The organism is Kitasatospora sp. NPDC127121, from assembly GCF_042677305.1.
Lineage (GTDB): Bacteria > Actinomycetota > Actinomycetes > Streptomycetales > Streptomycetaceae > Kitasatospora.
Genome location: NZ_JBHXTQ010000026.1, coordinates 1 through 55,175 on the forward strand (window position 1 = coordinate 1; position 55,175 = coordinate 55,175).

Below are 55,175 nucleotides of genomic sequence, written 5' to 3' on the forward strand. Positions count from 1 at the left end.
CAGGCCGTCAGCTGCTCACGTTGTTCCGGGGGCCTCACGGCCGGTAGGCGGGGAGGCCCTTGACGGTGGAGACCGGGGCCGGGGCGGCGGAGCCGTCGGCGGGGAGGGTGCTGACGCCGTCGGGGGTGCGGGCCGCGATGGTCCTGCCGTCGGGGGACCACGCGGGTTCGGTGTAGTCGGTGGCGGCGGCGGGGGTGAGGTCCCGCTCGTCCTTCTGGTCGATCCGGCTGGAGCGGGTGAACAGGTGGTCGTGCCCGTCGACGGAGCGGACGAACACGACGTGCTCGCCGTCGGGGGAGAGGGCCGGCTGGGAGCCCTGGCCCAGGTCGCGGGTGGCGGGGCGGATGTAGTCGTCGTAGAGGTAGACCTCGCCGGCGGGGGTGTTGGCGTAGACGATCTCGCCGTGCCGGCCACCGGCGTCGGCCCAGGTGTTGCCGGTCTGCGGCGGCTGCGGCATGTTCGCGTTGCCGTCCAGGGAGGTGTGCGGGGTGAGCACCTCGGGGGTGCCGCCGACGGCCTTGGTGGGGATCTTCTCCAGGCGCAGGACGCCGCCCTTGGCGGCGGCGAAGACGATGGTGTCGAAGCGTTCGGCGGATTCGGGGAGGTCGCTGGGGCCCTGCGCGGCGTGCTGCCAGGTGGGGTGGGACCAGGCCTCGCCGCCGGGGGCCGTGGCGAGGGTGACCTTCGCGCCGCCGTCGGGGTCGGCGACGACGAGGTCGCCGTTGCCGTTGATGAAGGCCGCCCGCTTGCCGTCGGGGGACCAGGCGAGGTCGCGGACGACGGTGCCGAAGTCGACGGTGGTGCCGTTCATCGCGACGGCCCGGGTGCCGGTGCTGACGGTCAGGTGGTTGGCGGCGCTGGTGCCGTTGACCTCCTTGGTGCCCGGCGCGGGGGTGCTCGGCACGGGGGTGCCCGGTGCGGGGTTGCTCGGTGCGGGGGTGCTCGGGTGGGCGGAGCCGCCCGGGGCCGGGGCCCCCGGAGCGGTGGCGCCGGGCGCCGCGCTGCCGGGGGCGGCGGCGTCCGAGCCGGCGTTGTCGGGGCCGCAGGCGGAGAGCAGGACGGCGCCGACGGTGGTCATCACGGCGAGCGCGGCGGTGGTGCCGAATCTGTTGCGCACGGACATTCCAGGTCCCCCCTCGGGTGCGGTTCGCGTTCGAGGAGGAGCATCCCAGGGGGAGTTCAGCGGCCGGTGCGAGCCGTGTCACGGTCGTGGAACAACGGCCGCCCCGGCCGCCCCGGCCTGCCGTGTCGGGACCGGATTCTGGCGCCGGGTCAGAGCCCGAGGGCGGTGAGGCCGGGGTGGTCGTCGGGGCGCCGGCCGAGCGGCCAGTGGAAGAGGCGTTCGGCGGCGGCGATCGGCAGGTCGTTGATGGCGGCGTGGCGGTGCGCCATCAGGCCGTCGCGGTCGAACTCCCAGTTCTCGTTGCCGTAGGAGCGGTACCACTGGCCGGAGTCGTCGTGCCACTCGTAGGCGAAGCGGACGGCGATGCGGTCGCCGTCGTGCGCCCACAGCTCCTTGACGAGGCGGTAGTCGAGTTCGCGGTGCCACTTGCGGGTGAGGAAGTCGGCGATCCGCTCGCGTCCGGTGAGGAACTCGGTGCGGTTGCGCCACCGGCTGTCGGGTGTGTAGGCGAGGGCGACGCGGTGGGGGTCGCGGGTGTTCCAGGCGTCTTCGGCGGCGCGGACCTTCCGTCGGGCGGTCTCCGGGGTGAACGGGGGCAGGGGAGGGCGCTGTTCGGTCACGGGGTCTCCTCGGGCATGGCGGAGCCGACGGTGAGAACGGTCGTTCTCGCTGTAGCGGCTACCCTAGGAGAACCATCGTTCTCACGCAAAGGGCACGGCAGATGGACCAGCACGACCCGCGGGGCCTGATCCTCGACGCGGCCGAGGAGCTGTTCTACGGTCAGGGCATCCAGGCGGTCGGCATGGACGCCGTCCGGGCGGCCTCCGGCCTGACGATGCGCCGGCTCTACCAGCAGTTCCCGTCCAAGGACGACCTGGTCGAGGCGTACCTGCGACGCCGGGACGGACGCTGGCGGGCGAACCTCGCCGCCTACGTGGCCGGCGCCGCCACGCTGCCGCGCGACCAACTGCTCGCCGTCTTCGACTGGCTCGGCCGCTGGTTCGCCGAACCCGACTTCCGGGGCTGCGCGTTCGTCAACTCCTTCGGCGAGCTGGGCGCCGTCTCACCGGCGGTCACGGCGGCCGCCCGGCAGCACAAGGAGGAGTTCAACGCCTACCTCGCCTGCCTGGCCGAGGCCGCCGGCGCCCCGCCCGCCACCGCCGCCCAGCTGGCGCTGCTCGCCGAGGGGGCGATGACCACCGCCGCCGTGCACGGCGACCCGAGCGCCGCCGCCGACGCCAAGGCGGCCGCCCGCGTGCTGCTGGACGCCGCACTGTCCGCCCGCGCCTGACGGACCGCGGGGCCGTCAGCCCGGGACGGGGGCCGTGCGCCGCTCGAAGACCTCGGGGCGGGCCGCCTCCAGGGCGGTGGCGACGGCGCCCAGCAGGACGGCGTCCTGGCCCAGCCGGCTCGGCTCCAGCCGGGGCCGCAGCGGGGAACGCTCGTACAGGGCCTGCTCCAACGGGCGCAGCAGCAGGTCGGCGCTGCGCCCGATGCCGCCGCCGAGGACGACCACGTCCGGGTCGAGCAGCGCGGCGACGACGGCGAGGACGTAGCCCAGGCGGTCCACCTCCTGCCGGACGGCCTCGACCGCGGCGGGCTCGCCGAGCCGGGCCCGGGTGAACACCTTCTCGGCGCTGAGCGGCCGCCGCATCCCGAGGTCGAGGGCGGTGCGCACCACGGCGTCGGCGGAGACGGTCTCCTCCAGGGTGGTGCCGGTGCCGGTGGTCGCAGTGGCAGTGGCAGTGGCGGAGGCGCAGCCCGGCAGTCGCAGCAGCCCGAGTTCCCCGGCCGCGCCGTGCGCCCCCGTCAGCAGTTCGCCGTCCTTGACCACGCCCAGGCCGAGTCCGGTGCCGACCAGCAGGTAGACGAAGAGCCGGCTGCCCGCGCCCGCGCCGTAGGTGTACTCGCCGACGGCGGCGAGGTTGGCGTCGTTGGCGACGGTGACGGTGGTGCCCAGGCCGTCGGCTATTCGGTCGAACAGGCCGGGGCGGCCCCAGCCGGGCAGGCTGGCGGCGAGCCTGACGCTGCGTCTGCGCTCGTCCCAGACCCCGGGCGTGCCGGCCACGGTGTGGGCGACGGCGGTGCCGGGCAGGCCCGCCTCGGCGAGGGCCTCGCGGGCGGCCGCGACGACGGCGTCGGCGACGGCGTTGGCCGAGCGGCCGCGGTTGGGCAGGTCGCGGCGGGCGACGACGCATCCGGACAGGTCGGCGACGGCGACCCGCAGCCGGGCCCGGCCGATGTCGAGCCCGAGGACGTGCCCGGCGGCCGGGTCGGTCTCGTACAGGACGGCGGTGCGGCCGCGCTCGGGGGCGAACCTGCCGGCCTCGCGGGCGAGTCCGGCGAGTTCGAGGGTGGCCAGTGCGGTGGAGACGGTCGGCTTGGACAGCCCGGTGTCGCGGGCTAGTTGGGCCCGGGAGAGCGGGCCGTGGCAGCGCAGCCGCTCCAGCAGGAGCCACTCGTTGTTGCTCCGGAGCCGCTGCCGGTTCCACGGCTGTTGTCCAGGCCCTGACAGTAGAGCGAGGGCGACGGGCTGCGGCGCCCCGTCCGTGGCCGTAGTCCGTCCTGCTGTGCTCATTCGGTCGATCGTAGGGCACCCGTCAGCCGACGAACGAGGACGGACGGTGAGAGTACGGACGGGCGGAGCGGAAGCGCGGACCGCCGGTGGCGGCGGAGAGTCCCGGCTCCCTGCTGCCACCGGCGGTCGGATCGCCCGGCGCGGCCGCGCCCCGCCGGGGGCGGCCCTCGCAGGGCCGGGGTCCGGTCCCACACGCCGGACCCCGGGCTCGACGGGTGCGGGTGGGTCAGTCGATGGTGTAGCCGGAGCCGAAGGCGGTGACGCTGAGCGGGCCGTCCAGGTTGTAGTTGCCGGTGGCGGCGATCCGGCGCAGGCACTCGACCCGGTCGACGGACTTCCTCCATTCGTCGGCGGTGGAGGAGTTGGCCGGGTTGGTGAGGTCGTCGACGCGGACGTCGAAGAAGGCGTTCAGCCAAGCGCTCTCGCCGGCGCCGGACGGCGAGCCGACCTTGGCGTTGGTGCGGCCGATGAGGGCGGGCAGGGCGTCGTACTCGCTGCCGTTGCCGTGCTGGATGGAGGCGTCGTACAGCTCGGCGCGGGCGAGGGCGGTGGTGAGGCCGAGCTGGTCGGCCTGGTTCATGGCGGGGGTGAAGTAGCGCTGGTCGACCTGGTCGTCCTGGACCTGCCGGAAGGTGGCGTCCTGGGCGGCCTGCTTCCAGGCGGCGACGTAGTCGCTCTCGGGCAGGCCGCTGGTGTCGCCGCTGCCGGCGGCGGCCAGGCGCTCCAGCTCGGGGATGAAGCGGGCGAGCGGGTTGTCGGGGGAGACGGCGGTGTAGGCGCGGACGACCTTGAGCGCGTCGCCGTCGTTGGTGGTGAAGCCGGCGCGGCCGGCGGTGACGCCGCGGCCGTCGTTGATGTTCTCGGCGTAGCCGTACTGGAGTTCGGTGGTGCTGTTCTCGAAGATGCTGATCAGCTGGTCGGCCCGGCGGTGCTGATCGGGGGTCAGGCCGCCTGCGGACGCCCGCTGCACGGCCGCGGCGGTCGCCCGGGCGGGGGCGGTGGACGCCGAGGCGGAGGTGGCGGCCCAGGCCGCACCGGCGACCAGGGCGGCTGCCGCGGTGGCGGCGGCGAGGCGTCGGGTTCGGGAAACTCGCATGGGTGTGCTCCGATCTCCGGGGGCGGTGCCGCCGGAGGCAGTGGGGGATGGCGCGCCGGTCGAACGGGGGCGCTGTGGGGGCAGGAGAGCGAGCTCGCGGCAGCAGAGTACGGTCTGCGGCCGACGGCGGTCTATAAGGTAAGGAAAGTTTCCTAATAAAATTGCTTGGGTCTCGGAGACGGTGCTCGGTCGTCGCCGAACGGGCCGCGCCGGTGATACCGTCCGAGCGTCTGGCGACCGTCCGCCCGGCCACCGCCGAGCCCGGCCCGCGAGCTCCCTGCACCACCGAATCGGGCGCCCCGCGTGCACGCACACGCCGCGTGCGCACCGCCCGCGCCGTACGCGCGCGTACCGCACACGCCTCCGCGCCCGGCCGCTCCCACCGAAACCCCGACCAGCACGGAGCACCGACCCATGAGCCTCCCGAGCACCACCCCGCCCACCGTCACCCCGATACGGCCGCCGCGCCTGGTGGCCACCGACCTCGACGGGACGATCGTGCGCGGCGACCGCACCGTCTCGGCCCGCACCGTCGCCGCGCTCGCCCGGGTCGAACGGGCCGGCGGGCTCGTCGTCCTGGTCACCGGCCGCCCGCCGCGCCTGATGGGCGAGATCGCGGCCGCCTTCGGCCACCGGGGCGTGGCGATCTGCTCCAACGGCGCCTTCGGCTACGACATGCGCACCCGCGCGGTGATCGCCGAGAACCCGATCCCGGTCGACGTGCTCGGCGAGAGCGCCCGGCGGCTGCGCGAGGCCGTGCCGGGGATCGGGCTGGCCGTCGAGTACGCCCAGGAGCTGGCCGGGGACGCGCACTACGAGGCGGGCGCCTGGGACGCCGACACCACCGTGCAACGCCTCGACGACGCACGGTTGTTCGGCCGCCCGGCGCCCAAGCTGATCGGCCGTCACCCGGAGCTGTCCGCGGACGAGCTGCTGGCGCTGGCCCGCCCGGTGCTCGGCGAGCTGGTGACGGTCTACCACGCGAACGGCGAGCGGCTGGTCGAGGCCGTCGCGAAGGGCGTCAGCAAGGCCTCCGCGCTCGGCGACCTGGCGCGGCGGCGAGGGATCACCCGCGAGCAGGCGGTCGCGTTCGGCGACATGCCCAACGACCTGCCGATGATGGCCTGGGCGGGCACCTCGTACGGCGTCGCCAACGCCCACCCGGAGGTGCTGGCCACGGTGGACCACGTCATCGGCAGCAACGACGAGGACGGGGTGGCCACCGTCCTGGAGGGCCTGTTCCCCGAGGGGTGAGCCGCGTGCGGAACGGGCGTTCCCGGGAACGCCCGTTCCCGGAAGGCCTTTTCCCGGAACGGACGCTCCCGGAACGGACGCTCCCGGTAGGGGCGCGGCCGAAACGGCGGCTCCGGGCGGAGTGCACTCCCGGAACCGCCGCTTCCCGCCCGTGCCGTCAGGGCGCGCTGGTGTGGGTCAGGGTCTCCCAGCCGATGAAGTGGTCGGCCCCGAACGGGCTGTGCGCGGCCACGTACCGCCCGGTCTGCGGCATCGCCACGCCCTCGCGCAGGTGGTACTCGTTGTACGCGAGTTGGACGGCCGGGCCGAGACCGGTCTTCGGCGAGCCGTCGCAGAGCCAGTTCGGTACTTTCGCGCCGTTCTCGTACGCGGTGTGGAACTCCAGGGCCTTGACCAGCCGTTCGCGCCCCTCGCCCCACAGGTCGAGGCCCTGGAGCCGGGCGGTCTCGGCGGTCTGGGCGGCGGCCTCCAGGCCCCAGCCGGTGTGCCCGAAGTCGCGGCAGGTCTCCTGCGACAGCCCGTCCACGAAGGTCGACTGGTCGGACCAGTACTTCACCAGCGCGGCCTTGCCCTCGATCCCGGCTTTGGGCGGCGGCACCGGCAGGGCGCCGTCGGAGGACAGGTAGACGTAGGCGGGCAGGCGCTTGCGCCACATGCCGGCGGCCTGGTCGAACAGGCCGCGGTCGTCGAGGAAGACCGCGATGCCCATCAGGGCGTCGGTCTCGATCAGCTCCCAGTTGCCGTTCTTGCGCGGGCTGCCGGGCGACAGCAGCGGCACGTAGACGGTGCGCAGCATGGCGGCGAAGCGGTCGATCGAGGCGGTCGGCCAGCCCGCCCCGGAGTGGCGGATCAACTCGGCGGCCCGGGACCAGTTGTTGCCCGACCAGCCGGTCTGCAGCGGTGCGTTGCTGTTGGTGTGCTCCTGGATCACGGCCGACCAGGCGTCCATGATCTCGATCGCCTTGTCGGCGTACCGCTGGTCGCGGGTGAGCACCCACTGCAGGGCGTGGGCGTAGGCGGCCATCGCGTCGTTGCGCTCGTCCGAACAGCCGTTGTCGGGGTGGGAGCGGGACCCGCACTCGACGGTGGCGCGCGGCCGGGGCCGCCAGTCCAGCGAGGCGTACGTGCTCGACCGGAGGTCGGCGAAGGCGGACGTCCAGGGTTCGGCCCCGGCCGCCAGCTTGCCCTTGAGGAAGGCGAGTTGCTGGTCGCCGACCAGCACGCCGGGGTGCCGGAAGGCGGCCCGGGCGCCGTGCGCGGCGGGTGCGGCGGCCCCGGCGGGTGTGGAGGTGAGCGGGAGCAGGGCGGCGAGTGCCGCCGCGGCGATCAGTGTCCTGGTGCGGCTACGGCCCATGGGGAGCTGGTCCTCTCGCGGGGGGAGGCGGTCGAGCGCTGATGCCATGTTAGGAAAGTTGCCTAACATGAGAAGTGAACCACCAACCCCCGCGTGCGCCAAGAGGACCGGCTCCGTTCACCGCCGCACCCGTAGGCGTGCGTTCCGCATTTATCGCCTGTTGATCGTCGGGGCGTAACGTCGGACTCATGAACGAGATAACGGCCGAGTGGCCGGGGGCGGCGCCCGAGGGGCGGATGACGGAGCAGGACACCGAGCGGTTCCGGGAGTTGCTGGCGCGCTTGGAGAACTCGCTGGCGGCGGACCGGACGGCGGACCGGGCGAGGCGCCGGGCGGCGGCCGGGTCCGATGCCTGACGGGCCGGAGCGGCGCCCGGTGGTGGTGCTGCCGCTCTGGCGGCGCGGTGAGTCGTACGGGCCGGCGGACCGGCCCGGGGTGCCGCGGGGGCGCTCCGGGCCGGTGGCGGTCGATCAGGTGACGGCGTCGCCGCTGCCGTCGCTGCCGCCTCTGCCGCCGGCGGCGCGGTGGAATCCGGACCGCTGACGGTACGGCACGTCAGCAGCTGCAGTCACAGCAGTCGCAGCCGTCACAACAGCTGCAACCGTCGCAGCCATCGCAACCGTTGCAGCAGTTGCAAGGATCACAGCAGTCGCCGCAGTCGCAGTCGTGCCGCTGGCACCAGCCCTCCCGGCGCTCCCGGCTGAACGGGTCGTTGTGGTCGCAGCAGAGCAACTGGCAGGTGCAGGCCATCAGCGCCCACACCGCGCAGCCGGCCAGCAGGTTGCGCGGTCGCGGCGGCTTGGCGCCGATCGGGGTGAAGCCGGGGCCCTGGGGCACCCACGGCGGGAGCGGGGTCTGGCCGGGATCCTGACCAGGGGTCTGCCCGGGCGGCGCCTGGCGCGGCGGCGCGTCGTGCGGGTGCTCCCCGGCGGTGGCGTGCGGGTGCCCGCCGGTCGTTGCGTGCGCGGATCCGTCGGGGGCGGACCCGCCGGCGACGGGTCCGGCGTTCCGGGTGCGGCAGGCGGCCGCGTGGGCGGCCGGGCCGAAGACCCGCTCGACGGCCCGCTCGGTCTCGTGCGCGAGCAGCAGGTGCACCAGGGCCCGGTCGGTCAGTTCGACCTCGCGCAGCGCGAGCCGGATGCCGTGGACGGCGTCGCGGCACAGGCGTTCGGCCTCGGTGAGGTCGGTGCCGGTGGCGGTCAGCGGGTTCCAGGCGCCGCCGGCGGCGTCGGCGGCCTGGTCCTCGGCGGCGTCGAGGAGGTGGGCGAGCCGGCCGAAGAGCCGGCCGGCCTCGGCGAGCGGGGCGGCGTTGCCGGGGCGCCCGGCGAGGACGGCGGTGTGCGCGAACGCGGCCGAGGTGGCGGTCTCGGTGGGCTCGGTGACCAGCAGGACGGAACCGCCGGGCGGCAGTGACCGCTCCAACTCGCCCTGTCGGGAGGCGGCTTCGAGCAGCACGCCGGTGTCGAAGCCGACCGCCGAGGCGCTGCCGGCACTCTTCCGGTCCCACCGCCGGGTGACCGCGCGGGCCCCGACGGCGACCGGGCGGCGGCCGAACAGGCCGTCACGGTCCTCGACGTGGTCGCGGATCTTGACCGAGGCGAGGGCGAGCGAGACGGCGGCGGCGAGTCGGGCGCCCTCGCCCCGGGCGACGGAGGCGGTGCGCATGCCGCGCAGCGGGCAGGGCCCGGCGGTGCGCCGCCAGGAGGCGTCCTCGCGGGCGGCCTGGGCCTCGACCAGGACCGAGATGATCAGGCCGTCGTAGTTGGTGGCGGTGCGGGCGAGTTGGCCGTGGTCGTCGCGCAGCGCGAGGCAGAGCCCGCACAGGTGCGCCAGCCACGATGCCTGAAGCCGTTCGGACAGCCGGTGCTTGCACGGTCTGATGATGCCGAACATGATTCCCCCTCGCCGGTGGGCCGCTGACCAGCCCTGATCCGCCGAACATCATATGATCACCGCCCCTCCCGGGCCGAGGGGCGGAGGAGCCGAGGCGTCGGAGGAGCCGAGGAGCCGAAGCCGAGGAGCGGAGGAGCCGAAGGGTCGGAGGAGCCGGAGGAACGGGAGAGGGTGCGAGGAGCACAGGGGCGCGCAGTCGAACGCAGCGCGCAGTCCCGGCCGAATCCACGCCGCCCGCCCTTCCCCACGCCCCGCCCGCAGCGTCCCGCGCCCCTGGGAGTGATCTCATATCCGGGATAGCATCGCGAATATGGGAATCGAGACGGCCGCCGACGAGCGGCTCGCCAACCGGCTCGCCGAATTGAGACTGGAACGGGGCTGGACGCTGGAGGAACTGGCCCGGCTGGCGGACGTCAGCCGCTCCACGCTGTCGCGCGTCGAACGGGCCGAAGTCAGCCCGACCGCCGCGCTGCTCGGGCGGCTCTGCGCCGTCTACGGGCGGACCATGTCCCGGCTGCTCGCCGAGGTCGAGTCGGCGCCGGCCCGGCTGGTGCGGGCCGCGGACCAGCGGATCTGGCGGGACGAGACCACCGGCTTCGTCCGCCGCTCCGTCTCCCCGCCGCACGGCTCGCTGCGCGCCGAGATCGTCGAGGGCCGGCTGCCCGCCGGCGCCGACATCGCCTACGACCGCCCCTGCGTGGCGGACCTGGAGCACCACCTCTGGGTGTTCGAGGGGGTGTTGGAGCTCACCGTCGACGGCGAGCGACACCTGCTCGGCCCCGGCGACTGCCTGCGCTACGTCTCCGGAACCAGCCGCTTCCGCGCCCCCGGCCCGGACGACGCCCGGTACGCCCTGGTGGTGGTGGAACCGTGAGGCGCCCGAAGACCCGGATAGCCGCCGCGCCCCGCGAGCGCTTCGACGCCGCCGGGCGCCGCGTCCTGCTGGTCTGCGTCGCCGGCGGCTTCACCACGCTGCTCGACCAGTCCGTCCTCAACACCTCCATCCCGGCCCTGCGCGAGAGCCTGCACGCCCAGCCCGCCCACCTCCAGTGGATCGTCGCCGGCTACTCGCTCGCCTTCGGCCTGGCGCTGATCCCCGGCGGGCGGCTGGGCGACGTCAGGGGCCGCAAGTGGCTCTTCGTCACCGGCCTCGCCCTGTTCACCCTGGTCAGCCTGGTCTCGGCGACCGCCACCGCACCCGAGGTGCTGATCGCGGCCCGGCTGCTCCAGGGCGTGGGCGCCGGGCTCGTCAACTCGCAGATGATCGGCACCCTCCAGGACGTGTTCGACGGCCAGCTGCGGGCCCGCGCCCTCGGCATGTACGCCGTCACGGGCGGCCTGGCCTTCGCGCTCGGCCCGCCGATCGGCGGCGCGGTCCTGGCGGCGGCCGGCCCCGAGCACGGCTGGCGGCTGACCTTCCTGCTCAACGTGCCGTTCGGACTGGCCACCGTCGCGCTGGCGGTGCGTCACCTGCCCAGGCCGCGCCCGAGTGCCCGGCACGCCGACCTCGACCTGGTCGGCCTGCTGCTGGTCGCCGCGCTCACCCTCGCCCTGATGCTGCCGTTCGTCCAACCGCCCGGCTGGACCGGCTGGTTGGCCTTCGTCGCCGTCGCCGTCCTGCTGCTCGGCGCGCTCGCCTGGTGGCAGCGCCGCTACGCCCGCTCCGGCGGCCACCCGCTGATCCACCCGGCACTCACCCGCTCTGCGCCGTACGCGCTCGGCACCGTGACCGCGATGGCCCAGTTCGGCTCCTCGCTCGCCGCCGGACTGGTGCTCACCATGTTCCTCCAGGACGGCCTCGGGCTCTCCCCGATGGGCGCGGCACTCGTTGCGCTGCCCTCGGCGGTGGCCATGGGCGTCGCCTCCGCGCTGGCCTGGCGGGTGGTGCAGCGCTTCGGGCGGCGCACCGTCACCGCGGGCATGACCGGCTCCGCCCTGGTCATGCTGGCGAGCGGACTGGTCGCGCACTGGGCGCCCGCCGCCGTCCTGCCCTGGCTGCTGGCGCTGCTGCAACTGTTCGGCGGCGCCTCGATCGGCGTGATGGGCGCCACCAACCAGGCGTACGTGCTGCGCCACGCGCCCGCCGAGGCGGCCGGGGTGAGCGGGGCCATCCTGCAGATGGCGCAGCGGATCGCGGCGGCGGTCGCGGTCTCGGCGCTGTCCGGCGTCTACCTGCGGCAGACCGCCGGGGGCGGCGACCACCGCTCCGCCTACCTGGCCACCAGCGTGGTGTGCGCGGCGGTCGCCGCCCTCGCCGTCCTGGCCTCGGTGTTCGCCGGCCGGCGGGCGGCCCGGGAGGCGGCCGGCGAGCCCGTCGCGGTGAGCCGTGGGCGAACAGCGGTCCGCTGAGTTCTGTCCGGCGCAGGCCCGCAGTTACGGTGGCGGGCATGACCGAGAACCGGATCGTGGACCTGCCCGAGGTGGCGCTCGCCTACCGTGAGAGCGGCCCGCCGGACGGCCCGGCGCTGGTGCTGCTGCACGCCCTCGGGGAGCGCGCCACGGACTGGGACGTCGTCCTGCCCGCCCTCGCCCCCGGGCACCGCGTGTACGCGCTCGACCTGCGCGGCCACGGCGACAGCGGCCGCACCGCCCGGTACGGCCTGGAGGAGATGCGCGACGACGTGCTCGCCTTCCTCGACGCGCTCGGCCTGGTGCGGGTCGACCTGGTCGGCCACTCGATGGGCGGCGTGGTCGGCTACCTGGTCGCCCAGGCCCGGCCGGAGCGGATCGGCCGGCTGGTCCTGGAGGACATCCCGGCACCGCACCCGCGCCCGGTCGGTGTGGTGCCGGACGCGCCGGACGAGCCGGTGCACTTCGACTGGGCCGTGGTGAAGGCCGTCAAGACACAGGTCGACACCCCCGACCCGGCCTGGCTGGCGGGGATGGCCGGGATCACCGCCCGCACCCTGGTGGTCGCGGGCGGCTCGGCGAGCCACGTCCCGCAGGAGCGGCTCGCCGAGCTCGCCCGGCTGATCCCGGACTGCCGGATGGTCACCATCGAGGCCGGGCACCTCGTGCACAGTGCCCGGCCCGACGAGTTCGTCGCCGCGGTGGCGCCGTTCCTGTCCGCCTGACGCGGACGTCCTGACGCGGACGTTCTGACGTGGACGTCCTGACGCGGACGCCTCGGGGCGGACGCGCCGGTCAGACGCCGAACTCGGCCGGCAGGCGGCCGGCGCGCACCGCCGCGACCAGGTCGGCGTGGTCTGCCTCGGTCCGGTCCGCGTACGCGACGGCGAAGGCGGCGACCGCCTCGTCCAGCGCCTCGCTCCTGCCGCAGTAGCCGGCCAGCAGGCCGGGGTCGGCGGTGTGCGCGTGCGCCCGGGCCAGCAGGGCGCCGGTGATCCGGGCGTAGTCGTCCAGTTGGCCCGGCAGCAGCGCGGCCGGGTCGACGCTGCCCTTGCGGTTGCGGAACTGCCGGACCTGGTAGGGGAGTCCGTCCACCGTCGTCCAGCCCAGCAGGGTGTCGCTGACCACCTGCATGTGCTTCTGCCCGAGCACCACCCGGCGGCCCTCGTGGCCGTCCTGACCGGCCACCGGGTGGCCCGCGCGCTCCAGGTACGGCAGCAGCACGGACGGGCGGGCCTCCTTCACCTGGAGCACCAGCGGCTGGTCCCGGTGGTCGGTGAGCAGCACCACGTACGAGCGGGTGCCGACGCTGCCGGTACCCACCACCCGGAACGCCACGTCCTGCACCCGGTAGCGGGACAGCAGGGTGCGCACCTCGGCGGGCACCGTCGCCACGTACGGGCCGAGCGACTGCGCGACGGCCCGCGCGGTCGCGTCGGTCACCTCGGTGAGCACCGGCGGAGCGGCCGTGAACCGCCGACCGCCGTCCGCCGTACGGGTGGTGCTGCGGGCGGCGAATCTGGCGCTGGTGTTGCCCAGCGCCTTCGCGCCGACCTTGCGCAGCACCTCGGCCAGGTCGTGCGCCTCGGTGAAGGAGACCAACTGCTCGTCCGCGACGGCGTTCCAGGCGTCCAGCGCGGGCAGCTTGGCGAGCGTGCGCATCGTGCGGCGGTAGGAGCCGGCCGCGTGCTGGGCGGCCTCCCGGGCGGTGGTCTCGTCGGCCCCGGTCTCGCGGCCGGCCAGCACCAGGCTCGCGGCCAGCCGCTTGAGGTCCCACTCCCACGGGCCGGGCACGGTCTCGTCGAAGTCGTTGATGTCCATCACCAGTTGCCCGCGGGCGTCCCCGTACAGCCCGAAGTTGGCGGCGTGCGCGTCCCCGCACAGCTGGGCGCCGACCCCGGTGGCCGGGGTGCCCGCCAGGTCGGCGGCCATCAGCCCGGCCGAACCGCGCAGGAACGCGAACGGCGTGGCGGCCATCCGCCCCACCCGGATCGGCACCAACGCGGCGATCCGGCCCGCGTTGGACGCCTCGATCGCCTCGACGGCCGTCGGCCGCCCGGGCCCGGGGGAGAACTCCGCGTGCCGCTCCCGGGGAATCCGCCCGCGCAGCGCCTTCCCCCGCTCCCGCGAACGCCCGCCCCGCCCCGACGCGAACCCGGCCACCGCGAACGCCCGCCGCCCCTGCGGCGCGGCTCCGTCCACGTCGGCCACGGCCCCGTCCGCCACCTCGGTCACCTCGGTCACCTGCGTCACCGTTCCCCACCCGTCCCTTCCGGCTCCCACCCGCCCGCGACCTGCGCGAACGGTTCTGCAGGGGGAGTGACGTCCGACGCCTGACGACGGTTCCTGAGCCCGGCGGACGCGAGGCGGCAGCCGCCCGTATCCTCGGGGCACGGCCCGCCGTCGAAGGCCGGGCGCGGAGTCGGTCGGGACCGGGGGGACAGCGGTGAGCGACGGGGGGAGAGCCCGGCGGGGCAGGCCCACGGTGAACGACGTGGCGGCGCTGGCGGGTGTGTCGATGGCGACGGTGTCGCGCGTGCTGGCGGGCGACTACCCGGTGGCCGGGGCCACCCGGGAGCGGGTGCTGCGCGCGGTGCGCGACCTCGACTACGTCGTGAACGCGCAGGCGCGGGCGCTGGCCGGCCGGCGGTCCCGGACGGTGGCGATCCTGCTGGGCAACCTCGCGGCGCCCTTCCACAACCGGGTCGCGCACGGTGTGGAGCGGCAGGCGGTGGACGAGGGCTGCCTCTGCCTGGTGGCGGCGACCGACGACGACCCCGACCGCGAACTGACGCTGGTCGAGGAGATGCGGGCGCGCGACGTGGAGGCCGTCGTGCTGGTGGGCGGGGTGGAGGACAGCCCGGGGTACCGCACCCGGGTCGCCCGGCTGGCGGGCATCCTGGACGCGGCCGGCTCCCGGCTGGTGCTCTGCGGCCGGCCCGCCCCGGGGGAGGAACTGCCGTTGACGGCCGTGCACTACGACAACGCGGGCGGCGCGCGGGCGGCCGTCGACCACCTGCTGACGCTGGGCCACCGGCGGATCCTCTTCCTCGGCGGACCGGCCGCGACCACCACCACCCGGGAGCGCCTCGCCGGGTACCAGGCCGCGCTGGCGGCCCAAGACCTGCGCCACCCGGCCGAATTGACGGTGGAGGGGTGCCACACCCGGGACGGCGCGCGGGCCTGGCTGCGCCGCCGCCTGGCCCAGGGCCCGCCGGACTTCTCGGCGGTCTTCGCGCACGACGACGACGTGGCGGCCGTCGTGCTGACGGTCCTGCGGGAGCACGGGATCTCCGTGCCCGAACAGGTCTCGGTGATCGGCTTCAACGACCTGCCCGGGGCCGAGGACCTCAGGCCCGGCCTGACCACCGTGCGCATCCCGCACCTCGACCTCGGCCGCACGGCGCTGCGCCTCGCGCTGCACCGCCCCGGCCCCGAGCCGCAGCGGGCCGTCCTCGCCACCGAGCTGGTGCCCCGCGGGTCGACGGGGCCGGTCGGGTAGCCGGCCCTCCGGTAGCAGGCTCTCCGGTCGCGGGCCCTCCGGCCACGAGCCCGTGCCGGAAGCGTTGTCCTCGCGATAGAAAGCGCTTACTCTCCCGTCAGACAAGGGAGTTCGCGAGGAAGGACGGCCCGATGGACAGCTCGTGGACGAAGACCGGTGACCCGGCGTCGATACCGCTCCTGAGCAGGCGCGGACTGCTCAGGACCAGCGCCGCCGCCACCGCCGCGGCGGCCGCGTGGTGGCTCGGAGGGCCCACCGAGGCCCGGGCCGCCGACAACTACGACGCGATGCGCGCGGCCTGGTCCGAGCAGCTGACCGGCACCGGGTACGACCCGGCCGCGCCGCCGTTCGCCCGCGCGCTCACCGCGCTGGGCGACCAGGCACGGCGCCACCAGGCCGCGTTGAGCCCGCAGGCCGGGTCGCTCTGGCCCGATCTGCCGGTCGGCTCGGCCTCCGCCGCCGTCACGTCGACGGTCGGGCGGCTGCGGCTCATGGCCCTGGCCCTCACCCGGCCGGCCACCGGCTCGACGGGCGACCCAGGCCTCGGCGCCGCCGTCGCGACCGGCCTGGACTGGGTGCTCCAGCGCGCCTACACCGCCACCACCACGTCGTACGGGAACTGGTGGGACTGGCAGATCGGCGCCCCCCAGGCCCTGCTGGACGTGTGCGTGCTGCTCGGCGACCTCCTGACGGCCGAACGGGCGGCCGCGTGCGGTGCGGCCGTGGACCACTTCGTCCCGTCCTCGGTGGTCGACAAGTACACCGGCACCAGCACCGGGGCCAACCGGGTGGACCTGTGCCGGGTGCTCGCGCTGCGCGGTGTCATCGGCCGCTCGGCGGCCCCGGTCGCCGCCGCGCAGCGGGGGCTGTCACCGGTGTTCCGCTACGTGACCACCGGCGACGGGATCTACGCCGACGGCAGCTTCGTCCAGCACACCTGGGTGCCGTACACCGGCAGCTACGGCGAGGTGCTGCTCGGCAGCCTGAGCCGGCTGCTGCGCCTGCTCGCCGGTACGCCCTGGGCCGTCACCGACCCCGCGCTGCGCAACGTCTTCACCGCCGTGGACCGGGGGTTCCTGCCGTTCCTGTTCAACGGCCTGGTGATGGACGGGGTTTCGGGCCGTGCCGTCAGCCGGGGCGTGCAGGCCGGCGACGCGCGGCGGGCGCGCCTGGACGACCACGTGCGCGGCCACGCCCTGCTCGGGGACGTCCTGCGACTGGCCGACTCCGGGTCGGTGCCGGCGGCCCAGGCGGCGGCCTGGCGCGCCGCCGTGAAGGGCTCCCTCCAGCGGGACCAGGTGCTCCCTTACCTGTCCAACGTCCTCGCCGACATCCCCGAACTCGCCCGCGCACAGGCCCTCCTGGCGGACTCCGGCACCCGGGCGGCGGACGAGGGCACGGGCAGCCGGGTGTTCACCATGGACCGGGCCGTCCACCGCCGGCCCGGCTGGAGCGCGCAGCTCAGCCTGTCCTCGTCCCGGACCGCCTTCTACGAGTGCGGGAACGGCGAGAACCTGCGGGCCTGGCACAGCGGCAGCGGAATGCTCTACTGGTACGGCGGCGAGCAGGGCGACGAACAGTACAGCGACTCCTTCTGGCCCACCGCCGACCCCTACCGGCTGCCCGGCACCACCGTGTCGACGCGCCCGCTGGCCGACGGCGCCGGGGGCGACTGGGGCCAGGCCCGCCCGGCGACCGCCTGGGCGGGCGGGGCGAGCGACGGCGACCGGTCGGTGGTCGGCCAGGACGTCAGGGGCCTCGGATCCACCCTGGTCGGGCGCAAGTCCTGGTTCTGCCTGGACGATTCGATCGTCTGTCTCGGCGCGGGCATCGGCTGTACCGACGGCGTCGCCGTCCGCACGACCGTCGACCACCGCAACCTCGGGGCCCGCGAGGACCGGGAGTTCGTGCTGGACGGCGTCCGCCAGCCCGCCGACCCCGGCTGGAGTCGGCGGGCCGACGGCGTCCGCTGGGCGGCGCTCGCCGGGTCGGGCGCCTGGGTGTTCCCCGACGGCGCCACCCTCGACCTCGCCCGCGAACGGCGGACCGGGGCGTGGGCCGACATCAACCGGGGCGGGGCGCCCGACCCGATCACCCGGACCTACCTGTCGATCGGCCTCGACCACGGCACCGACCCCGTCGACGGGACGTACCACTACGTGCTGATGCCCGGGGCCGGCCCGGACCAGGCGGCGGCCCGCGCGGCGGCCCCGACGGCCACCGTGCTCGCCAACACGGCCGACGCCCAGGCGATCAGCGCGCCCGGACTCGGACTCACCCTCGCCAACTTCTTCGCCCCCGGTACCGTCGGCCCGCTGACCGTCTCCGCCCCCTGCTCCGTCCTGCTCCGCGAGAACGGCGGCGACCTCTCCGTCACCGTCGCCGACCCCACCCGGAAGGCGGCCACCGTCCAGCTGACGCTGGCGCTGGACGGCTACCGGCTCGCGAGCGGCGGCACCGGCATCACGGTGCTCTCGGACTCCGGGCCGCTGGTGCTGCGCTGCGCGGTGGCGGGCACCGGGGGAGCGAGCCTGTCGGCGGTCTTCCGGCGGAGCGCCGGCTTCCGTCGAGGTGCCGCCTGACGGAGCCGGCCGCCGAGGTCAGCGCACCGGGACGGGCCTTACTGGCCGACCCGCCCGTCGAGGCACTCGCGCAACAGGTCGGCGTGCCCGCAGTGACGGGCGTACTCGTCGATCCTGTGCACCAGCAGCTCTCGCACCGCGATGCCGCTCTTCCCCAGCCGCGTGCCCAGGTCCGGGTGCGCGGCCAGGGCGGCGTCGGTCGCGGCCTGTTCGCGGGCCAGGTCGGCGAACGCCGCGTCGACCTCGGCCTGCTCGGCGACGGCTCCGTCGAAGTCCGCGTCCCGCTTGCCGTAGAGCTTCGGCAGCGGATCGCCGTCGCTGATCCAGCCCCGCCAGTCCCGTTCCACTGCGGCGAGGTGCCGGACGAGGCCGAGCAGCGACATCGTCGACGGCGGGACGGACCGGCGGGCCAGCTGCTCCGGGTCCAGGCCTTCGCACTTCATCAGCAGGGTGTGGCGGTAGTTCGTCAGGAAGTCGTTCAGGGTGGGGAGTTCGCCGTCCGGGCAGACTCCCTCGCTGTTGCGGGGGTCGTCGTCCGGGTCGGCCCACATGTCGGGGTAGACGGTTGCCTGGGTCCATCGTTCGGGTTGGTCGCTCATGAGGGCCATGCTCGTCCGTGCGGCCCCGAGCCGCCAGTGGGTTTTGCCGCGATGGTGGCGGATCCTCAGGGCGTCGGCGTCGGCGTGGGAGCGGCGGCCGGAGGCGGGGGGCTGGGGAGGGCGCTCGCGCGGGCCGCGGGGTCGGTGACGACGCCGGTGCAGTTGTCGCCGTCCTTCTGGTGGCCGCACACCTGCAAGGTGGTGTCGCCGGGGCTCGCGTCGACCATCACGGAGTAGTTGTCGTAGCCCCAGTGGATCAGGGCGGTCTCCTGCCAGCCGTGGTTGGTGGTGATGGTGGCGCTGTCCCCGGGGGAGCCGTCGGTGATCCCCGACCAGGCGGCCCGGCAGCGCGGGCTGTAGTGGACGTAGAGGACCACCTTGCCCACGTTGCCGGTCAGCAGGGTGCGCTGGTCGACGTCGCACCGCATGTCCTGGGGGTCCTTGCCCGCGCAGCCGACGCCCTCGCAGAGCGGCGCCGGCCCGGCGGTCGCCGCTGCCGTCGCCGCCGCCGTCTTCGGCGGGAGCGTCGCCGCCGATGCCGTGCCGTTGCCGCCGTGCGGGCCGCGCAGGTACAGGGCTGCGAACAGGATGAGCACGGCGGCCACGGCGGCTCCCACGCCGGCCGCCGGCCGCCGCCACGGGGCGGGCCGCGGCGAGGCGGGGGCGGCGTCGGGCGCTTCGGCCGGCGCTGCGGGCGCGGGCGCCGGGGAGAGCGCCTCGTCCGTGTCGTGCGCGGCCTCGGAGGAGGGCGCCTCGTGCGCGTCGCGCGCGGCCTCGGCCTTCCGCAGCAGGGAGGTGAGCAGATCGGCGTCGCACTCGACCGTGGCGATCAGGCCGGCCAGGGCCTGCGGGGTGATCAGGCGTTTCCCGTTCAACCAGCGTTCCCAGGAGGCCTTGCTGAGGTAGGTCCTCTTCCCGAGTTCGGCCAGGGAGATCCGGTGCGCGTCCTTGACCGCGCGCAGTTCCTCGGCCAGACGTCGAGCGGGTTCCGAAAGATCGTCAGGGAGCGGCTTCCAGGACTGACTCATCGCGGGTACCTCGGGCGGGTCGGCGGAGGATGCAAACTGATCCACTTTCGGATGATCAGTTTAATCGGTCGACTTCCCTCGGCCACCGCCCGCGTCCCGGGGCGCCTTCGCGCACCCGGCACCGATCGCCTACCATCGCGGTCGGCCGCGTCGAGCGACGGGCGGGGCGACGGGCAAGGGCGATCCGAGAGGCGCGGAGCATGGGCGACGAGCGCGGCTACCTGCTGGACAACCGGCAGCGGGAGGCGGGTCGGCGGTTCGAGGGCATCGCCGAGCTGTTCGACCCGTGGACGCTGGAGCACCTGGACCGGCTGGGCCCGGCCGACGGGCACCACTGCTGGGAGGTGGGTGCGGGCGGCCCGGGCATCCCGCTGGCACTGGCCGAGCGGGTCGGGCCGGCGGGCCGGGTCCTGGCCAGCGACCTCGACACCAGCTGGCTGACCGGACTGCCCGCCGACCGCGTCGAGGTCCGCCGGCACGACGTCACCCGCGACCCGCTGCCCGACGGGCTGTTCGACCTGGTGCACGTCCGCCTGGTGCTGGTGCACCTGCCCGACCGGGCCGAGGTGCTACGGCGGCTGGCGTCGGCGGTACGGCCCGGAGGCTGGCTGGTGGTCGAGGACGCGGACCCGGCCCTGCAACCGCTCGCCTGCCCGGACGAGCACGGACCGGACGAGGAGCTGGCGAACCGGGTGCGCCGGGCGTTCCGGGCCCGGCTCGCCGAGCGCGGCGCCGACCTCGCCTTCGGCCGCACCCTGCCCCGGCTGCTGCGCGAGGCGGGCCTGACGGACGTCGCCGCCGAGGCGTACTTCCCCGTCACCTCCCCGGCCTGTCGGGAGCTGGAGGCGGCGACGGTCCGTCAGCTCCGCGACCAGCTGGTCGGCCCCGACCTCCCCGCCGCCGACCTGGACCGGCACCTGGCCAACCTCCGCGACACCGAGCTGGACGTGACCACCGCCCCGCTGATCACCTGCTGGGGCCGGCGCCGGTAGGTGGCCACCGCAGGACGCTCCGTCCCCGGCCGGCCGGCCGGGTCGAGGCGACGGCGTAGCCGGTGAGCAGGGCGGTCACGATGTCGGTGAGGCGGAGTTTCAGAACTCGGAGCTGGGGGCGTCCGTGACGGGGCCGAGGTCGGGTCGGTCGCGCAGGTCGAGGGCTTCGCCGTGGCGGGTGAGTTCGAGGAGGACGAGGGTGTTGGTGCCCGGGTGCCAGAGCGGGGCGGGGGCGTAGAGGGTGCGCTGCGGGCCCTCGTCGGTGTAGCGGCCGAGGAGGAAGCCGTTGAGCCAGAGCAGGCCGCGGCCCCAGCCGGGCAGGGCGAGGAAGGCGTCGGCGGGGGTGTCGAGGTCGGTCTCGAAGCGGTGGAAGGCCGGGTCGCCGTCGGTGGCGGCGGTGGCCGGGTCGAAGGCCAGGCCGCTCAGGTCGCTGAGGGGGAGCGGGCGGATCTCCCAGTCGTGGAGGCGCTGGCGTTCGTGCGAGACGCCCCGCCGGATGCCCTTGCGGTCGTCGAGCTGGGGGCCGTAGTTGGTGCGGCCGAGCGCCTCGACCAGGATGTCCAGGGTGGTGCCGGCCGGCGCGGTGGCCAGCGGGAGGGTGGCACCGGGGTCGTTGCGGTCGAGGGTGCCGAGGGGGCGGCCGTCGGCGAAGACCTGGGCGCGGTCGCCGAGGCCGTCGATGCGCAGCGGCAGGGTGGGGCGGGGGCCGGGGACGCGGGTGCGGTAGTGGATGAGGCCGAGGGACTGGCCGAGGTTCTCCATGGGTTCCGGGACGGGCCGGTGGTGCGGGGTGGCCAGCGCGTCCAGGGAGTCGAACAGGCGGGCCCGGCCGGTCCTGCGGTCGATGCGACGCGGGGCCAGGCGGGGCGGCTCGGCGGGGAGTTCGCCGTCGGGCAGGGGGAGGTACCGGCCGATGACGTCGCGCAGGGCGTGGAACTTGGCGGTGAGTTCGCCGGCCTCGCCGATGGGGGCGTCGTAGTCGTAGCTGGTGGTGGTGGGCTCGTAGCCCGGGGTGTCGGGGCTGGTGCCGGTGTGGTTGGCGCCGGACCAGAGGCCGAAGTTGGTGCCGCCGTGGGCCATGTAGAGGTTGACGGAGGCGCCGGTGGCGAGGAGTGCGTCCAGGGAGCGGGCGGACTCCTGCGGGTCGCGGACGTGGTGGGGCCCGCCGACGCGGTCGAACCAGCCGATCCAGAACTCCATGGCGGCCAGCGGCCCCTTGGGCTGCTGGCGGCGCAGCACCTCGAAGCGCTCGGGGGCGCGGGAGCCGAAGGTCGCGGTGGCGAGCAGGCCGGGGATCGCGCCGCCCTGCTGCATGAAGTCCTCGGCGCCGTCGGCGGTGAACAGCAGGCAGTCCACGCCGCGCGCGAGGAGGCCGTCGCGCAGGTGGGCGAGGTAGCCGGCGTCGGTGCCGTAGCTGCCGTACTCGTTCTCGACCTGGACGGCCACGACGGGGCCGCCGCGGCTCGCCAGCAGCGGCAGCAGCTCGGGCACGAGGGCGTCGAACCAGCCGTCCACGGCGGCCAGGAAGGCGGGGTCGGCGCAGCGCAGGCGCAGGCCGTCGACGGCGAGGAGGCGGGCGGGCAGGCCGCCGAACTCCCATTCGGCGCAGATGTACGGGCCGGGCCGCAGGATGACGTCCAGTCCGTGCTGCTGGGCCAGCCGGACGAACCGGGCCACGTCCCGCCAGCCGGTGAAGTCGATCTCACCGGTGGGCAGTTCGTGGAAGTTCCAGGGGATGTAGGTGTCCACGGTGTTGACGCCGAGGGCGCGCAGGCGGCGCAGCCGGTCGTCCCAGAGCTCGGGGTGGACGCGGAAGTAGTGCAGGGCGCCGGCGACGATCCGGTGCGGGGCCCCGTTGCGGCGGAATCCGGAGTCGTCGTAGTCGAGTTCGATCGTTTCGATCATCGCGTGACCAGCTTTCGAGGGTGTGGCACGGGCTGCCAGGGTAGGCCAACGGCTACCGGTGTGGCGCGGTGGCCACGTGGGTGCGGTGGCGGTCGGCCACGGTGGCGAGGGTCTGCTCGCCGGGGGTGGCCCAGATCCGCTCGTTGAAGATCTCGACCTCGATCCAGCCGGTGTAGCCCGCCGCCGTGACCTGGTCGGTGAGGGAGCGGAAGTCGATGTGGCCGTCGCCGACGTGGCCGCGCCCGAGCAGGACGTCGGCGGGCAGCGGCAGCGTCCAGTCGCACACCTGGTAGGCGGCGATGCGGCCGTCCCGGCCCGCCCGGGCGAGTTGCTCGGGCAGCGCCGGATCCCACCAGACGTGGTAGCTGTCGACGACCACGCCGACCTGGGCGGCCGGGTGCGGCGCGGCGAGGTCGAGCGCCTGGCCGAGGGTGGAGACCACGGCGCGGTCGGCGCAGAACATCGGATGCAGCGGTTCGATGGCCAGCCGTACGCCGAACTGCCCGGCGTACGGGGCGAGTTCGGCGAGCAGGTCGGCGACCCGGGCGCGCGCGCCGGGCAGGTCGCGGCTGCCCTCGGGCAGGCCTCCGACGACCAGTACCAGGGTGTCGGTGCCGAGTTCGGCGGCCTCCTCGACGGCCCGCCGGTTGTCGTCGAGCGCGGCGCGGCGGCCTTCGGGCCCGGCGGCGGTGAGGAAGCCGCCCCGGCAGAGGCTGCTGACGGTCAGGCCGCTGTCGCGGACCAGCCGGGCGGCGCGGGCCGTTCCGGTCTCGGCGACCTTGTCCCGCCACAGGCCGATCGCCGGGATGCCCGCCTGCCCGCAGCCCCGGACGGCCTCGGGCAGGGACCAGTGCTTGGTGGTGATCTGGTTGAGCGAGAGCCGTTCCAGACCGGGGGCGGCGGTACCCCGTTCGGCGGGGTGGGGTGCGGTCATGCCGACCACCCGGCCAGGGCGAGGTAGCGGCGCATCCGGTCGGCCGCGAGCTCGGGGTCGGGGAGCACCCCGGCGGCGTCGGCGAGCCGGAGCAGTTCGACGAGGTGCGGTACGGACCGGCCGCTCTGGGCGCCGGCCACCATGGTGAAGTGCTCCTGGTGGCCGGCCAGGTAGGCGAGGAAGACCACGCCGGTCTTGTACTGGAAGGTCGGCGCCGCGAAGAGGTGCCGGGCCAGCGGCAGCGTCGGGCCGAGCAGCGCGTCGTAGCGGGCGGTGTCGCCGGCGTCCAGGGCGTGCAGGGCTGCCGCGGCGTGGCCGGCGATCGGGTCGAAGACGCCGAGCAGGGCGTCGCTGTGGCCGAGTTCGTCGCCCTTGATCAGTTCGGGGTAGTGGAAGTCGTCGCCGGTGTAGAGCCGCACCCCGGCGGGCAGGGCGCGGCGCAGCGCGACCTCCCGGTCGGCGTCCAGCAGCGACACCTTGATGCCGTCGATCCGACCGGGGTGTTCGCGGATGAGGGTGAGGACGGTGTCGGTGGCCGCGTCGAGGTCGGCGGAGCCCCAGTAGCCGGCCAGTGCCGGGTCGAAGGCGGCGCCGAGCCAGTGCAGGATCACCGGCCGGGCGGACTGCCGGATCAGCCCGTCGTAGACGCGGAGGAAGTCCTCCGGGCCGCGGGCGCGGGAGTTGAGGGCCCGGCTGGCCATCAGGACGGGCTGCGCGCCGGCCGCCTCGACCACGGCGAGCTGCGCCTCGTAGGCGTCTGCGACCTCGCTCAGGGCGGCGGCCGTGATGTCGCTCAAGGAGCCTGCCGGGTCGGTGAGTTGGTCGGTGCCGACGCCGCAGGCGAGCCGGCCGCCGACGGCGCGGGCCGCCGCGCCGGAGCGGGTGATGAGTTCGCGGGTGGCGGCCCAGTCCAGGCCCATGCCGCGCTGGGCGGTGTCCATGGCGTCGGCGACGCCGAGGCCGAGCGACCAGAGGTGGTGGCGGAAGGCGAGGGTGGCGTCCCAGTCCAGGGCGGCCGGGGCGCCGGCGGCGTTGGCGCCGAGCGGGTCGGCGACGACGTGGGCGGCCGCGAAGGCCGTGCGGGAGGCGGGTGGGTGTGCGGGCAGGTCGAGCGGTGCGGGCTCGCGCAGCCGCAGCCGGCCGTGTCCGGGCAGGTCGAGTTCGGCCATCAGAGCACCAGCTCGGGGACGTCGAGCCGGCGGCCCTCGCGTGCCGAACGCAGGCCGAGTTCGGCGAGCTGGACGCCCTTGGCGCCTTCCAGGAGGTCCCACGGGTAGGCGGAGCCGGTCGCCACGTGGCGCAGGAACAGCTCCCACTGCACCTTGAAGCCGTTGTCGTACTCCTCGTTGGCGGGCACCGGCTGCCACTGGGCGCGGAAGGGGTCGGTGGCCGGGAGGTCCGGGTTCCAGACCGGCCGGGGGGTGGTGGCCCGGTGCTGGATGCGGCACTCGCGCAGCCCGGCGACGGCGCTGCCCTCGGTGCCGTCGACCTGGAACTCGACCAGTTCGTCCCGGTCGACCCGCACCGCCCAGGAGGAGTTGATCTGCGCGACGACGCCGTCGGCCAGCTCGAAGACGCCGTACGCGGCGTCGTCGGCGGTGGCGGGGTAGGCCCGGCCCTGTTCGTCGACGCGGCGGGGGATGTGGGTGGAGGCGTGCGCGTACACCGTGCGGACGGGCCCGAAGAGGTTGTCCAGCACGTAGCGCCAGTGCGGGAACATGTCGAGGATCACGCCGCCGCCGTCCTCGGCGCGGTAGTTCCAGGACGGGCGCTGGGCGCTCTGCCAGTCGCCCTCGAAGACCCAGTAGCCGAACTCGCCGCGCACGGACAGGATCCGGCCGAAGAACCCGCCGTCGATCAGCCGCTTGAGCTTGCGCAGCCCGGGCAGGAACAGCTTGTCCTGGACGACGCCGTTGCGGACGCCGGCCGCCCGGGCGAGGCGGGCCAGTTCCAGGGCGGCGTCGAGGGATTCGGCGGTGGGCTTCTCGGTGTAGACGTGCTTGCCGGCGGCGATCGCGGCGCGCAGGGCGGCCTCCCGGGCGGGGGTCACCTGGGCGTCGAAGTACACCTCGGTGAGCGGGTGGGCGAGCGCCTCGTCGAGCGAGGTGGTCCAGTGCTCCAGGCCGTGGCGTTCGGCCAGGGCGCGCAGCTTGGCCTCGTTGCGGCCGAGCAGGATCGGTTCGGGCCAGAGCACCCGGCCGTCGTCGAGGTCGAGGCCGCCCTGCTCGCGGATGGCGAGGATCGAGCGGACGAGGTGCTGGCGGTGGCCCATGCGGCCGGTGACGCCGTTCAGGACGACGCCGATCACCTTGCGGTCCACGGGTGTTCTCCTTGCAGCTGGTGGTGTTGGTGCTGGCGGGGGCGCGGTCAGGCCGTGCAGCTGGTGACGGGGGGCGCGGTCAGGCCGTGCGGTGGATGCCTTCGGGGTGGACGGCGTGGGCGAACGGCAGGCCCCGCGCGTAGCGGGCGAGCTCGTCGGCCGCGGCGGCGGCCATCCGGTGCAGCTCGCCGCCGAGCGAGCCGGCCACGTGCGGGGTGAGCAGGACGTTCGGCAGCTCGTACAGCGGTGAGTCGGCGGGCAGGACCTCGGGGACGGTGACGTCGAGGACGGCGTCCAGGCGGCCGGCGACGAGTTCGTCGGTGAGCGCCTGCTGGTCGACCAGCGAGCCGCGGGAGGTGTTGACCAGGGTGGCGCCGTCGCGCATCAGGGCGAGCCGGCGGCGGTCCACCAGGTGGTGGGTCTCCGGCAGTTCGGGGGCGTGCACGGTGACCACGTCGGAGGAGGCGCACAGGTCGTCCAGGCCGACGGCCCGGGCGCCGAGCGCGGCGGCCTCGGCGGCATCCACGTACGGGTCGTACAGCAGCAGGTCGAGGTCGTGCGGGCCGAGCAGTTCGAGCACCCGGCGCCCGATCCGGGAGGCGCCGACGACGCCGACCGTGCGCCGGTAGTTCCCGGCGGCGGCGTAGGCGCCCTGCCAGTCGTGCGGGGCGCGCCGGTGCCGGTAGTCCTCGCGGATCGCCAGCAGCCGCTTGTTGGCGAGCAGCACGGCGGCGACGGTGTACTCGGCGACGGGCAGCGCGTTGGCCCAGGCCGCCGAGGTCACCTGGAGGCCGCGCCGCCAACAGGCGTCGGTGACGTGGTGCTTGACCGAGCCGGCGGCGTGGATGACGGCGCGCAGCCGGGGCGCGGCGGCCAGCACGGCCTCGTCCAGCGGCGGGCAGCCCCAGCCGCTGATGATGACCTCGGTGCGGGCCAGCGCGGCGGCGGCCTCGGGGGTGGCGAAGTCGTCCACGACCAGGTCGGGGTCGAGGTCGGCGAGGTCGGTGAGCCGCTGGACGGCGTGCCGGTCGAGCAGCCGGGCGGGCAGGGCGCGGTCCATCGCGAGCAGGGCGCGGGGCCGGCGGGCCGGGGCGGCGGGGGAGCGGATGTCGGCTGTGGTGGTGGTCATTTGACGCTTCCTGCGGTCAGGCCGGCCCGCCAGTGGCGTTGCAGGCCGACGAAGGCCGCCACCAGCGGGAGGACGGCGAGCAGCGAGCCGCTGACGACGAGGGGGTAGTACTCGGGGAAGGCGTGGGTCTGGGCGTTCCAGCTGAACAGGCCGAGGCTGACCGGGAAGAGCCGGTTGTCCGAGAGCATCACCAGGGGGAGGAAGAAGTTGTTCCAGATCGCGGTGAACTGGAAGAGGAACACCGTGACGAAGCCGGGCGTCATCATCCGCAGGCCGATCGACCAGAAGGTGCGCAGTTCGCCCGCGCCGTCCATCCGGGCCGCCTCCAGCACCTCCCCGGGGACGTAGCCCGCGCAGAACACCCGGGCGAGGTAGACGCCGAAGGGGTTGACCAGGGAGGGCACGAAGACCGCCCAGAAGGTGTTGACCACGCCGAGGTCCGAGGCGAGCAGGTACATCGGCAGGGCCAGCGTGGTGGTGGGCACCAGCACGCCGAGCAGCACCAGGCCGAACAGCTTCTCCTTGCCGGGGAAGGCGTGGACGTGGAACGCGTACCCGGCGCAGACGCAGACCAGGGCGCAGGCCAGTGCGCCGAGCCCGGCGTACAGCAGGGAGTTGAGGTACCAGCGGAAGTAGATGCCGTCCCCGGTGGTGGCCAGTGCGTGCAGGTTCTCGCCGAGGTGCCAGGTGGCGGGGGACAGGGCGCGCCCGCCGAGCAGGTCGCCGGTGTTCTTGGCGGCGGCCGTCACCAGCCACAGCAGCGGCAGCAGGGTGTAGGCGGTGGCGAGGACGAGGGCGCCGTTGACGGCGGCCTTGGAGAGGCTCCACGGTCGGCGGGGCGGGTGGCTGCGGGCGGCGGAGCGCTGCCGGGGGCGGCGTCCGGGGGCGAGCGTGGTCATCCGGTGGCCTCCGTCCGGCGGTCCGGGCGCGGGCGGGTGGCCCGGGTGACGAGGAAGGACAGCGCGGCGGCGGCGAGCGCGAGCAGCACCGAGGCGGCGGCGGCCAGGCCGTAGTCGCCCCGGTCGAAGGCGGCGGTGTAGGCGTACATGCTGGGCGTCCAGGTGGAGACGACGCCGGGGGAGGCGCCGTGCAGGATCATCGGTTCGGTGAAGAGCTGGAGCGAGCCGATCAGGGTGAACAGGCCGACCAGCACGATCGAGGCGCGGATGAGCGGGATCTTGACGCTGACGGCGGTCCGCAGCGGTCCGGCGCCGTCGACGACGGCCGCTTCGAGGACTTCGCGCGGGACGGCCTGGAGTGCGGCGTAGAAGATGACCATGTTGTAGCCGGTCCACTCCCAGAGTGCGATGTTGACCACGGCGGGCAGTGGCGCGCCGAACGGGTCGGGGTGGGCGCCGCCGGCGTTCAGCAGGTCGATGACCGGGCTGATGCCGGGCGTGTACAGGTAGACCCAGATCAGCGCGGCGATGATGCCGGGCACCGCGTGCGGCAGGAACAGCGCCAGCTGGAAGAAGCGGCGGGCGCGGGCCAGCGCCGAGTCCAGCAGCAGCGCGAGGAGCAGCGCCAGCCCCGTCATCAGCGGGATGTAGAGCAGGCAGTACTGCGCGGTGGTCCAGAAGCCCGAGCGGAACGCCTGGTCGCCGAGCGCCCGGGCGTAGTTGCCGAGGCCGGTGAAGACCGTCTCGCCGCCGCCGAAGCCGAGCCCGGACCGGTGCTCGGTGTACAGGCTGAGGTGGACGGCGTAGCCGATCGGGACGAGCGTGCAGGCGGTGAACAGGAGCACGAACGGGGCGAGCAGGACGGCCGGCGCCCCGTACCGCCCGCGACGGCGGGCGCGGGCGGCGACGGCGGGCCCGGGCCCGGTGCGGGGCGGCTGGGCGGTCACTGCTTGACCTTGAGGCCGCGGTTCTTCAGCTCGGCCAGGGTGGACTGCTGCGCGGCGTCGAGGGCCCCCTGGACGGTGCCGCCCTGGGTGAGCTTGCCGAACGCGTCCTTGAGCGCGTTGTTGGTCGCGTTCATCGTCGGGCCCCACTGCCAGTTCGGCTTGATCGACTTCGCGGCGTCCGTGTAGAGCGCGTACACGTCCTGGCCGCCGTAGAAGTCGGCCTTGAAGGCCTCCTCGGCCACCGGGACGAGTGCGGGCGCGGCCGGGAAGGCGGAGGAGGTGCCGGAGGCGATCCGGGCCTTGATGCCCTCCGGCGTGGTGGTCGCCCAGGTGGCGAACTCGACGGCGGCCTTGGCCTTCCTGCTGTTCTTGGAGACGGCGAAGGTGGTGCCGCCGACCATGCCGCTGGCCGGGGCGCCGTCCCAGCTGGGCACCGGGGCGACGGCCCACGTGCCGGCCGCGTCGGGCAGGGTGCCCTTCAGCACCCCGCCGCCCCAGGAGGCGCCGAGGTAGCCGGCGGTCTCGCCCTTCTGCAGCGAGGCCGTCCACGGCTGGCTGAACGAGGGCTGGACGCGGACCAGGTCCTCGGCGATCAGCTGCTGCCAGTAGTCCGCGGTCTGCTTGGTCCCGGCGCCGTTGAGGTCGACGCTCCAGGCGTCGTCGCGGCCGGTGAACCAGTGGGCGCCGGCCTGCCAGGCCATCGCCTCGAAGGTGGCCGGGTCGTCGGGGAAGAAGGTGGCGATCCGGGTGTCCGGCTGGGCCTGCTTCAGTTTCTGCGCGGCGGTGCGGAATTCGTCCCAGGTCTTCGGCGGGGTGAGGCCGGCCCGGTCGAAGAGGTCCTTGCGGTAGTAGAAGGCCTGCGGCGAGGCGTCCAGCGGCAGCGCCCAGGTGCGGCCGCCGAGGGTGGTCAGGTCCATGGTCTGCGGCAGGTACTTCGCCTTGAGCTCGCCGGGGACGAGCCCGGAGATGTCCTGGACGGCGCCCTGGCTGACGAAGTCCGGCAGTTGGGCGTACTCGACGTTGAACACGTCGGGGGCGTTGCCAGCCTTCACCGCGTTGGAGATCTTGGCGTACCCGCCGGCCGTGCCGGACGGTATCTCCTCGTAGACCACGTTGACGTCGGGGTGGGAGGCGTTGAAGGCGGCGACGACCTCCTTCGTGCCCTTGGACCAGGCCCAGAAGGTCAGCGTGACCGGCTTGCCGTCGTCGGCCTTCGGGGCGCCGCCGCCGCTGCCGGCGCAGGCGGCGAGGAGGACGGTGGACAGCAGGCCGACGGCGGCGGCGCGGAGGAGTCTGCGCCGGGGGTGGGGGAGGGGGAGCGGGAGTGAGGGCATGCACGACTCCGGGAGAGGGGGGCGCGGCCGGGGGGTCAGTGGGGCTGCCGGTGGCCGCGACCGGGCGGGCAAGTGGTCGCCATCCTGGGCGGGCGATCGATCGAAGTCAAGAGATCTGGATCAAATGATCCGTTGCGATCAAAAGCCTTGACGAACGATCAACCGCTTTCTAGATTCCCCGCACGGGGCACGACTCCCGAGCCCCGGGCCATGGAGGACACCGCCGTGCTGCTGCCCCCGGAAGACCACGCCCTCAGCCCCCGCACCGGCTGGACCAGAGCCCACTGGGAGGCCGCCGCCGACGGGCTGCTCGACGCCGTCCTCCCCTGGGCCGGCCCCGGACACGCACTGATCGACCTCCCCCGCGCTACGCCGAGCTGGTCCGGCCGCCGCTCCGACGCCCACGAAGGCTTCGCCCGCACCTTCCTCCTCGCCGCCCTGCGGATCGCCGGCGCCGGCGGCGCCGACCCGCACGGCCTGCTCGACCGCTACGCCGCCGGACTCGACGCCGGCACCCGCCACCCCACCACCGCACGCGACCTCACCGACGACGACCCGGCGTCCTGGCCCGTCGTCACCGATCGCGGCCAGGCCATGGTCGAGGCCGCCGCCATCGCGTTCGCCCTGCGGCTGACCCGCCCCTGGCTCTGGGACCGCCTCCCCGCCGACGTCCGGACCAGAACCGCCCGATGGCTCGCCGAGACCCTCCACCGCACACCCAACGACAACAACTGGTGGCTCTTCCCGCTCGCCGTCGGCGGCTTCCTCGCCGAGGCCGGCATCGAGGAGCACGCCGCCCGCGCCGCCGTCCGGCGCGGCCTCGAACGCATCGACCGCTTCTACCTCGGCGACGGCTGGTACACCGACGGCCGCCCCCGCGCCTTCGACCACTACAACGGCTGGGCCCTGCACCTCTACCCCGTGCTGCACGCCCACCTCGCCGACGACCGCGCCCTGCTCGCCGAATACGGCCCCCGGCTCGCCGCCCACCTCGCCGACTACGCCCACCTGTTCGGCGGCGACGGCGCGCCGGTGCACCAGGGCCGCTCGCTGATCTACCGGTTCGCCGCCACCGCCCCGCTCTGGGCCGGCACCCTCACCGGCCACACCCCGCTCACCCCCGGCACCACCCGCCGACTCGCCTCCGGCGCCCTGCGCCACTTCCTCGACCGCGGCGCCACCGGCCCCGACGGCCTGCTCACCCTCGGCTGGTACGGCCCCCACCCCCCGCTCGTCCAGCCCTACTCCGGCCCCGCCTCGCCCTACTGGGCGGCCTCCGGCTTCCTCGGCCTGCTGCTGCCCGCCGACCACCCCGCCTGGACCGACCGCGAGGAGCCCGCGCCCGCCGAACGCCGCGACACCGTCCGGGCGCTGCCCGGCCCCGGCTGGCTGGTCCAGTCCACCGCCGCCGACGGCCTGGTCCGCCTCCACAACCACGGCAGCGACGACCAGCCCGCCGACCGCGTCCACCCCGACGACCCGCACTACGCGCGGCTCGCCCACTCCACCGCCACCGGCCCCGTCCACACCGGCCCGGCCGACAACCACCTCGCCCTGCTGGTTGACGGCGAACCCACCGAACGCGGCCCCATCACCCCGCTCGCCACCGGCAACGGCTGGGCGGCCTCCACCCACCGCCCCCGGGCCGCCGGACAGCCCCTGCCCGGCGTCACCGTCACCTCGCTGACCCTCGCCCACGGCGCCGACGAGGTCCGCGCCCACCTGGTCGTCGGCGCCCCGCCCGGCACCCCGCTGCGCGAGGGCGGCTGGGCCGTCGCCGGAGACCACCTGCCGCCCGCCCGGCCCGGCACCGGCACTGCCGCCGCCGCCACTGCCACCGCCCACACGCTGGACGGCCGGCTGCTGACCAGCGAACTGCGCGCCCTGCACGGCTACACCGCCGCCCGCACCAGCCCCGTCCCGGACGGCACGGCCTTCGGAGCGGCCGCCGCCCTGCCGGTCCTGACCGGCGCCACCGGCGGGGCCGCCCACCTGCTGGTGTGCGCCGCCCGTCTCACCGCCGACCGCCTCACCACCGCCCGCCTCACCACCGCTCACCTCACCGCAGCCCGTCTCACCGCCGCCGCGGACGAACTCCCGTCGCTCGACGGCCTGACGGCGGACGTGGCGGCCGCCCCCGACGGGGCCTACCGGCTGCGGGTGCGGTGGCCCGACGGCGCCGTCCACGAGGCGGAGCTGTCGCCGGGAGCGGCCTGCGCCCGCCGACTTCCGCCCGGCGCCCGGACCTGAGGAGCACCCGTGCCACTCGCCCTCTCCACCCTCGGCCTGCCCGACCTGCCGCTCGCCGCCGCCGCGCGCCTCGCCGCCGACCACGGCTGGCACGGGCTGGAACTGCGCTGCGCCCCGGGCCAGCCGGTCCACCCCGGCCTGACCGCCGACGAGCGGCGCGCCGCCACGCGTGCACTGGCGTCCACCGGGACGGTTCCGCTCGCGCTGGCCTCCTACCTCGGCATCGCCGCCCCGGGCGCGGACGCCCCGCTGCTCGCCGACCTCGGCGGACACCTGGAACTCGCCGCCGACCTGGGCTGCCCGGCCGTCCGGGTCTTCCCGCACGGCGGCGCCGCGCCCGGCCCGGCGGCGGCCGACGAGCGGGCTGACGAACGCGCCGCCCGGCGGCTGGCCGCCGTCGCCGGCCGCGCGGCCGCGCTCGGCGTCCGGGTCCTGGTCGAGACGCACGACTCGCACCCGACCGGCCGCGACCTCGCCCGGCTGCTCGCCCCCGTCGACCACCCGGCCGTCGGCGCGCTGTGGGACCTCCAGCACACCGTCCTCGGCGGGGAGCCGCCGCAGGCCACCCACCGGGCGCTGGCCGGCCGGCTGGGCCACGTCCAGGTCAAGGACGTCGCCTCGGCCGCCGACCGCACGCCGCTGCCGCTCGGCGCCGGCACCCTGCCGATCGCCGCCTGCCTCGCCCTGCTGCCGGCCGACGCCTGGGTCTGCTGGGAGTACGAGGCGCCGTGGTACCCGGAGGCCGCCCCGCTGGCTCCGCTGCTCGGCGCGGCCGCCGCCTGGCTGGCGGGACTGCGGCGGTAGGTCCTGTCCGGCCGATCTTGGCGGGCCCGCGACGCTGGGCATCCCGCCTGGCTGCACGCCCGAATCGCCCAAGTACGTCCAGTGCGAGGGCGATTCGGGCGCACGCCCAGCCGGGCGCGTAGTGGGGGTACCTCCCGGCCGAAGGCTGGGGGAGCCGCGGGCTGATCCGCTAAGACCGGCCGGACAGGACCCAGGCCCTGTCCGGCCGATCTTGGCGGGCCCGCGACGCCGGGCATCCCGCCTGGCTGCACGCCCGAATCGCCCAAGTACGTCCAGTGCGAGGACGATCCGGGCGCACGCCCAGCCGGGCGCCCACCGCCGCGGACTGATCCGCCAAGATCGACCGGACAGGACCTGGCGGGCCCCCGGCCCGGCCCATGGGCGGGCCGGGCTGCGTAGGTGGCAGCTGGACGGGCTCCCCGGCCGGGGCTGGGGGTTCAGCCGCCGCAGGAGGTGCGGATGCGCAGGGCCGGGAGCAGGGAGATCCGGTGCACCGGCAGGTCGGGCCCGGCGGTGAGGCGGCGCAGCAGGAGGCCGACGGCGGTCTCGCCGACCGCGCGGGTCGGCGGGGCGACGGCGGTCAGCGGCGGGGCCGCCAGGGCGGCGAACACGTCGTCGTAGGCGATCAGCGCGAGGTCGTCGGGCACCGCGAGGCCGCGGGCGCGGAGCAGCGGGAGCAGCTGGATCGCGTCCTGGTCGTTGTGGATGAGGGCGGCGCGGACGCCGTCGGACACGGCGTCGGCGATCAGCCCGGCGAGCCGGTCGGAGTCGGCGGGGCGGCCGTCGTCACCGAGGGTGTCCAGGACGGGCAGGGCGGCCAGTCCGAGCAGCCGGGTGCCGTGCTGGTAGCCGGCCCGGACCTCCCGGGCCGTCCAGGAGTCGCCGCGGGCCGCGAGCAGGACCCGGTCGTGGCCGAGGTCGGCGAAGTGCTGCAGCGCGAGGAGGACGCCCTGCCGGTGGTCCGAGCCGACGGAGTCCAGGCCGGCGCCGGGGCCCCCGTACTCGGGCGCGCCGCGTTCGACCAGGATGGCGGGCACCGGCAGGTCGTCCAGCCAGTCGTGGGCCTGTGCGGGCCGGCCCGGCAGGAGGTTGGGTGCGAGCAGCAGCCCGTCGAGGCCGGATTCCAGCAGCCGTTCGGCCTGTGTGTGGTCGTCGCGGGCCTCGTAGGGGGCGATGCCGAGGACCAGTCGGGCGCCCGCCGCCGTCGCGGCGGCCCGGGCGCCGTTGATCAGCTCGTCGAAGTACGACCCGACGGAGGGCACCAGCAGCCCGAGGGTGCGGGTCCCGCCCTCGGCGTCCGTCGGCTTCTCCGGTGTGCGCCGTACGACGAACCCGTGCGAGCGCCCCACCCGGCCGGCCTCGGCCAGCGCGGCGACGTCCCGTCGCACGGTCACCGCCGGAATGGCGAGCCGCGCCGCGAGGTCGGCGAGCCGCAGGGGCCCGCTCGCCTCGCCGACGGCCTTGAGGATCAGGTCCCGACGTTCCTCGGCCGAGATGGTCATCGCCTGTCCCCCGTACTGCTCCGAACCGTGGCTGGTTGATCGGACCATATCTTTCGATCGACTTCCGATCAAGTATGACCGCGATGCCGCACCTCATACCCCGCCGGGCCCGCCGTCGCCGTTGCCGCCCCGGCGCGGCGTCAGTAGTTCGCGGACTCCTCCAGGACCCACCAGACGCCCAGGCTGAACGGGGTGCCGAGCCCGCCCGCGACGACCGCGATCCACAGCGGCCAGTAGCTGCCGTCGGTGACGGGAGCGCGTTGCGGGTGGACGGGATCGATCCGCACGTCGACCCGGTGCCCGTCGGGCCACTGCACGTCCGCGCCCTCGGCGGCGCGGTACTCGTGCCCGTCCGCCGTCCAGAGGAAGGTGCACTCGGTGCTGGTGTCGCCGCTGCTGTGGCAGCCGGTGACGGTGGCGGACACCCGCAGCGTGGCGTGCCGGTCCAGGTCGCGCTCGTGGAACCAGCCGCTGAGGGAGAAGGCGAAGCAGCCGGCGAAGGTGCAGAGCATCAGGGCGAGCATGGCGCCGTGGAACAGGGCGGAGACGGAGCCGGAGCGCGGGCTCTCGCCCAGGGCCGGCCGCACCGGCGAGGCCAGCGCCGCGAGTGCCGCCGCACCGGCCGCGCCGATCCAGCCGGCGTACCAGGGCGTGGATCCCCATGGCGCGCAGGCCGTCGTCACCGTGCCGACCAACATGGTGGCCCAGGCCGCCCGTTGGAGCAGACGCGTGGCGGCGCGCGCCCGGCGGCGCAGCCGGTCGGAGGGGGGAGGAGCAGGGACGGGGGGTCGCTCGTCCGCGATGGTGGTCACCCGGCCACGCTGGCAGAGGGCCGGGCCGGGCACCAGCAAGCGGCGCTCACCCCCGGCGTTCAGCAGCGCTTACGGCGCCCCGGCGGGCGGCTCGGCGGGCGGGCCCTCGGGTGTGCTCGGCGCGCTGGGGTCGACCAGGTGGCCGTTCACGCGCGGCTCGCTCTCGGTCAGGCCCTGGGCCGCCAGCCGCTCGCTCGCCGCCAGCAGTGCGCTCTGCAGCGCCTCGGCCGCCGCCCGCACCGCCGGCGGCGCCCCCCACGGTCCGGTGCGGCGCAGCAGGCGCACCAGGTAGGCGCCCGGCACCGGCAGCGTGGTGACGGTGCCGGCGCCCGGGCCGATCAGGGCGGCGGCGTTCGCGGGCAGGATCGCCGCGCCCAGCCGGGCGGCGAGCATGGTGTAGACGGCGAAGCGGTAGCGGGCGGTGTGCTCGACCAGGGGCACGATGTCGTGCCGGGCGGCCAGGCGTCGGAAGGCCAGCTGCCGGGGTGAGCCGGTCGGGGCGGCGATCCAGGGGCGGCCGGACAGCTGGGCGGGGTCGGTGGGCGGGGTCCAGTCGGAGGGGACGACCAGGCGGTAGGCATCCTCGAACATGACGCTCGCCTCGACGCCGGGCGGCAGCGGGGTGGGTTCCTGCCGGTCGTCCTCGATGACCAGGACGTCCAGCTCGCCCAGGCGCAGCGCGCGCAGGCCCTCCTGCCGTCCGGTCTCCACCAGTCGGGGGGCCAGGTCGGGGTGGGTGCGGGCGAGCAGGTGGACGGCGGTGGTGGCGAAGAACGTGATGGCGGGCGGCGGCACGCCGATGGCGACCGGGCCGGCGGCGGCGGCGCCGAGTGCGCGCAGGTCGCGGGCGGCGTCCTGGAGCGCCTGGCCGATCCGGTCGCCGTAACCCGCCAACAGGCGGCCCGCGGCGGTCAGTTCGGCCCGTCCGCCGGTGCGGTCCACCAGCGGGACGCCGACCTCGCGTTCCAGTCGGCCCAGTTGCTGGGACACTGCGGAGGGGGTGTGCCCCAGCGCGCGCGAGGCGCCCGCCACGCTGCCGGCGTCGGCGATCCGGCGCAGGATCAGCAGCCTCTTCGGGTCGAGTTCCACCGCTGTGCCGCCCTTTCGCCGCGCCCGGGGTCGAGGCTGCCCATCCTGGCAGAGGCCGCGGGCGCCGGTCCGGGCCGGGCGGCAGGCCTGGCCGGTCGGGGATCGGCGGGTCAGCGGCGCCCGTGCGGGCACCCGGACGGGCCTCAGACGTGGAACGGGACGGTGGTGACGACGATCTTCGGCAGCGGGCGGAGCGCCCTGCGCAGGCGGGGGGCGAGCCGGTTGTGCAGGAGCCGGTGGCGTCGATGCCGTACGACGATCTCCGGGAGGACGACGGTCAGGGTGAGGTCCGGGCGCTGGTCGTGCAGGGACTCGATGTAGTTGACCAGGGGCGCGACGATCGTGCGGTAGGGGGAGAGGAGGATCTTCAGGGGCAGGTGGTCGCCCCACAGGTTCCAGTACGCGCGGAAGCGCCGGGCCTCCTCCTCGCTGGCGCTGATGTGCAGGGCGAGGACGGGCTGGCGGAGCGAGGCGGCGTAGGCGAGGGCGCGCATGCCGGCCAGGTCCAGTGCGGCGATCGGCACGATCAGCAGGGGGTGGATCTCCTCGGGAGTCTCCTCGCTCTCCGCCTCGCGCTCACCCTCCGCTTTCGCCTCCGCGGAGGGTGCGGGCGGCGCGCCGTCCCGTGGGCGTGGCCGGGTGAGAGCGCGGCCGGGGACCTCGACGGCGTGCGGGTGCAGGGCGAGCGCCGCGGCGACCTGCTCGTAGTGGTGCCGGATCCTGGTGGCCACCAGGATGAACAGGCCCACCACGAGTGCGGCGAACCAGGCGCCCGAGGTGAACTTGGTGATCGCGGCGGTGACGAGCACGATCGCCGAGAGCAGCGCGCCGACGGCGTTGAAGATCAGACTCTTGCGCCAGTGGCGGTCGCGCAGGCGCCACCAGTGCACGACCATCCCGGTCTGCGACAGCGTGAAGGCGAGGAACACGCCGACCGCGTACAGCGGGATCAGCGGCGCCGTCATGCCGTCGAACGCCGCGTAGATCGCGGCCGCGGCGACCGAGAGCACGACGATGCCGTTGCTGAAGGCCAGCCGGTCGCCCAGCCGTAGGAAGATCCGCGGCGCCTGGTTGTCGCGTGCCAGGAGGTAGAGGACGCGGGGGAAGTCGTTGTAGGCGGTGTTGGCAGCCAGGAGCAGGATCGCGGCCGTGGCGGCCTGGGTGAAGACGTAGCCGAAGCCCGGGCCGAAGGCGCGGTGGGCGAGCTGCGACAGCACCGTCTCCCGGGCGTCGGGGACGACGCCGTCGAGGTGGACCAGCGCGACCGTGCCGGCGAAGAGCACGATCAGCAGGCCGACCATCCAGGTCAGGGTGGTACGGGCGTTGCGCCACTCGGTGGGCTGGAAGGCCGGGACGGCGTTGGAGATCGCCTCGATGCCGGTCATCGCCGTCGAGCCGGAGGCGAAGGCGCGCAGGACCAGGAGTACGCCGACCCCCTCGGTCGCGGTCGACTGCGGAGTGGCGGTGGGCTGGAAGCCGTGGCCGGCCGCGTCGTACAGGCCGAAGGCGATGAGGGCGAGGACGGCGACGACGAATGCGTAGGTCGGTGCGGCGAACAGGACGCCCGCCTGCCGTACGCCGCGCAGGTTCCCGGCGAGCAGCACGCCGATCACGGCGAGGCCGATCGGCACGACGTCGCCCCGCAGCGAGGGGACCGCCGAGGTGACGGCCTCCATGCCGGAGGCGATCGAGACCGCGACCGTGAGGATGTAGTCCGTCAGCAGACCGGCGGCCGCCGCCAGCCCGGGGAGGCGGCCGAGGTTCGCGGTGGCGACGATGTACGAGCCGCCGCCGTGCGGGTAGGCGCGGATCGTCTGACGGTAGGACACCCCGACCGCCAGCATCAGGAACGCGATCGTCGCGGCGATGGGGACCGAGTAGCGCAGGCCGGCGGTGCCCGCCAGGACCAGGACGGCCAGCATCGCCTCGGGCCCGTAGGCGACGGACGAGAGCGCGTCGGCGGAGAGCACCGGCAGCGCCACCAGCTTGCGCATCCGCTCGTGCGCGATCGCGGTACTGCGCAGCGGGGCCCCGAGCAGCACGTGCCTGACCCCGGCGCCCGCCCGGCCGAGTCGGGAGGTCGGGGTGTCCTTGCCGCCCGCCTCGGCCGGCGGCTGCCCGCCGACCGTGGCCACCCGCACGAAGCGGCCGAAGCGCACCGGCCGGATCTCGGAGGAGGCCGGAAAGCGGCCGAGCTCCGGGTCCACCGGCAGCGCCCGGCGCCACGCCTGCGGATCCCCGGCCGCCCGGCCCCATTCCCGGCCCACCCGGCGCAGTACCCCGACCTGCTGCCGGTCGAGGACCGGCAGCGTGGCGTCGGGACTGGGTGCGCCGCCCGCCCCGGCGCCACCGCCGTCATTCTTCGCATTCGACACGACACACAGTGTTACGCATCGCGGCTCCCGGTGGCGCAGGACCGCCGCCGGGTCGTCGAGCAGGACCGCGCCCTCCCGCGCGGGCGTCCGGCGGCGCCCGTTCGCGCCCGTTCGCGCCCGTTCGGCCCCGGTGCGGTCGGAGTACCGTGGGAGGGCGGGGCGGCCCGAGCTGCGGAACCGAAGGGCCGGCCCCGTTCAGCGGGCCCGATCCGCGCCCGCGGAGAGGCGGCGAGCCATGTCGGACGATGCCGGTGCCCCGCACTCAGGGCTTCTGCCGGACCGCTTCCGGCAGGCGGTGAAACCGGGGACGGTCCTGCTGCGCCTGGAGACCACGCGGTCCCGCGAGGGCGCACTGGACGGCGCCTGGTGGCCGCGGTCGCGGAACATCGGCGCCGAACTGCCCGGTCTGGTCGGCGCGTTGACCGAACACCTCGGCCCCGTGGCGAGCGTGGGCCTGGACGCGGACGCCTGGGACGAGGTGCCGGCCCGGATCGTCGTCGACGGCCGGTCGGTGCGCATCGACCGGTATCCGGTCGGCGACGACACGGTGATCGTCACGCGGGGTGACCGTGATCACTTCAGTCTGCTCGTGGTTCCGCCGCAGGCGGGCCGGGAAGCAGCCCTGACCGCGATGGCCCACGCGGTCCGGGCCGGCGGCACCGACTCGGCGCGGCAGATCCTGCTGGACACCGGCATCGGTTCCGAGCCCACGACCGGAGTGCCCTGACCGGATTGCGCTGGCCGGATTGCGCTGGCCGGACTGTACCGAGGAGCGGCCCCGGGCCGGAGGAGGTCAGGATGCGGCACTACCGATGGGTCCTGGAGACCCAGAACGACGACGGCCATTGGGCCCGGCAGGGCGGCGAGCCCATGCCGAACCCCCTGGAGTACGACGGGCCGCCCCAGCAGGCCGCCAACCACGTCCGCGAGGTGTTCGTGCGCACGCTGTCCCGACCGGCCCCGGGGCCCCGGGCGGTCAGGGTCCGGGTCTGGGGCGGGTCCGACGCCGTCGGCGAGCCCGAGGCCGAGACCGAGTGGTCACGCGAGTGACGTGCCCGGGCCCGGCCTGCGGGCGGTGTCCGTGGGGTCGGATCAGGAGCATCCCGAGCTGATCTCAAGGAAGTTGGCGTAGTGGTCGTCGCTGTACCAGACGTGCTGGGTGGCGGGGTCGCGCACCAGGCGTTCGGCGTCGCGGTGCTGGCCGGGCGAGCGCGGGTTGACGTCGTACTCGCGGTAGTGGCCGGTCTGGGGGAGGTCGCCGCTGCGGTTGCCGTAGACGTTGCTGCCGCGGATCACGAAGGGGGAGTCGGCCACCGGGTAGTCCCGAGGAGCGTTCGCGGTCGGCCAGTGCAGGTCGTGCCAGATGTGGCACGCCTCCTCGACCTGGGGCGGGAACTGGTCGACGGGCAGCGGGGGTTCGAGGATGCCGCGGACGATCCGCGGTGCGGGGTGGGTCGCGGGGACGGCGGCGCCGGCCGGGGCGGCGGAGGGAGCGGCGGCGGCCGTCAGGAACAGGGCGGCGGCGGCCATGCGGAGCAGGCTTCGGTGTGCGGTCACGCAGCGGCCAACGACGTCCGGGCGTCACGGATGCGGGAGGTCGCCCGTCCGGACCAGCCCCGGCGCCGGGCGCCGGTGGCCGGCGGGCGGGTCGTAGGGTGGGGCGGATGGATGATCTCTGGGGGCACCTGCGGGTGCGGGCGGTGCCGCTGCTGGCGGCCGGGGCGACGGTGGCGGCCGGGCTGGGCGTGCGGGCCGGGCTGGGCGGGGACGTCGCCAAGTACGCCGGGGACGCGCTCTACACGGTGCTGGTGTACGCGCTGGTGGTGCTGGTCGCGCCCCGTGTTCGACCGGGGCGGGCGGCGGTGGTGGCGGCGGGGCTGAGCTGGGCGGTGGAGCTGTTCCAGATCACTGGTGTGCCCGACGAGTTGGGGCGGCGCAGCGGGCTGGCCCGGCTGGTGCTGGGGTCGACGTTCAACCCGCCGGACCTGTTCTGGTACCTGGTCGGCGCCGCGTTCGCCGCGCTGGTGCACCGGGTGCTGCGGACCGCGAAGGCCGCGTGGACCGCAAGGGCCGGGAGGGCCGCAAGGGCTGCGAGGAGGACCGCAGCACCCGGTTCCGCCTGACGAGGCGTCAGAGCGGGAGCAGATCAGGCCGCTTGGCCTCGACGTGGTCCCCCGAGGACTCCCCGCGCAGCCGTCGGCCGACCCAGGGCAGCAGGTACTCGCGGGCCCACTGGAGGTTCTCGCGCCGCTGGTCGGCGGCGGACAGCTCCGGGGTGGCCGGCCAGGGCGCCTCCGGGTCCTGCTCGGTGCGCAGCCCCAGGGAACGGGCGGCCAGCAGGGCGACCCGCTGGTGGCCTTCGGGGGAGAGGTGCAGCCGGTCCTCGCTCCAGGCCCGGCGGTCCTGGACGGCGCGCAGCGACCACAGGTCGGCCACCTTGCAGCCGTTGCGGTCGGCGACCGCCCGCATGTGCCCGTTGTACGTGGCGATCTTGCCGCGCAGGTGCTTGAACAGCGGTACGTCCCGGGTGTCGAAGCCGGTGCAGATCAGCACCGTCCCGGCGGAGGCGGTGAGTTGGACGATCGCCGCCTCGAATCGCTCGGCGACCTCGTCCGGGTCGCTGCCGGGCCGCAGGATGTCGTTGCCGCCGGCGCAGAAGGTGGCCAGGTCGGGCTGGAGCCGGCGGACCTGCGGCACCTGCTCGGCCATGATCTGGTCCAGCAGTCGGCCGCGCACCGCCAGGTTGGCGTAGCGGAACCCGCCCGGCGGCCGTCCGTCGGCGAGCAGCCCGGCCAGGCGGTCGGCCCAGCCGGCGAAGGCGCCGTCGGCACCGGGGTCGTTCAGGCCCTCGGTGAAGCTGTCGCCGAGGGCGGCATACGAACTGAGGTCAAGGGTCTCCTGGAGGTTCGGCATGAAGGAGATAGTTCACCCATTCAAGTGACCTACGCCACCGTAGGTGACCCCGGCGGCACGTGAGATGGGCCACGTGCCCCACCCGGAATACAGCCGGAGTGCAGAGCGACGGCCCCCGGAAACCACAAGATCCCGCCCCCCTAGCACTTTTGGGCCCACCCGGCCGATGCTCGAAGGGCGCGGCCGGCCCGGCCGCCGTCCTTCCAGGGGGAAGACATCCATGGCTCTGAATCCGACCTCCGGCCTGCCCGGGCAGTGGTCCGTCGACGACCGCTGCACCAACTGCGACGTGGCCCGGCAGCTCGCGCCAGGACTGATCCGTGAGCGCGCCGGCCGCTCCGAGCTGGTCCGCCAGCCGCAGGACGAGGCCGAGCACGGCCAGCTGCTCGCCGCCGCCCACGCCTGCCCCACCCGCTCCATCCGGCCGGGCACCGGCCCGCTCGACCCGGCCACCGACCCCTTCCCGCTGGCCCTCGACGACGGCCTGCTGCTGCTCGGCCACAACTCCCGCCACAACGCCGGGGCCAACTCCTACCTCTGCCGCCGACCCACGGGCTGGCTGATGGTCGACACGCCCCGCTACGCCGAGCCGCTCGCGGCCCGGTACGAGGCCCTCGGCCCGGTCACCGACATCCTGCTGACGCACCGCGACCACGCGGCACACGGCCGGGCGTACGCCGACCGGCTCGGCGCCCGGCTCTGGATCCACGAGGGCGACCTGGACGCCGCGCCCGACGCCGACCGGGTGCTGCACGGCGTCGAACCGGTGGAGGTCGCCCCCGGCGTCACCGCCCACCCCTTCCCGGGCCACACCCGCGGCAGCGTGCTCTACCTGGTCGACGAGTGGTACTGCTTCACCGGCGACACCCTGTACTGGTCCCGCACCACCGGTGACCTGGAGGTGTACGACACCGTCACCTGGTACTCGATCGAGGAGCTCTCCGCCTCGCTGGACCGCAGCTTGGACGCGCTGCGCTTCGAGTGGCTGCTGCCCGGCCACGGCCAGCGGCACCGGATGCCCGCCGAGGAGGCGGCGGCCCGGCTGCGGGCGCTCGCCGACCGCTGTCGGGGCCTGCGGCCCGCGCCGGTGGACTTCGGCGCGGTCCGCTGGTGACGGTCTGCTGGTGACGGCCCGCTCGTGACGTTCGGCGCGGCCTGCCGGTGACGCTCGACGCGGTCCGCCCCGACGGTGCTCGACGCGGTCCGCCCCCATGGCACTCGGCCGCGCGTGCGCCGGAGCCCGCGCCGGGTGCGCGGGGGCCTGCGCCCGCCGGGGGCGCCCGCGCGGGTGTGCGAACAGCCCTGCCGGGGCAGCGGCCTGGGGAACGGAATCCCCGAACTCCCCTGCACCCGAGGACGGTTGAGGAATGCCCACGCAGACCCCGGAGCGCACCGCCAGGCCGCGGCGCTACCTGATGTGCCGGCCGACGTACTTCACCGTCGACTACGCGATCAACCCGTGGATGGACCCGGCGCAGCCCACCGACACCGCGCTCGCCGTCCGCCAGTGGGAGCGGCTGTACTGGCTGTACCGCCGCCTCGGCCACACCGTCGAGCTGATCGACCCGGTGCCCGGCCTGCCCGACATGGTCTACGCCGCCAACGGCGCGACCGTGCTGGACGGCCGGGCGCTGGTCGCGACCTTCCGCTACCCGGAGCGCGCCGCCGAGTCCGAGGCCTACCAGGCCTGGTTCCGCTCGCACGGCTACCGCGAGGTGCAGCGCGCCGGGCACGTCAACGAGGGCGAGGGCGATCACCTGGTGGCCGGCGGCCGGGTGCTCGCCGGGACGGGCTTTCGCACCTCCCGGGCCGCGCACGCCGAGGCGGGCGAGTTCTTCGGCGTCCCGGTGGTCGGCCTGACCCTGGTCGACCCGCGCTTCTACCACCTGGACACGGCGCTGGCCGTGCTCGCCGACGACCACGTCATGTACTACCCGGAGGCCTTCGACGCCGACAGCCGGGCCGTGCTGCGCACCCTGTACCCGGACGCGCTCCTCGCCGACCGGGCCGACGCCGAGGTGTTCGGCCTCAACGCGGTCTCGGACGGGCGCCGGGTACTGCTGCCCGAGGCGGCGAAACACCTGGCCGGGCGGCTCGTCGAGCACGGCTACCAGCCGGTCCCGGTGGACGTCTCGGAGCTGTTGAAGGGCGGCGGCGGAGCCAAGTGCTGCACGCTGGAGCTGCGGCCGGCCTGAGCCCGGCCCTGCCGTCGGCGCTGCCCTCCGCACTGCCCTCGCGGACCTTCCCGGCCGCCCCGCCGTCCGGTAGAGCTTGGCCAGGGCATCCGGGGCGGTGCCGTGCCGACGGGAGGGCCACATGCGCGATCAGGCGTCCACATCCGAGGACGAGGCGGCGCGGCGGCGCAGGGCGGCGCCCGAGCGCCGGAGCACGGACCTCCCGGCCGAGGGCGCCCGGGAGGCCGCGGCCGCCGGCCCGCTGTCCCCTTCGACGGCCCTGCCCCTGCAACGCACCCTCGGCAACGCCGCGGTGGCCCGGCTGGTCGAGCAGCAGCGGCACGGCCAGGAGGCCTCCGGCGGCGCGGGGACGCCGGTCCAGCGGGCCCCCACACCCGGGGCCGGGCCGGCGACGCAGATCGCGCTCACCCACCTGACGGCCGACGACCTGGAAGGCGAGTGCGGCTACTTCGAGCGCAGGCGGCAGTTGAGCGTCGCCGCGCCCCAGCAGGGCGTCATCATCCAGGAGATCAACCGCGTTTTCGCCGTGGAGGAGTGGGACGGCACAAACTGGAACGCGATGTCGGGCAGCCGGATCGACTCGTACATCACCGCGAAGGGGTCGAGCGCCCACGCCACGGTCGCCCGCTACTGGGAGCTGTGGACGGTGGACGCGGCGGGCAACGTCTCGGACGGCGCCGAGGACACCTTCTCGCTGTGCTCGGTCATCCCCGGCCGCAAGCGCAAGGACACCACCCGGGGGACGTACACGATCACGGGCCGGGCGGTGTTCTACCCCACGGCCGTCGCGCCCGCGGACCTGGGATTCGCACCGGGCGGCGCCCCGCCGGCGGGCGGCCTGTTCAGCACGCTGGCCGACCCGACGGCGGCCATCGCGGGGCAGGGGCTGGCCGCTTCCGGGCGGCCGGTCGACTGCCGGGTGCAGGTCGCCTGGGACAGCTCGCAGGACGACAGGTACAGCGTCGTGACGATGAGCTGAGCCGCAGCGATCCGGTCAGCCCTCGACCAGCAGCACCTCCAGGGTGCGCGGGCCGTGCACGCCCTCGACCCGGTCGAGCTCGATGTCGCTGGTCGCGGACGGCCCGGAGATCCAGGTCTGCGGGCGGGCCGGGTCGAGCCGGGGCAGTGCGAGCGGCACGGAGGCGACGACCTGCCCGGGTGCCCGGACGACGCACAGATGGTGGTCCGGGACGAGGGTGAGCAGCCGCCGCCCCTGGCCCGGTCCGGCGTCCAGCACGATCGTCCCGGTCTCGGCGATCGCGAGCGCGCAGCCGGTGACGACGCTGTCCACGGCGTCGAGCCGGGCGGCGGTGAGCGTGCCGTCGTCGGGGACGGCCGTGACGGCGGTGGCGCTGAGCCAGGCGGGCGGCAGTCCGGGCGGCACGGCGACCGTGCGGCTGCCGCGTTCGGCCAGCAACCGGGCCAGGACGGCGGGCAGTTCGGCCTCGGTGCAGCGGTGCACCCGGGCCCGGTAGTCGGCCAGGTTGTGGTGCAGCAGGTCGAGCAGGGCCGCCGGATCGTCCGGACTGTGCGTACGCAGGTAGTCCCGGGCGACCGGCTCCTCCGCTGCCCGGTCCCGGTCCCGGTCCCGGTCCCGGTTCCGGTCGGGGTCCCGGTCCGGGCCAGGGTCAGGGCCGGGGTCGGGGTCGGCGAGTGCGGCGCGGATCCGGGCGAGGATGAACTCCCGTGCGGTCATGAGCGGTTCCTTCGCCACCAGTCGCGGAACGGTGCGGCGGGCACCTCCGGGAGGTCCCGGGTGTCGGTCCAGGCCCGGCCCGGGCCGGGCAGCCGGCGCGGGTGCAGCGCGCGGGTGCGCCCGGCGAGCCGCTCGGCGGCCGCGAGCGCCGCCGGGTGGTCGAGCACGTACCCGGCGGCCGCGATCGCGGCCCGCTCCAGCGGGTGCCCGCCCTGCTCGGCGACCCGCTCGCGCAGGTGCACCAGCACCTCGGGGATGTCGATCGCCACCGGGCAGACCTGGTAGCAGGCCCCGCAGAGCGAGGAGGCGTACGGCAGCGAGGCGTCCAAGGGGCTGGTGGTGCCGCGCAGTTGGGGTGTCAGGATGGCGCCGATCGGGCCCGGGTAGACCGAGCCGTAGGCGTGGCCGCCGGCCCGCTCGTACACCGGGCAGACGTTGAGGCAGGCCGAGCAGCGGATGCAGCGCAGCGCCTGGCGGCCGACCTGGTCGGCGAGCGCGGCGGTGCGCCCGTTGTCGAGCAGCACGAGGTGGAAGGCGGACGGGCCGTCGCCTTCCGTGGTGCCGGTCCACAGCGAGGTGTACGGGTTCATCCGCTCGGCGGTGGAGGAGCGGGGGAGCAGTTGCAGGAAGACCTCCAGGTCCTGCCAGGTCGGCACGACCTTCTCGATCCCGACGACGGAGATCAGCGTGCGCGGCAGGGTGAGGCACATCCGGCCGTTGCCCTCGGACTCGACGACCACCAGGGTGCCGGTCTCGGCGACCATGAAGTTGGCGCCGGAGACCGCGACCCGGGCGCGCAGGAACTTCTCCCGCAGGTGCAGCCGGGCCGCTTCGGCGAGTTCGGCGGGGGAGTCGGTCAGGCCCTCGGGCGCGGGGCGGCCCCAGGCGGCCATCCGTTCGGCGAAGATCTCCCGGATCTCGGCGCGGTTGCGGTGGATCGCGGGCACCAGGATGTGCGAGGGCCGGTCGTCGCCCAACTGCACGATGAGCTCGGCGAGATCGGTCTCGTAGGCGGTGATCCCCTCGGCGGCGAGCGCCTCGTTGAGCCCGATCTCCTGGGTGGCCATCGACTTGACCTTGACGACCTCCGTCTCTCCGGTGGCACGGACCAGGTCGGCGACGATCCGGTTGGCCTCCTCGGCGTCGGCCGCCCAGTGCACGACGCCGCCGGCCGCGGTGACGGCCTCCTCCAACTGGACGAGGTAGCGGTCGAGATGGCGCAGCGTGTGGTCCTTGATCGCCTTGCCGGCGGCGCGCAGTTCGGCCCAGTCGTCGAGTTCGGCGACGGCGCGGGCCCGCTTGTCCCGGATGGTGTGGGTGGCGTGCCGCAGGTTGGCGCGCAGCCGCTCGTCCCGGACGGCCTCCGCCGCGGCCTGCGGGAAGGTCGCCTGCGCAGAGGTCGCCTGTGGGAAGGCGGGCATGCCGAGGAAGGTGCCGGTCATGCGGGCCTCCACGGGTGTTCCTCGGTGCTGGCGAGGATCTCCGCCAGGTGCAGCGGGCGCAGTGCCGCGCCCCGGCGGCGCAGCGTGCCGCCGAGGTGCAGCAGGCAGGAGTTGTCGGCGCCGCACAGGACTTGGGCGCCGGTGCCGAGCGCGTGGGCGATCTTGTCCTCGGCCATGGCCGCCGAGACGGCCGCGTTCTTGACGGCGAAGGTGCCGCCGAAGCCGCAGCACTCCTCGGCGCCGGGCAGTTCGACCAGCTCCAGTCCCCGGACGGCGCGCAGCAGCCGCAGCGGCCGTTCGCCGAGGCCGAGCACCCGCAGGCCGTGGCAGGAGGGGTGGTAGGTGACGGTGTGCGGGAAGTGCGCGCCGACGTCCTCGACGCCGAGCACATCGGTGAGGAACTCGGTCAGCTCGTACACCCGGGGCGTCAACGAGGCGGCCATCGAGTCGAGTTCGCCGCCCCGGCCGTCGGCGGCGGCCCGGGCTCCGATCCGCGGGTAGTTGTCCCGGACCATGGCCACGCACGATCCGGAGGGCGTCACCACGTGCTCGTACCCGGCGAAGGCCCGTGCGGTGCGCCGCAGCAGCGGCTCGCACGCCTGCCGGTAGCCGGTGTTGTACTGCGGCTGCCCGCAGCAGGTCTGCCCGGCGGGGAAGTCCACGGTCACGCCGAGGCGTTCGAGCAGCCGGACGGTGGCGACCGCCGTGGCGGGGAACAGCGCGTCGTTGACGCAGGTGGCGAACAGTGCGACCCGCATCGGCCCTCCTTTCGTCCGGCGACACCGGCCGGCCCGCTCGTGATCGTACCGAGCGGGCCGGGGGATGTCGGGGACCTCAGGGGGTCTCAGGCGAGCCAGAGGTCGGGGCCGAACACCTCGTAGTGGATGTCCGCCGCCGGGACGCCCGCCGTGAGGAGCTGCTCGCGGACGGCGCGCAGGAAGGGCAGCGGGCCGCACAGGTAGGCGGTGGTGCCGGCCGGGACGTCGACGGTGGAGAGGTCGACCAGGCCGGTGCGCTCGGCGGGCCAGTCGCCGAGCGGCCGCTCGTAGAAGACGTGGGCGGTGGCGTTCGGCAGCTTGGCGGTGAGCTGGGCGAGGTCGGCGCGGAAGGCGTGGGTGAGCTGGTCGCGGTCTCCGTGCACCGAGACGACCTGCCGGGGGGAGCCGGTGGCGGCGAGGTGGTCGAGCATGGCGGTCATCGGGGTGTTGCCGATGCCGGCGGAGGCGAGCAGCACCGGCCCGTCGCCGTCGGCGAGGGCGATGTCGCCGAGCGGGGGCGCGAGGTGGACGAGGCCGCCGGTGTGCAGGTGGTCGTGCAGGTGGGCGGAGACCTCGCCGCCGGGCTCGCGCTTGACGGTGAAGCGCAGCGCGCCGTCGGCGGTGCCGGAGAGGCTGTACTGGCGGATCTGCCGGGCGCCGTCGGGCAGTTCGGTGCGCGCCGAGACGTACTGGCCGGGTCGGGCGGCGGGGACGGGGCCGCCGTCGGCGGGGCGCACCAGGAAGGTGGTGACGGTGTCGGTCTCCTGGTAGCGGGCGACGACGGTGTAGGGGCGCCAGAGGTTGGCCTGGTCGCCGCCGGCGGCGGCCTCGGCGCGCAGCCGGTCCTCGACGGCGACGAGGGCGTTGGCCATCAGCCAGTACACCTCGTCCCAGGCGGCGGCGACCTCGGGGGTGACGGCTTCGCCGAGCACGTCGACGATGGCGGCGAAGAGGTGCTCGTGGACGATCCGGTACTGGCTGCTGTCGATTCCGACGGAGACGTGCTTGTGGGCGATCCGGGCGAGCATCGCGTCCGGCCGCTGGTCGGGGTGGGCGATCAGCGCGCCGGCGAAGGCGGCTATCGAGCCGGCGAGCGCCTGCCGCTGGGTGCCGTTGGCCTGGTTGCCGCGGTTGAACAGGTCGCGCAGCAGCTCCGGGTGGGCGGCGAACAGCCGGTCGTAGAAGAGCGGGGTGATGTCCCCGATGGCGCCGCCCACGACGGGCAGGGTGGCCTCGATGACCTCGGCGGACTTGGCGGACAGCATCAGTCCGGCTCCTAACTGGTATGTGAGATTCGCATTAAAGGCCGTGCGTGAGCCCGACCCCGGGGGGATGGGGGATGGGGAGTGGGGGATCAGGCGGTGGGTCTGGTGGTGAGGCCGAGCAGCACGGGCCCGGTGGGCGCGGCCACCAGGTCGTCGATGCTGAGCGGGTCGAGCGAGGCGAAGAACGCCTCCTGGGCGGTCCGCAGCGCACCGCGCAGACGGCACGCGGCCCGCAGCGGGCACGGCGGGTCGTCCTCGCAGCCGACCACGTCGCCGACCCCCTCCAGCTCGCGCAGGAGCAGGCCGAGCGAGCCGGTCCGGCCGGCGAAGGTGAGCAGCAGCCCGCCGCCGCGTCCGCGCCGGGCCTCCACCACCCCGAGGTGCTGCAAGCGGCTGACCACCTTCGCCGCGTGGGTGTACGGCACGCCGACCGCCTCGGCCACCTCGCGGGTGGTCGGGTTGGCGTCCTCGCCCAGGACGGCCAGCCGCATGGCGATCCGCAGGGCGATGTCGGTGCTCTTGGTCAGCCTCACGTTCGAAACGCTATCGAATACGACTCCACAACTCCAATTTCCTGCACGCCCCGCCCCCGACCGGTCCCGACCAGCCCACGCCCGGCCCGCGCCCGGCCCCAGGCCGACCCCCGGTCGCGACGGGGAGGGGGGCGGGGCTGCTGCTGGCCGAATCTCGGTCGAATCTGAACAGTTGGCGACATTACCGATCAGTCCCTGACGGATGGTCATACCGGCTTCTACGCTTCGTGCGGCTCCGGATCCGCAGGGGGCTGGAGCGACCGGCGTTGCATCCCTTGACCGACCATGCTGGAGAGACTCGTGAGAACACGTCGCGCACCCGGGCGCACCTGGACGGCCGTGACCGCGATAGCCGCGGCCACGGCCGCACTGCTGTCGCAGCCCGCCACCGCCGAGGCCGCCACACCGCCGCCGACCGTCAAGGCGCACGTGCCGGTGGCGCCCTACCCGGCGGGCGTGGCGCTCACGCCGGACGGCGGCCACGCCTACGTGACCAGCCAGAGCAGCGGCACCGTGAGCGTGCTGGACACCACGAGCAACACGGTGGCCGCCACCTTCACCGCCGGCACCGGCTCCTACGCGGTCGCCCTGTCCCCCGACGGGCACCGGGCGTACCTGACCCACCACCTCGACGGCACCGTCAGCGTCGTGGACACCACGAGCAACACCGTGACGGCCACCGTCCCGGTCGGCGCCCAGCCGTGGGGCCTCGCGCTCTCCGCGGACGGCTCGCGCGCCTACGTCGGCAACGCCGGGGCCAACACGGTGAGCGTGCTGGACACCACCACCAACACGGTCACCGCCACCGTCCCGGTCGGCGCCGAGCCGCACGGGCTGGCCGTCTCGGCGGACGGCAAGCGGCTCTACGTCGCCGCCTCCGGTGCGAAGGCGGTGAACGTGATCGACACCGCGAGCAGCACGGTGAGCGCCACCGTTCCCGTCGGCCACAGCGTCTTCGGCCTCGCGCTCAGCCCGGACGGCACCCGGCTGTGGGCCGCAGACGCCGACGACGCCACCGCGAGCGTGGTCGACACCACCGGCAACACGCTCGTCGGCACCGTCGCCGTCGGCGCCGGCCCGTACGCCGTCTCGCTCGCCCCGGACGGCAGCGCGGCGTACGTCTCCAACTACGCCGACAACACGGTCAGCGTGGTGGACACCGCCAGCCGGACGGTCACCGCGACCGTCCCGGTCGGCGCGAGCCCGTACAGCCTGGCGATCACCGGCGACGGCCGGCGCGGCTACCTCACCGACTTCACCGGCGGCGCCGTCGACGTGCTCGACTTCCCGCTGCCCGTCCCGGCCGTCACCGGGATCAGCCCGTCCGGCGGCTCGGGGGTCGGCGGCACGACGGTGACCGTCACCGGCACCGACCTGAACGGCGCCACCGCCGTGACCTTCGGCGCGGCGGGCGCCGCCACCGCCTTCAACTGCACCAAGACCAGCTGCACCGCCACCGCCCCCGCCACCACGGTGACCGGGCCGGTGGACGTCCGGGTCACCGCGCCCGGCGGCACCAGCGCCGCCGTCGCCGCCGACCGCTTCAGCTACACGGCCCCCAGCGCCCACCTCGGCGTCGCCCTGACCGCCACGCCGGTGTCCAACCTGCTGAGCGGCCGGGTCGACTACACCGTCACGCTGACCGGCCAGGGCCCCGACACGCTGACCTCGGGCACCGTCTCCGCCGACCTCCCGGCCGGCCTCCCGGCGACCTCCAGCGACTGCACCATCGCGGGCACCAAGCTCACCTGCAAGCTCACCGGGTCGCTCGCCAAGGGGGCGAGCACCACCCGGCACTTCTCGATCTCGGTCGGCCTGCTCAGCCTGATCCGCAGCTTCGACGTCACGGTGGCCCGCACCGCCGGCGTGCCCGCCGACCCGACCCCGGCCACCAGCCGGGACACCCGCAGCTGCACCGCCGTCCTCGGACTGCTGATCACCTGCCACTGACCCTCCCCGATCACCGAAGGCCCCGCCGGCGTCACGGCGGGGCCTTCGTCGTCGCCGCAGGTGCCGGATGCCCGGACGGCCGGACGAAACGCCTCAAGGAAACGCCTGAACGAAACATCTGGACTAAACGTCTGGTCTGGACGTACAGTCCGAACATGACCACCGAAACCCCCGACCCGCGCGTCCGGACCTGGACACCGGTCTGCCGCGCCGTGGCCCTGCTGCTCGGGCCGTACGCCGAGGTGGTGCTGCACGACGCCACCGCCGACCGGGTGCTGGCCATCTGGAACCCGATGACCCCCCGCACCCCCGGCGACCCGTCGCTGCTCGGCGAACTGGACACCCTCGACCCGTCCGCCCCCGACGTCTACGGGCCCTACGAAAAGCTGCTGCCCGACGGGCGCCGGCTCTCCTCCGTCAGCGCCGTGCTGCGCGACGACGCCGGACGGCCCTCGGCGGTGCTCTGCGTCAACCTCGACCGGGGCCCGCTGGAGCACGCCGCCGCCCTGCTGGCGGGTTTCGCCGCGCCCACCGCGCCCCGCCCCGAACCGCTCTTCGAACGCGACTGGACGGAGCGGATGAACGACGTGATCGGCGGCTACGTCCGCGCGCACGGCCGCCCGCTCGAACGCTTCGGCCGCGAGGACCGGCTCGCCGTCCTGCGCGAACTCGACCAGGCCGGGGTGTTCGCCGTCCGCCGCGCCGTCCCGGCCGTCGCCACCGCACTGCGGGTCTCCCGTTCGACCGCCTACACCCTGCTCGCCGAGCTCAAGCAGGCCCCCGAGCCCCGGCACCCCGACACAGACGCCGACGCCGGCGCCGACGAGAGCGAGTGACAGAGAGATGACCAGGCTCCCCGACTTCAGGCTCGAAACCTACTTCTCGCGCTGGGAGTTCAGCGCCCGCCACCACCTCGCCGCCTCCGACGCCCAGACCATGACGATGGCCGAACTCCTCGCCCTGGCCGGCCCCGAGGACCGCCGGGCCTGGGACGGCCTCGCCCTCGGCTACACCGAGACCTACGGCGATCCGGAGCTGCGCCGCGCCATCGCCGGGATGTACCAGGAGGTCGACGCCGACGACGTGCTCTGCTTCGGCGGCGCGCAGGAGGGGCTCAACCTCGCCATGCAGGTGCTCCTCGACCGGGGCGACCACGCCGTGGTGGTGACCCCCAACTACCAGTCCGCCGAGACCATCCCGCTCTCGCTCTGCGAGGTCACCGGCGTCGCCCTGGACGAGAAGGACGACTGGGCGCTCGACCTCGACGCGGTCACGGCCGCGCTGCGCCCGAACACCCGGGTGCTGTCGGTGAACTTCCCGCACAACCCGACCGGCAAGGTCATCGACGCGGCCGACTTCACGCGTCTGGTGGAGCTGTGCGACGAGCGCGGCATCCGGCTCTTCTCCGACGAGGTCTACCGCGGTCTGGAGCGCGACCCGGCCCGTGCGCTGCCGCAGGCCGCCGACCTCTCCACGCGCGCCCTCTCGCTCAACGTCACCTCGAAGTCGCTCGGCCTGCCCGGCCTGCGGATCGGCTGGATCGCCTGCCGCGACCGGGAGTTGCGCTCCCGGCTGGAGCGGGCCAAGCACTACACCACGATCTGCAACTCGGCGCCGAGCGAGGTGCTGGCCCGGATCGCGATCAACGCCCGTGAGCAGATCCTGGCGCGCAACCGCGCGATCATCGCGGAGAACCTGCCGCGGTTCGACGCGTTCTTCGCCGAGTTCGGCGACCTCTTCGAGTGGCGCGCCCCGGACGGCGGCTGCGTCGCCTACCCGCGCTACCTCGGGGCGGACGGGGTCGAGGACTTCTGCACCGCGCTGGTCGAGCAGGCGGGCGTCCTGCTGCTGCCCGCGAGCATGTTCCACTCCGACCTGACGCCCGCCCCCGTCGACCGCTTCCGGATCGGCCTGGGGCGCCGCGATCCGGGCCCCGCCCTGGCGGCCTTCGGCGACTGGCTCCGCGGGCGCTGACCGCCGGGTGCTGCTGGAAAGGAATGCGGTTCGGGCCCGTTCGGAAGGCGACTGCCTCCCGAACGGGCCCGCCGACCTCAGAGCTTCTGCCAGGCCGGCTTGGCGGCGTAGGTGTCGCGGAAGTAGTCGGCGAGCTTGAGGCCGGAGGCGGCGGCCTCGTCGACCACCACGGTGGCGTGCGGGTGGAGCTGCAGCGCCGAGGCGGGGACGGCGGCGGACAGCGGCCCCTCGACGGAGAGGGCGACGGCCTCGGCCTTGGCCTCGCCGGTGGCGAGCAGGACGAGGTGGCGCGCCTCCAGGATGGTCCCGATGCCCTGGGTGATGACGTGGTGCGGGACCTCGTCGAGGCTGTCGAAGAACCGGGCGTTGTCCTCGCGGGTCTGCCGGGTGAGCGTCTTGATCCGGGTCCGGGAGGCCAGCGAGGAGCAGGGCTCGTTGAAGCCGATGTGGCCGTCGGTGCCGATGCCGAGCAGCTGGAGGTCCACGCCGCCGGCCGCGGCCAGCGCGCGGTCGTAGGCGGCGGCCGCCGCGGCGATGTCCGTCGCGTTGCCGTCCGGGCCGAGGAAGGAGTCCTCGGTCAGGCCCAGCGGCTCGACGACCTCGCGCAGCACCACCGAACGGTAGGACTCGGGGTGGCCGGCGGGCAGGCCGACGTACTCGTCGAGCTGGCAGATGCGCGCCCGGGAGGCGTCGAGCCGGCCGTCGCGGACCCGCTCGGCGAGGGCCTGGTAGATCGGCAGCGGCGTCGAGCCGGTCGCCACGCCGAGCAGGGCCTCGGGCTTGCCGGTCAGCAGATCGGTGATCGCCGCGGCGATGAGTTCGCCGGCCGCTGAGGCGTCAGGGACGATCACGATTTCCATACTGGTCCACCGTTCTGAGCCGGGTGCTTGGTCTAGACCCTTGAGGTCTAGACCAGTTTGCCGTGAACGGGTGCCCCAGGTCCACTCGGGCCCTGGTCGGAGCCGCTCTGCCGGCCCCTGGACCGCCGGGAGCCGGCCTGCGGGGCTGCACATGCCGACGGGCCGGCCGCCGGGTGCGCTGGCGGCCGGCCCTGGAGCCGGGGCGCGGACGCCCCGGCGGTGGGGTGGGTCGGGTCGATCGAGGACCTCGGTGCTGGTGGAGCGGCGCAGTCCGTCAGGACGGGTCGGGAGCCGCCCGTCAGAACGGGTTGGTACAGGTGGTGACCTGCCGGGTCGCCTCCAGCGCCGGGCCGGCGGTGGCGCAGATGATCCGCAGGTCGGTGGTGACGACGCGCGGGGTGACCGCCTTCGCGGAGCCCAGGCGCACGGTGGTCGCGGAGGCGACCGTCTCCCACGGGCTGCCCCAGGCCTTCTGGGTCCGCACCTCGACCTGAACCATCGTCAACTGGCGCGAGTCGGCGGAGACCTGGGCGACGCCGAAGAAGCCCTCGCCGTCGTGCTGGTGCGAGATGCAGGGCGTGTTGAGCACGGCGGCGCAGGCCACCGCTTCGTTCTCGGTCGTCGCCGGGGCCGCGATGGCCGGTCCGGCCGCCAGGCCTGCTATCCCTGCCACCATCATCGTCACAGCTGCGATCCGAGCGCGCATGATATGAACCTCCTTGGAAATTAAGGGGATCTCACTCCTTGAGATGAGTCTTGCACAGAACGTGGCCATGCCGTGTGTGTGTTGCGTCACACTCAAGGTGACCATTCAACTACGTGCTGCAACCGCCTGTCGGGCGGTCGACGGACCGCCAGGTGGGAGGCCTGTGGGCAACTCGGCGACGCCCGGCCCGGGTTGGCGGTGTCCCTTCACTCGTCCGAGTGGCGAACTGCCGT

50 protein-coding genes are annotated in these 55,175 nt (G+C 74.8%); 20 read left to right on the forward strand and 30 right to left on the reverse strand.

Annotated elements, in window-relative coordinates; genetic code table 11:
* Positions 1-34 precede the first annotated feature (34 nt).
* Positions 35-1,123 carry a hypothetical protein gene (locus ACFVHI_RS15585; protein WP_380339393.1) on the reverse strand — a complete coding sequence of 363 codons (1,089 nt, stop codon included), beginning with the start codon at positions 1,121-1,123 and terminating at the stop codon, positions 35-37.
* Positions 1,124-1,272: 149 nt separating this feature from the next.
* On the reverse strand, positions 1,273-1,743 hold the full coding sequence (locus tag ACFVHI_RS15590) for a DUF1348 family protein (RefSeq protein ID WP_380339394.1): 471 nt from the start codon (positions 1,741-1,743) through the stop codon (positions 1,273-1,275).
* A 101-nt stretch (positions 1,744-1,844) separates the two neighbouring features.
* On the opposite strand from ACFVHI_RS15590, the gene ACFVHI_RS15595 reads away from it, so the two are divergent.
* Positions 1,845-2,414 carry a TetR/AcrR family transcriptional regulator gene (locus ACFVHI_RS15595; RefSeq protein ID WP_380339397.1) on the forward strand — a complete coding sequence of 190 codons (570 nt, stop codon included), beginning with the start codon at positions 1,845-1,847 and terminating at the stop codon, positions 2,412-2,414.
* A 15-nt stretch (positions 2,415-2,429) separates the two neighbouring features.
* Here the strand turns inward: ACFVHI_RS15595 and ACFVHI_RS15600 are convergent, their stop codons facing one another.
* The gene (locus ACFVHI_RS15600) at positions 2,430-3,701 is read right to left on the reverse strand and encodes an ROK family protein (RefSeq protein ID WP_380339400.1); all 1,272 of its coding nucleotides are present in this window, start codon (positions 3,699-3,701) and stop codon (positions 2,430-2,432) included.
* Between the two features lie 226 nt (positions 3,702-3,927).
* Positions 3,928-4,797: a chitosanase gene (locus tag ACFVHI_RS15605; protein WP_063350568.1), complete on the reverse strand. Its 870-nt coding sequence runs from the start codon at positions 4,795-4,797 to the stop codon at positions 3,928-3,930.
* 414 nt (positions 4,798-5,211) lie between these two features.
* On the opposite strand from ACFVHI_RS15605, the gene ACFVHI_RS15610 reads away from it, so the two are divergent.
* Positions 5,212-6,051, forward strand: a complete 840-nt coding sequence (locus tag ACFVHI_RS15610) for an HAD family hydrolase (RefSeq protein ID WP_363373571.1) — start codon at positions 5,212-5,214, stop codon at positions 6,049-6,051.
* 157 nt (positions 6,052-6,208) lie between these two features.
* Here the strand turns inward: ACFVHI_RS15610 and ACFVHI_RS15615 are convergent, their stop codons facing one another.
* Entirely contained in the window at positions 6,209-7,405 is a 1,197-nt protein-coding gene (locus tag ACFVHI_RS15615) for an alginate lyase family protein (RefSeq protein WP_380339404.1), read from the reverse strand.
* A 188-nt stretch (positions 7,406-7,593) separates the two neighbouring features.
* On the opposite strand from ACFVHI_RS15615, the gene ACFVHI_RS15620 reads away from it, so the two are divergent.
* Complete coding sequence (locus ACFVHI_RS15620; RefSeq protein ID WP_159398569.1) at positions 7,594-7,761, forward strand: hypothetical protein; 168 nt, start codon at positions 7,594-7,596, stop codon at positions 7,759-7,761.
* 199 nt (positions 7,762-7,960) lie between these two features.
* Here the strand turns inward: ACFVHI_RS15620 and ACFVHI_RS15625 are convergent, their stop codons facing one another.
* Complete coding sequence (locus ACFVHI_RS15625) at positions 7,961-9,298, reverse strand: DUF5685 family protein (RefSeq protein WP_380339406.1); 1,338 nt, start codon at positions 9,296-9,298, stop codon at positions 7,961-7,963.
* A gap of 310 nt (positions 9,299-9,608) precedes the next feature.
* On the opposite strand from ACFVHI_RS15625, the gene ACFVHI_RS15630 reads away from it, so the two are divergent.
* The 3 genes from ACFVHI_RS15630 to ACFVHI_RS15640 are packed head-to-tail and all read left to right on the forward strand — an operon-like array spanning position 9,609 to position 12,372.
* Positions 9,609-10,172, forward strand: a complete 564-nt coding sequence (locus tag ACFVHI_RS15630; RefSeq protein WP_063350572.1) for a helix-turn-helix domain-containing protein — start codon at positions 9,609-9,611, stop codon at positions 10,170-10,172.
* Entirely contained in the window at positions 10,169-11,647 is a 1,479-nt protein-coding gene (locus tag ACFVHI_RS15635; RefSeq protein ID WP_380339409.1) for an MFS transporter, read from the forward strand. The genes ACFVHI_RS15630 and ACFVHI_RS15635 overlap by 4 nt, the downstream gene beginning before the upstream one ends.
* A gap of 38 nt (positions 11,648-11,685) precedes the next feature.
* Positions 11,686-12,372: an alpha/beta fold hydrolase gene (locus ACFVHI_RS15640; protein ID WP_380339412.1), complete on the forward strand. Its 687-nt coding sequence runs from the start codon at positions 11,686-11,688 to the stop codon at positions 12,370-12,372.
* Between the two features lie 70 nt (positions 12,373-12,442).
* Here the strand turns inward: ACFVHI_RS15640 and ACFVHI_RS15645 are convergent, their stop codons facing one another.
* On the reverse strand, positions 12,443-13,882 hold the full coding sequence (locus tag ACFVHI_RS15645; RefSeq protein ID WP_380339534.1) for a DUF2252 domain-containing protein: 1,440 nt from the start codon (positions 13,880-13,882) through the stop codon (positions 12,443-12,445).
* Positions 13,883-14,132: 250 nt separating this feature from the next.
* Between ACFVHI_RS15645 and ACFVHI_RS15650 the strand changes: the two genes are divergently transcribed.
* Positions 14,133-15,149 carry a LacI family DNA-binding transcriptional regulator gene (locus ACFVHI_RS15650; RefSeq protein WP_380339415.1) on the forward strand — a complete coding sequence of 339 codons (1,017 nt, stop codon included), beginning with the start codon at positions 14,133-14,135 and terminating at the stop codon, positions 15,147-15,149.
* Positions 15,150-15,280: 131 nt separating this feature from the next.
* Positions 15,281-17,731, forward strand: a complete 2,451-nt coding sequence (locus tag ACFVHI_RS15655; protein ID WP_380339418.1) for a polysaccharide lyase 8 family protein — start codon at positions 15,281-15,283, stop codon at positions 17,729-17,731.
* Between the two features lie 38 nt (positions 17,732-17,769).
* On the opposite strand, the gene ACFVHI_RS15660 is transcribed toward ACFVHI_RS15655, so the two are convergent.
* Positions 17,770-18,330 (reverse strand): DinB family protein, encoded by a 561-nt coding sequence (locus tag ACFVHI_RS15660; RefSeq protein ID WP_063350576.1) that lies wholly within the window; start codon positions 18,328-18,330, stop codon positions 17,770-17,772.
* A gap of 65 nt (positions 18,331-18,395) precedes the next feature.
* Positions 18,396-19,358, reverse strand: coding sequence for a DUF2690 domain-containing protein (locus tag ACFVHI_RS15665; protein ID WP_380339422.1), 963 nt, complete (start codon positions 19,356-19,358; stop codon positions 18,396-18,398).
* A gap of 200 nt (positions 19,359-19,558) precedes the next feature.
* Between ACFVHI_RS15665 and ACFVHI_RS15670 the strand changes: the two genes are divergently transcribed.
* Complete coding sequence (locus ACFVHI_RS15670; protein ID WP_380339425.1) at positions 19,559-20,350, forward strand: methyltransferase domain-containing protein; 792 nt, start codon at positions 19,559-19,561, stop codon at positions 20,348-20,350.
* A gap of 99 nt (positions 20,351-20,449) precedes the next feature.
* On the opposite strand, the gene ACFVHI_RS15675 is transcribed toward ACFVHI_RS15670, so the two are convergent.
* The 8 genes from ACFVHI_RS15675 to ACFVHI_RS15710 all read right to left on the reverse strand — a co-directional run bounded on the left by ACFVHI_RS15675 (position 20,450) and on the right by ACFVHI_RS15710 (position 29,818).
* Positions 20,450-22,255: a beta-galactosidase gene (locus ACFVHI_RS15675; RefSeq protein ID WP_380339427.1), complete on the reverse strand. Its 1,806-nt coding sequence runs from the start codon at positions 22,253-22,255 to the stop codon at positions 20,450-20,452.
* Positions 22,256-22,307: 52 nt separating this feature from the next.
* On the reverse strand, positions 22,308-23,189 hold the full coding sequence (locus tag ACFVHI_RS15680) for a sugar phosphate isomerase/epimerase family protein (RefSeq protein WP_380339430.1): 882 nt from the start codon (positions 23,187-23,189) through the stop codon (positions 22,308-22,310).
* A complete protein-coding gene (locus ACFVHI_RS15685) occupies positions 23,186-24,358 on the reverse strand; it encodes a dihydrodipicolinate synthase family protein (RefSeq protein ID WP_380339433.1) in 1,173 nt (390 codons plus the stop codon). Before ACFVHI_RS15685 ends, ACFVHI_RS15680 begins: the two co-directional genes overlap by 4 nt.
* Positions 24,358-25,461 (reverse strand): Gfo/Idh/MocA family protein, encoded by a 1,104-nt coding sequence (locus ACFVHI_RS15690; protein ID WP_380339536.1) that lies wholly within the window; start codon positions 25,459-25,461, stop codon positions 24,358-24,360. The genes ACFVHI_RS15685 and ACFVHI_RS15690 overlap by 1 nt, the downstream gene beginning before the upstream one ends.
* 127 nt (positions 25,462-25,588) lie before the next feature.
* Positions 25,589-26,638, reverse strand: coding sequence for a hydroxyacid dehydrogenase (locus ACFVHI_RS15695; protein ID WP_380339436.1), 1,050 nt, complete (start codon positions 26,636-26,638; stop codon positions 25,589-25,591).
* A complete protein-coding gene (locus ACFVHI_RS15700; protein WP_380339439.1) occupies positions 26,635-27,537 on the reverse strand; it encodes a carbohydrate ABC transporter permease in 903 nt (300 codons plus the stop codon). The genes ACFVHI_RS15695 and ACFVHI_RS15700 overlap by 4 nt, the downstream gene beginning before the upstream one ends.
* Positions 27,534-28,484: a carbohydrate ABC transporter permease gene (locus tag ACFVHI_RS15705; RefSeq protein WP_063350583.1), complete on the reverse strand. Its 951-nt coding sequence runs from the start codon at positions 28,482-28,484 to the stop codon at positions 27,534-27,536. Before ACFVHI_RS15705 ends, ACFVHI_RS15700 begins: the two co-directional genes overlap by 4 nt.
* Complete coding sequence (locus ACFVHI_RS15710) at positions 28,481-29,818, reverse strand: ABC transporter substrate-binding protein (protein WP_380339442.1); 1,338 nt, start codon at positions 29,816-29,818, stop codon at positions 28,481-28,483. The genes ACFVHI_RS15705 and ACFVHI_RS15710 overlap by 4 nt, the downstream gene beginning before the upstream one ends.
* Before the next feature lie 210 nt (positions 29,819-30,028).
* Between ACFVHI_RS15710 and ACFVHI_RS15715 the strand changes: the two genes are divergently transcribed.
* Positions 30,029-32,068, forward strand: a complete 2,040-nt coding sequence (locus ACFVHI_RS15715) for a DUF2264 domain-containing protein (protein ID WP_380339445.1) — start codon at positions 30,029-30,031, stop codon at positions 32,066-32,068.
* Positions 32,069-32,077: 9 nt separating this feature from the next.
* Positions 32,078-32,872, forward strand: coding sequence for a sugar phosphate isomerase/epimerase family protein (locus tag ACFVHI_RS15720; protein WP_380339448.1), 795 nt, complete (start codon positions 32,078-32,080; stop codon positions 32,870-32,872).
* 437 nt (positions 32,873-33,309) lie between these two features.
* On the opposite strand, the gene ACFVHI_RS15725 is transcribed toward ACFVHI_RS15720, so the two are convergent.
* The 4 genes from ACFVHI_RS15725 to ACFVHI_RS15740 form a co-directional block, all read right to left on the reverse strand.
* Positions 33,310-34,374 (reverse strand): substrate-binding domain-containing protein, encoded by a 1,065-nt coding sequence (locus tag ACFVHI_RS15725; protein WP_380339450.1) that lies wholly within the window; start codon positions 34,372-34,374, stop codon positions 33,310-33,312.
* 140 nt (positions 34,375-34,514) lie between these two features.
* On the reverse strand, positions 34,515-35,186 hold the full coding sequence (locus ACFVHI_RS15730) for a DUF3592 domain-containing protein (protein WP_380339453.1): 672 nt from the start codon (positions 35,184-35,186) through the stop codon (positions 34,515-34,517).
* Between the two features lie 69 nt (positions 35,187-35,255).
* On the reverse strand, positions 35,256-36,275 hold the full coding sequence (locus tag ACFVHI_RS15735; RefSeq protein ID WP_380339455.1) for a LysR family transcriptional regulator: 1,020 nt from the start codon (positions 36,273-36,275) through the stop codon (positions 35,256-35,258).
* 143 nt (positions 36,276-36,418) lie between these two features.
* Positions 36,419-38,269, reverse strand: a complete 1,851-nt coding sequence (locus ACFVHI_RS15740) for an APC family permease (RefSeq protein WP_380339539.1) — start codon at positions 38,267-38,269, stop codon at positions 36,419-36,421.
* Positions 38,270-38,885: 616 nt separating this feature from the next.
* Here ACFVHI_RS15740 and ACFVHI_RS15745 point away from each other — a divergent pair.
* Positions 38,886-39,377 (forward strand): DUF5994 family protein, encoded by a 492-nt coding sequence (locus ACFVHI_RS15745; protein ID WP_063350589.1) that lies wholly within the window; start codon positions 38,886-38,888, stop codon positions 39,375-39,377.
* 71 nt (positions 39,378-39,448) lie between these two features.
* Complete coding sequence (locus ACFVHI_RS15750) at positions 39,449-39,700, forward strand: hypothetical protein (protein WP_063350590.1); 252 nt, start codon at positions 39,449-39,451, stop codon at positions 39,698-39,700.
* A gap of 42 nt (positions 39,701-39,742) precedes the next feature.
* Here ACFVHI_RS15750 and ACFVHI_RS15755 read toward each other — a convergent pair whose 3' ends face one another.
* Positions 39,743-40,180 carry a ribonuclease domain-containing protein gene (locus ACFVHI_RS15755; protein WP_380339459.1) on the reverse strand — a complete coding sequence of 146 codons (438 nt, stop codon included), beginning with the start codon at positions 40,178-40,180 and terminating at the stop codon, positions 39,743-39,745.
* A 134-nt stretch (positions 40,181-40,314) separates the two neighbouring features.
* On the opposite strand from ACFVHI_RS15755, the gene ACFVHI_RS15760 reads away from it, so the two are divergent.
* A complete protein-coding gene (locus ACFVHI_RS15760; protein WP_380339462.1) occupies positions 40,315-40,773 on the forward strand; it encodes a DUF2809 domain-containing protein in 459 nt (152 codons plus the stop codon).
* Between the two features lie 7 nt (positions 40,774-40,780).
* Here the strand turns inward: ACFVHI_RS15760 and ACFVHI_RS15765 are convergent, their stop codons facing one another.
* Complete coding sequence (locus tag ACFVHI_RS15765; RefSeq protein ID WP_063350593.1) at positions 40,781-41,563, reverse strand: SGNH/GDSL hydrolase family protein; 783 nt, start codon at positions 41,561-41,563, stop codon at positions 40,781-40,783.
* Between the two features lie 220 nt (positions 41,564-41,783).
* Here ACFVHI_RS15765 and ACFVHI_RS15770 point away from each other — a divergent pair, with 220 nt between their 5' ends.
* The 3 genes from ACFVHI_RS15770 (at position 41,784) to ACFVHI_RS15780 (ending at position 44,737) form a co-directional block, all read left to right on the forward strand.
* Complete coding sequence (locus tag ACFVHI_RS15770) at positions 41,784-42,677, forward strand: 4Fe-4S domain-containing protein (protein WP_380339465.1); 894 nt, start codon at positions 41,784-41,786, stop codon at positions 42,675-42,677.
* A gap of 253 nt (positions 42,678-42,930) precedes the next feature.
* The gene (ddaH, locus tag ACFVHI_RS15775; protein WP_063350594.1) at positions 42,931-43,758 is read left to right on the forward strand and encodes a dimethylargininase; all 828 of its coding nucleotides are present in this window, start codon (positions 42,931-42,933) and stop codon (positions 43,756-43,758) included.
* Positions 43,759-43,879: 121 nt separating this feature from the next.
* Complete coding sequence (locus tag ACFVHI_RS15780) at positions 43,880-44,737, forward strand: hypothetical protein (protein WP_380339468.1); 858 nt, start codon at positions 43,880-43,882, stop codon at positions 44,735-44,737.
* 15 nt (positions 44,738-44,752) lie between these two features.
* Here the strand turns inward: ACFVHI_RS15780 and ACFVHI_RS15785 are convergent, their stop codons facing one another.
* From ACFVHI_RS15785 to ACFVHI_RS15805, 5 genes are all read right to left on the reverse strand, one after another.
* On the reverse strand, positions 44,753-45,454 hold the full coding sequence (locus ACFVHI_RS15785; RefSeq protein WP_380339471.1) for a lactate utilization protein C: 702 nt from the start codon (positions 45,452-45,454) through the stop codon (positions 44,753-44,755).
* Positions 45,451-46,896 carry a lactate utilization protein B gene (locus ACFVHI_RS15790; protein ID WP_380339473.1) on the reverse strand — a complete coding sequence of 482 codons (1,446 nt, stop codon included), beginning with the start codon at positions 46,894-46,896 and terminating at the stop codon, positions 45,451-45,453. Before ACFVHI_RS15790 ends, ACFVHI_RS15785 begins: the two co-directional genes overlap by 4 nt.
* The gene (locus ACFVHI_RS15795) at positions 46,893-47,654 is read right to left on the reverse strand and encodes a (Fe-S)-binding protein (protein ID WP_063350596.1); all 762 of its coding nucleotides are present in this window, start codon (positions 47,652-47,654) and stop codon (positions 46,893-46,895) included. The genes ACFVHI_RS15790 and ACFVHI_RS15795 overlap by 4 nt, the downstream gene beginning before the upstream one ends.
* Before the next feature lie 86 nt (positions 47,655-47,740).
* Positions 47,741-48,919 (reverse strand): globin domain-containing protein, encoded by a 1,179-nt coding sequence (locus tag ACFVHI_RS15800; RefSeq protein ID WP_380339476.1) that lies wholly within the window; start codon positions 48,917-48,919, stop codon positions 47,741-47,743.
* 89 nt (positions 48,920-49,008) lie between these two features.
* On the reverse strand, positions 49,009-49,452 hold the full coding sequence (locus tag ACFVHI_RS15805) for an Rrf2 family transcriptional regulator (RefSeq protein WP_063350598.1): 444 nt from the start codon (positions 49,450-49,452) through the stop codon (positions 49,009-49,011).
* Positions 49,453-49,752: 300 nt separating this feature from the next.
* On the opposite strand from ACFVHI_RS15805, the gene ACFVHI_RS15810 reads away from it, so the two are divergent.
* From ACFVHI_RS15810 to ACFVHI_RS15820, 3 genes are all read left to right on the forward strand, one after another.
* A complete protein-coding gene (locus ACFVHI_RS15810) occupies positions 49,753-51,402 on the forward strand; it encodes a beta-propeller fold lactonase family protein (protein ID WP_380339478.1) in 1,650 nt (549 codons plus the stop codon).
* Between the two features lie 155 nt (positions 51,403-51,557).
* Positions 51,558-52,238 (forward strand): transcriptional regulator, encoded by a 681-nt coding sequence (locus ACFVHI_RS15815; protein WP_380339481.1) that lies wholly within the window; start codon positions 51,558-51,560, stop codon positions 52,236-52,238.
* Between the two features lie 7 nt (positions 52,239-52,245).
* Positions 52,246-53,376 (forward strand): aminotransferase class I/II-fold pyridoxal phosphate-dependent enzyme, encoded by a 1,131-nt coding sequence (locus tag ACFVHI_RS15820; RefSeq protein ID WP_063350601.1) that lies wholly within the window; start codon positions 52,246-52,248, stop codon positions 53,374-53,376.
* Between the two features lie 77 nt (positions 53,377-53,453).
* On the opposite strand, the gene ACFVHI_RS15825 is transcribed toward ACFVHI_RS15820, so the two are convergent.
* Both ACFVHI_RS15825 and ACFVHI_RS15830 read right to left on the reverse strand, forming a co-directional pair.
* Positions 53,454-54,236: a glucosamine-6-phosphate deaminase gene (locus ACFVHI_RS15825; RefSeq protein ID WP_063350602.1), complete on the reverse strand. Its 783-nt coding sequence runs from the start codon at positions 54,234-54,236 to the stop codon at positions 53,454-53,456.
* A 298-nt stretch (positions 54,237-54,534) separates the two neighbouring features.
* Positions 54,535-54,942, reverse strand: a complete 408-nt coding sequence (locus ACFVHI_RS15830; protein WP_380339484.1) for a hypothetical protein — start codon at positions 54,940-54,942, stop codon at positions 54,535-54,537.
* Positions 54,943-55,175 lie beyond the last annotated feature (233 nt).

Coding starts and splice junctions, on each gene's coding strand:
- ACFVHI_RS15800 (WP_380339476.1), bottom strand. CDS start 48,919: ATGCTGTCCGCCAAGTCCGCCGAGGTCATCGAGGCCACCCTGCCCGTC.
- ACFVHI_RS15825 (WP_063350602.1), bottom strand. CDS start 54,236: ATGGAAATCGTGATCGTCCCTGACGCCTCAGCGGCCGGCGAACTCATC.
- ACFVHI_RS15755 (WP_380339459.1), bottom strand. CDS start 40,180: ATGGCCGCCGCCGCCCTGTTCCTGACGGCCGCCGCCGCTCCCTCCGCC.
- ACFVHI_RS15585 (WP_380339393.1), bottom strand. CDS start 1,123: ATGTCCGTGCGCAACAGATTCGGCACCACCGCCGCGCTCGCCGTGATG.
- ddaH (WP_063350594.1), top strand. CDS start 42,931: ATGCCCACGCAGACCCCGGAGCGCACCGCCAGGCCGCGGCGCTACCTG.
- ACFVHI_RS15625 (WP_380339406.1), bottom strand. CDS start 9,298: ATGTTCGGCATCATCAGACCGTGCAAGCACCGGCTGTCCGAACGGCTT.
- ACFVHI_RS15740 (WP_380339539.1), bottom strand. CDS start 38,269: ATGCGCAAGCTGGTGGCGCTGCCGGTGCTCTCCGCCGACGCGCTCTCG.
- ACFVHI_RS15745 (WP_063350589.1), top strand. CDS start 38,886: ATGTCGGACGATGCCGGTGCCCCGCACTCAGGGCTTCTGCCGGACCGC.
- ACFVHI_RS15725 (WP_380339450.1), bottom strand. CDS start 34,374: ATGACCATCTCGGCCGAGGAACGTCGGGACCTGATCCTCAAGGCCGTC.
- ACFVHI_RS15795 (WP_063350596.1), bottom strand. CDS start 47,654: ATGCGGGTCGCACTGTTCGCCACCTGCGTCAACGACGCGCTGTTCCCC.
- ACFVHI_RS15700 (WP_380339439.1), bottom strand. CDS start 27,537: ATGACCACGCTCGCCCCCGGACGCCGCCCCCGGCAGCGCTCCGCCGCC.
- ACFVHI_RS15690 (WP_380339536.1), bottom strand. CDS start 25,461: ATGGGCCACCGCCAGCACCTCGTCCGCTCGATCCTCGCCATCCGCGAG.
- ACFVHI_RS15665 (WP_380339422.1), bottom strand. CDS start 19,358: ATGAGTCAGTCCTGGAAGCCGCTCCCTGACGATCTTTCGGAACCCGCT.
- ACFVHI_RS15760 (WP_380339462.1), top strand. CDS start 40,315: ATGGATGATCTCTGGGGGCACCTGCGGGTGCGGGCGGTGCCGCTGCTG.
- ACFVHI_RS15785 (WP_380339471.1), bottom strand. CDS start 45,454: ATGACCGCACGGGAGTTCATCCTCGCCCGGATCCGCGCCGCACTCGCC.
- ACFVHI_RS15830 (WP_380339484.1), bottom strand. CDS start 54,942: ATGCGCGCTCGGATCGCAGCTGTGACGATGATGGTGGCAGGGATAGCA.
- ACFVHI_RS15640 (WP_380339412.1), top strand. CDS start 11,686: ATGACCGAGAACCGGATCGTGGACCTGCCCGAGGTGGCGCTCGCCTAC.
- ACFVHI_RS15820 (WP_063350601.1), top strand. CDS start 52,246: ATGACCAGGCTCCCCGACTTCAGGCTCGAAACCTACTTCTCGCGCTGG.
- ACFVHI_RS15600 (WP_380339400.1), bottom strand. CDS start 3,701: ATGAGCACAGCAGGACGGACTACGGCCACGGACGGGGCGCCGCAGCCC.
- ACFVHI_RS15605 (WP_063350568.1), bottom strand. CDS start 4,797: ATGCGAGTTTCCCGAACCCGACGCCTCGCCGCCGCCACCGCGGCAGCC.
- ACFVHI_RS15620 (WP_159398569.1), top strand. CDS start 7,594: ATGAACGAGATAACGGCCGAGTGGCCGGGGGCGGCGCCCGAGGGGCGG.
- ACFVHI_RS15765 (WP_063350593.1), bottom strand. CDS start 41,563: ATGCCGAACCTCCAGGAGACCCTTGACCTCAGTTCGTATGCCGCCCTC.
- ACFVHI_RS15675 (WP_380339427.1), bottom strand. CDS start 22,255: ATGATCGAAACGATCGAACTCGACTACGACGACTCCGGATTCCGCCGC.
- ACFVHI_RS15710 (WP_380339442.1), bottom strand. CDS start 29,818: ATGCCCTCACTCCCGCTCCCCCTCCCCCACCCCCGGCGCAGACTCCTC.
- ACFVHI_RS15655 (WP_380339418.1), top strand. CDS start 15,281: ATGGACAGCTCGTGGACGAAGACCGGTGACCCGGCGTCGATACCGCTC.
- ACFVHI_RS15780 (WP_380339468.1), top strand. CDS start 43,880: ATGCGCGATCAGGCGTCCACATCCGAGGACGAGGCGGCGCGGCGGCGC.
- ACFVHI_RS15595 (WP_380339397.1), top strand. CDS start 1,845: ATGGACCAGCACGACCCGCGGGGCCTGATCCTCGACGCGGCCGAGGAG.
- ACFVHI_RS15685 (WP_380339433.1), bottom strand. CDS start 24,358: ATGGCCGAACTCGACCTGCCCGGACACGGCCGGCTGCGGCTGCGCGAG.
- ACFVHI_RS15610 (WP_363373571.1), top strand. CDS start 5,212: ATGAGCCTCCCGAGCACCACCCCGCCCACCGTCACCCCGATACGGCCG.
- ACFVHI_RS15770 (WP_380339465.1), top strand. CDS start 41,784: ATGGCTCTGAATCCGACCTCCGGCCTGCCCGGGCAGTGGTCCGTCGAC.
- ACFVHI_RS15680 (WP_380339430.1), bottom strand. CDS start 23,189: ATGACCGCACCCCACCCCGCCGAACGGGGTACCGCCGCCCCCGGTCTG.
- ACFVHI_RS15715 (WP_380339445.1), top strand. CDS start 30,029: ATGGAGGACACCGCCGTGCTGCTGCCCCCGGAAGACCACGCCCTCAGC.
- ACFVHI_RS15660 (WP_063350576.1), bottom strand. CDS start 18,330: ATGAGCGACCAACCCGAACGATGGACCCAGGCAACCGTCTACCCCGAC.
- ACFVHI_RS15615 (WP_380339404.1), bottom strand. CDS start 7,405: ATGGGCCGTAGCCGCACCAGGACACTGATCGCCGCGGCGGCACTCGCC.
- ACFVHI_RS15750 (WP_063350590.1), top strand. CDS start 39,449: ATGCGGCACTACCGATGGGTCCTGGAGACCCAGAACGACGACGGCCAT.
- ACFVHI_RS15695 (WP_380339436.1), bottom strand. CDS start 26,638: ATGACCACCACCACAGCCGACATCCGCTCCCCCGCCGCCCCGGCCCGC.
- ACFVHI_RS15670 (WP_380339425.1), top strand. CDS start 19,559: ATGGGCGACGAGCGCGGCTACCTGCTGGACAACCGGCAGCGGGAGGCG.
- ACFVHI_RS15790 (WP_380339473.1), bottom strand. CDS start 46,896: ATGACCGGCACCTTCCTCGGCATGCCCGCCTTCCCACAGGCGACCTCT.
- ACFVHI_RS15630 (WP_063350572.1), top strand. CDS start 9,609: ATGGGAATCGAGACGGCCGCCGACGAGCGGCTCGCCAACCGGCTCGCC.
- ACFVHI_RS15815 (WP_380339481.1), top strand. CDS start 51,558: ATGACCACCGAAACCCCCGACCCGCGCGTCCGGACCTGGACACCGGTC.